Source organism: Pseudorhodobacter antarcticus (assembly GCF_900110135.1).
Lineage (GTDB): Bacteria > Pseudomonadota > Alphaproteobacteria > Rhodobacterales > Rhodobacteraceae > Pseudorhodobacter > Pseudorhodobacter antarcticus.
The window spans coordinates 1-56,754 of sequence record NZ_FOCO01000012.1 but is presented as its reverse complement, the minus strand read 5'-3'; the positions used below and the strand labels follow the sequence as shown (position 1 = coordinate 56,754).

General features: G+C 59.7%; 56 protein-coding genes and 1 pseudogene (1 of these 57 only partly in view). 26 read left to right on the top strand and 31 right to left on the bottom strand.

Annotation, left to right across the window (positions count from 1 at the left end; all coding sequences use genetic code 11):
- Both BMY36_RS08150 and pgeF read left to right on the top strand, forming a co-directional pair.
- On the top strand, window positions 1–339 hold the 3' portion of the coding sequence (locus BMY36_RS08150) for a class I SAM-dependent methyltransferase (protein ID WP_231579663.1). Its footprint begins 732 nt before the window's first position; the window shows 339 of its 1,071 coding nt (coding positions 733–1,071); its start codon lies off the left edge, out of view; the stop codon is at window positions 337–339.
- A 1-nt stretch (window position 340) separates the two neighbouring features.
- Entirely contained in the window at window positions 341–1,093 is a 753-nt protein-coding gene (gene pgeF / locus BMY36_RS08145; protein WP_050518625.1) for a peptidoglycan editing factor PgeF, read from the top strand.
- A gap of 138 nt (window positions 1,094–1,231) precedes the next feature.
- On the opposite strand, the gene BMY36_RS19890 is transcribed toward pgeF, so the two are convergent.
- Complete coding sequence (locus tag BMY36_RS19890) at window positions 1,232–1,510, bottom strand: hypothetical protein (RefSeq protein WP_175469268.1); 279 nt, start codon at window positions 1,508–1,510, stop codon at window positions 1,232–1,234.
- Window positions 1,511–1,871: 361 nt separating this feature from the next.
- The gene (locus BMY36_RS08135) at window positions 1,872–2,372 is read right to left on the bottom strand and encodes an Lrp/AsnC family transcriptional regulator (protein WP_050518627.1); all 501 of its coding nucleotides are present in this window, start codon (window positions 2,370–2,372) and stop codon (window positions 1,872–1,874) included.
- A gap of 180 nt (window positions 2,373–2,552) precedes the next feature.
- Here BMY36_RS08135 and trxB point away from each other — a divergent pair, with 180 nt between their 5' ends.
- Window positions 2,553–3,494, top strand: a complete 942-nt coding sequence (gene trxB / locus BMY36_RS08130; protein WP_050518690.1) for a thioredoxin-disulfide reductase — start codon at window positions 2,553–2,555, stop codon at window positions 3,492–3,494.
- A gap of 39 nt (window positions 3,495–3,533) precedes the next feature.
- Here the strand turns inward: trxB and BMY36_RS08125 are convergent, their stop codons facing one another.
- Entirely contained in the window at window positions 3,534–3,740 is a 207-nt protein-coding gene (locus tag BMY36_RS08125; RefSeq protein ID WP_414811671.1) for a DUF1150 family protein, read from the bottom strand.
- A 31-nt stretch (window positions 3,741–3,771) separates the two neighbouring features.
- Entirely contained in the window at window positions 3,772–4,185 is a 414-nt protein-coding gene (locus BMY36_RS08120; protein ID WP_050518629.1) for an Hsp20 family protein, read from the bottom strand.
- 184 nt (window positions 4,186–4,369) lie between these two features.
- On the opposite strand from BMY36_RS08120, the gene BMY36_RS08115 reads away from it, so the two are divergent.
- From BMY36_RS08115 to BMY36_RS08105, 3 genes are all read left to right on the top strand, one after another.
- Window positions 4,370–4,588 carry a YdcH family protein gene (locus BMY36_RS08115; RefSeq protein WP_050518630.1) on the top strand — a complete coding sequence of 73 codons (219 nt, stop codon included), beginning with the start codon at window positions 4,370–4,372 and terminating at the stop codon, window positions 4,586–4,588.
- A 160-nt stretch (window positions 4,589–4,748) separates the two neighbouring features.
- Window positions 4,749–5,234: a 5-(carboxyamino)imidazole ribonucleotide mutase gene (purE, locus tag BMY36_RS08110; RefSeq protein WP_050518631.1), complete on the top strand. Its 486-nt coding sequence runs from the start codon at window positions 4,749–4,751 to the stop codon at window positions 5,232–5,234.
- Window positions 5,227–6,300, top strand: coding sequence for a 5-(carboxyamino)imidazole ribonucleotide synthase (locus BMY36_RS08105; protein ID WP_050518632.1), 1,074 nt, complete (start codon window positions 5,227–5,229; stop codon window positions 6,298–6,300). Before purE ends, BMY36_RS08105 begins: the two co-directional genes overlap by 8 nt.
- Window positions 6,301–6,313: 13 nt before the next feature.
- Here the strand turns inward: BMY36_RS08105 and BMY36_RS08100 are convergent, their stop codons facing one another.
- The 4 genes from BMY36_RS08100 to BMY36_RS08085 form a co-directional block, all read right to left on the bottom strand.
- Entirely contained in the window at window positions 6,314–6,760 is a 447-nt protein-coding gene (locus BMY36_RS08100; RefSeq protein WP_050518691.1) for an NUDIX domain-containing protein, read from the bottom strand.
- Window positions 6,761–6,798: 38 nt separating this feature from the next.
- Complete coding sequence (locus tag BMY36_RS08095; RefSeq protein ID WP_050518692.1) at window positions 6,799–7,644, bottom strand: DMT family transporter; 846 nt, start codon at window positions 7,642–7,644, stop codon at window positions 6,799–6,801.
- 129 nt (window positions 7,645–7,773) lie between these two features.
- Window positions 7,774–9,420, bottom strand: coding sequence for a chaperonin GroEL (groL, locus tag BMY36_RS08090; protein WP_050518633.1), 1,647 nt, complete (start codon window positions 9,418–9,420; stop codon window positions 7,774–7,776).
- 92 nt (window positions 9,421–9,512) lie between these two features.
- Window positions 9,513–9,800 (bottom strand): co-chaperone GroES, encoded by a 288-nt coding sequence (locus BMY36_RS08085; protein ID WP_050518634.1) that lies wholly within the window; start codon window positions 9,798–9,800, stop codon window positions 9,513–9,515.
- A 240-nt stretch (window positions 9,801–10,040) separates the two neighbouring features.
- Here BMY36_RS08085 and BMY36_RS08080 point away from each other — a divergent pair, with 240 nt between their 5' ends.
- The 7 genes from BMY36_RS08080 to BMY36_RS08050 all read left to right on the top strand — a co-directional run bounded on the left by BMY36_RS08080 (window position 10,041) and on the right by BMY36_RS08050 (window position 15,936).
- Window positions 10,041–11,000, top strand: a complete 960-nt coding sequence (locus tag BMY36_RS08080) for a TraB/GumN family protein (RefSeq protein ID WP_139193977.1) — start codon at window positions 10,041–10,043, stop codon at window positions 10,998–11,000.
- 101 nt (window positions 11,001–11,101) lie between these two features.
- Window positions 11,102–12,022, top strand: a complete 921-nt coding sequence (locus BMY36_RS08075) for a manganese-dependent inorganic pyrophosphatase (protein ID WP_050518635.1) — start codon at window positions 11,102–11,104, stop codon at window positions 12,020–12,022.
- Window positions 12,023–12,038: 16 nt separating this feature from the next.
- Complete coding sequence (locus BMY36_RS08070; RefSeq protein ID WP_050518636.1) at window positions 12,039–12,932, top strand: TIGR01459 family HAD-type hydrolase; 894 nt, start codon at window positions 12,039–12,041, stop codon at window positions 12,930–12,932.
- A 115-nt stretch (window positions 12,933–13,047) separates the two neighbouring features.
- Window positions 13,048–13,491, top strand: coding sequence for a MaoC family dehydratase (locus BMY36_RS08065; RefSeq protein WP_050518637.1), 444 nt, complete (start codon window positions 13,048–13,050; stop codon window positions 13,489–13,491).
- Window positions 13,492–13,520: 29 nt separating this feature from the next.
- Window positions 13,521–14,444, top strand: a complete 924-nt coding sequence (locus BMY36_RS08060; protein WP_050518694.1) for a bifunctional riboflavin kinase/FAD synthetase — start codon at window positions 13,521–13,523, stop codon at window positions 14,442–14,444.
- Window positions 14,441–14,920, top strand: a complete 480-nt coding sequence (locus BMY36_RS08055) for a YcgN family cysteine cluster protein (RefSeq protein ID WP_050518638.1) — start codon at window positions 14,441–14,443, stop codon at window positions 14,918–14,920. The genes BMY36_RS08060 and BMY36_RS08055 overlap by 4 nt, the downstream gene beginning before the upstream one ends.
- Window positions 14,920–15,936, top strand: coding sequence for a threonine aldolase family protein (locus BMY36_RS08050; RefSeq protein ID WP_050518639.1), 1,017 nt, complete (start codon window positions 14,920–14,922; stop codon window positions 15,934–15,936). The genes BMY36_RS08055 and BMY36_RS08050 overlap by 1 nt, the downstream gene beginning before the upstream one ends.
- Here the strand turns inward: BMY36_RS08050 and BMY36_RS08045 are convergent.
- Window positions 15,933–16,757, bottom strand: a complete 825-nt coding sequence (locus tag BMY36_RS08045) for an alpha/beta fold hydrolase (RefSeq protein ID WP_082224763.1) — start codon at window positions 16,755–16,757, stop codon at window positions 15,933–15,935. The two genes, BMY36_RS08050 and BMY36_RS08045, sit on opposite strands and share 4 nt — an antisense overlap.
- Window positions 16,758–17,348, bottom strand: coding sequence for a 2-hydroxychromene-2-carboxylate isomerase (locus BMY36_RS08040; protein WP_050518640.1), 591 nt, complete (start codon window positions 17,346–17,348; stop codon window positions 16,758–16,760). It abuts the gene before it with no gap.
- Window positions 17,349–17,443: 95 nt separating this feature from the next.
- Here BMY36_RS08040 and BMY36_RS08035 point away from each other — a divergent pair, with 95 nt between their 5' ends.
- Window positions 17,444–18,463, top strand: a complete 1,020-nt coding sequence (locus BMY36_RS08035) for a ribose-phosphate pyrophosphokinase (protein ID WP_050518641.1) — start codon at window positions 17,444–17,446, stop codon at window positions 18,461–18,463.
- A gap of 69 nt (window positions 18,464–18,532) precedes the next feature.
- On the opposite strand, the gene BMY36_RS08030 is transcribed toward BMY36_RS08035, so the two are convergent.
- The 7 genes from BMY36_RS08030 to BMY36_RS08000 form a co-directional block, all read right to left on the bottom strand.
- Window positions 18,533–18,883, bottom strand: a complete 351-nt coding sequence (locus BMY36_RS08030; protein WP_050518642.1) for an H-type lectin domain-containing protein — start codon at window positions 18,881–18,883, stop codon at window positions 18,533–18,535.
- 221 nt (window positions 18,884–19,104) lie between these two features.
- Entirely contained in the window at window positions 19,105–19,503 is a 399-nt protein-coding gene (locus tag BMY36_RS08025; protein WP_050518643.1) for a F0F1 ATP synthase subunit epsilon, read from the bottom strand.
- 9 nt (window positions 19,504–19,512) lie between these two features.
- Window positions 19,513–20,946, bottom strand: coding sequence for a F0F1 ATP synthase subunit beta (gene atpD, locus BMY36_RS08020; protein ID WP_050518644.1), 1,434 nt, complete (start codon window positions 20,944–20,946; stop codon window positions 19,513–19,515).
- Between the two features lie 21 nt (window positions 20,947–20,967).
- Window positions 20,968–21,840 carry a F0F1 ATP synthase subunit gamma gene (locus BMY36_RS08015; protein ID WP_050518645.1) on the bottom strand — a complete coding sequence of 291 codons (873 nt, stop codon included), beginning with the start codon at window positions 21,838–21,840 and terminating at the stop codon, window positions 20,968–20,970.
- Window positions 21,841–21,852: 12 nt separating this feature from the next.
- On the bottom strand, window positions 21,853–23,391 hold the full coding sequence (gene atpA, locus BMY36_RS08010) for a F0F1 ATP synthase subunit alpha (protein WP_050518646.1): 1,539 nt from the start codon (window positions 23,389–23,391) through the stop codon (window positions 21,853–21,855).
- Window positions 23,392–23,952 carry a F0F1 ATP synthase subunit delta gene (locus tag BMY36_RS08005; RefSeq protein WP_050518696.1) on the bottom strand — a complete coding sequence of 187 codons (561 nt, stop codon included), beginning with the start codon at window positions 23,950–23,952 and terminating at the stop codon, window positions 23,392–23,394.
- Between the two features lie 347 nt (window positions 23,953–24,299).
- The gene (locus tag BMY36_RS08000) at window positions 24,300–25,172 is read right to left on the bottom strand and encodes a methyltransferase domain-containing protein (protein ID WP_082224770.1); all 873 of its coding nucleotides are present in this window, start codon (window positions 25,170–25,172) and stop codon (window positions 24,300–24,302) included.
- Window positions 25,173–25,248: 76 nt separating this feature from the next.
- Between BMY36_RS08000 and gloB the strand changes: the two genes are divergently transcribed.
- The 3 genes from gloB (at window position 25,249) to BMY36_RS07985 (ending at window position 29,475) form a co-directional block, all read left to right on the top strand.
- Window positions 25,249–26,022: a hydroxyacylglutathione hydrolase gene (gene gloB / locus BMY36_RS07995; protein WP_050518647.1), complete on the top strand. Its 774-nt coding sequence runs from the start codon at window positions 25,249–25,251 to the stop codon at window positions 26,020–26,022.
- A 171-nt stretch (window positions 26,023–26,193) separates the two neighbouring features.
- Complete coding sequence (clpA, locus tag BMY36_RS07990) at window positions 26,194–28,515, top strand: ATP-dependent Clp protease ATP-binding subunit ClpA (RefSeq protein ID WP_050518648.1); 2,322 nt, start codon at window positions 26,194–26,196, stop codon at window positions 28,513–28,515.
- Window positions 28,516–28,521: 6 nt separating this feature from the next.
- The gene (locus BMY36_RS07985) at window positions 28,522–29,475 is read left to right on the top strand and encodes a M23 family metallopeptidase (protein ID WP_050518649.1); all 954 of its coding nucleotides are present in this window, start codon (window positions 28,522–28,524) and stop codon (window positions 29,473–29,475) included.
- Between the two features lie 14 nt (window positions 29,476–29,489).
- On the opposite strand, the gene BMY36_RS07980 is transcribed toward BMY36_RS07985, so the two are convergent.
- From BMY36_RS07980 to BMY36_RS07970, 3 genes are all read right to left on the bottom strand, one after another.
- Window positions 29,490–30,980 carry a peptidoglycan -binding protein gene (locus BMY36_RS07980; RefSeq protein ID WP_050518650.1) on the bottom strand — a complete coding sequence of 497 codons (1,491 nt, stop codon included), beginning with the start codon at window positions 30,978–30,980 and terminating at the stop codon, window positions 29,490–29,492.
- A 3-nt stretch (window positions 30,981–30,983) separates the two neighbouring features.
- Entirely contained in the window at window positions 30,984–32,174 is a 1,191-nt protein-coding gene (locus BMY36_RS07975) for a GPO family capsid scaffolding protein (RefSeq protein ID WP_050518651.1), read from the bottom strand.
- 63 nt (window positions 32,175–32,237) lie between these two features.
- On the bottom strand, window positions 32,238–32,771 hold the full coding sequence (locus BMY36_RS07970; protein ID WP_050518652.1) for a gamma-glutamylcyclotransferase: 534 nt from the start codon (window positions 32,769–32,771) through the stop codon (window positions 32,238–32,240).
- 66 nt (window positions 32,772–32,837) lie between these two features.
- On the opposite strand from BMY36_RS07970, the gene BMY36_RS07965 reads away from it, so the two are divergent.
- Entirely contained in the window at window positions 32,838–33,824 is a 987-nt protein-coding gene (locus tag BMY36_RS07965; protein WP_050518653.1) for a DUF2125 domain-containing protein, read from the top strand.
- A 1-nt stretch (window position 33,825) separates the two neighbouring features.
- Here the strand turns inward: BMY36_RS07965 and BMY36_RS07960 are convergent, their stop codons facing one another.
- The 5 genes from BMY36_RS07960 to BMY36_RS07940 form a co-directional block, all read right to left on the bottom strand.
- Entirely contained in the window at window positions 33,826–34,596 is a 771-nt protein-coding gene (locus BMY36_RS07960) for an extensin-like domain-containing protein (RefSeq protein ID WP_175469267.1), read from the bottom strand.
- Window positions 34,597–34,667: 71 nt separating this feature from the next.
- On the bottom strand, window positions 34,668–35,627 hold the full coding sequence (locus tag BMY36_RS07955; protein WP_050518655.1) for a prephenate/arogenate dehydrogenase family protein: 960 nt from the start codon (window positions 35,625–35,627) through the stop codon (window positions 34,668–34,670).
- Complete coding sequence (gene hisC / locus BMY36_RS07950) at window positions 35,627–36,712, bottom strand: histidinol-phosphate transaminase (RefSeq protein ID WP_050518697.1); 1,086 nt, start codon at window positions 36,710–36,712, stop codon at window positions 35,627–35,629. The genes BMY36_RS07955 and hisC overlap by 1 nt, the downstream gene beginning before the upstream one ends.
- Window positions 36,713–36,848: 136 nt before the next feature.
- On the bottom strand, window positions 36,849–37,469 hold the full coding sequence (gene rpsD, locus BMY36_RS07945; RefSeq protein ID WP_050518656.1) for a 30S ribosomal protein S4: 621 nt from the start codon (window positions 37,467–37,469) through the stop codon (window positions 36,849–36,851).
- A 241-nt stretch (window positions 37,470–37,710) separates the two neighbouring features.
- Window positions 37,711–38,784: a Hint domain-containing protein gene (locus tag BMY36_RS07940; RefSeq protein ID WP_050518657.1), complete on the bottom strand. Its 1,074-nt coding sequence runs from the start codon at window positions 38,782–38,784 to the stop codon at window positions 37,711–37,713.
- Window positions 38,785–39,204: 420 nt separating this feature from the next.
- Between BMY36_RS07940 and BMY36_RS20435 the strand changes: the two genes are divergently transcribed.
- The 8 genes from BMY36_RS20435 to BMY36_RS07895 all read left to right on the top strand — a co-directional run bounded on the left by BMY36_RS20435 (window position 39,205) and on the right by BMY36_RS07895 (window position 50,253).
- Window positions 39,205–43,740 (top strand): Hint domain-containing protein, encoded by a 4,536-nt coding sequence (locus tag BMY36_RS20435; RefSeq protein WP_074818586.1) that lies wholly within the window; start codon window positions 39,205–39,207, stop codon window positions 43,738–43,740.
- A 182-nt stretch (window positions 43,741–43,922) separates the two neighbouring features.
- Complete coding sequence (locus tag BMY36_RS07925; protein WP_050518660.1) at window positions 43,923–44,768, top strand: SPOR domain-containing protein; 846 nt, start codon at window positions 43,923–43,925, stop codon at window positions 44,766–44,768.
- A gap of 33 nt (window positions 44,769–44,801) precedes the next feature.
- Window positions 44,802–45,956, top strand: a complete 1,155-nt coding sequence (locus tag BMY36_RS07920) for a D-alanyl-D-alanine carboxypeptidase family protein (protein ID WP_050518661.1) — start codon at window positions 44,802–44,804, stop codon at window positions 45,954–45,956.
- A 1-nt stretch (window position 45,957) separates the two neighbouring features.
- The gene (gene tmk, locus BMY36_RS07915) at window positions 45,958–46,608 is read left to right on the top strand and encodes a dTMP kinase (RefSeq protein ID WP_050518698.1); all 651 of its coding nucleotides are present in this window, start codon (window positions 45,958–45,960) and stop codon (window positions 46,606–46,608) included.
- Entirely contained in the window at window positions 46,605–47,729 is a 1,125-nt protein-coding gene (locus BMY36_RS07910; protein ID WP_050518662.1) for a DNA polymerase III subunit delta', read from the top strand. The genes tmk and BMY36_RS07910 overlap by 4 nt, the downstream gene beginning before the upstream one ends.
- Window positions 47,730–47,732: 3 nt before the next feature.
- Window positions 47,733–48,518: a TatD family hydrolase gene (locus BMY36_RS07905; RefSeq protein ID WP_050518663.1), complete on the top strand. Its 786-nt coding sequence runs from the start codon at window positions 47,733–47,735 to the stop codon at window positions 48,516–48,518.
- The gene (locus BMY36_RS07900; RefSeq protein ID WP_050518664.1) at window positions 48,515–49,318 is read left to right on the top strand and encodes an MBL fold metallo-hydrolase; all 804 of its coding nucleotides are present in this window, start codon (window positions 48,515–48,517) and stop codon (window positions 49,316–49,318) included. Before BMY36_RS07905 ends, BMY36_RS07900 begins: the two co-directional genes overlap by 4 nt.
- Entirely contained in the window at window positions 49,315–50,253 is a 939-nt protein-coding gene (locus tag BMY36_RS07895; RefSeq protein WP_050518665.1) for an AEC family transporter, read from the top strand. Before BMY36_RS07900 ends, BMY36_RS07895 begins: the two co-directional genes overlap by 4 nt.
- Window positions 50,254–50,343: 90 nt before the next feature.
- Here BMY36_RS07895 and BMY36_RS07890 read toward each other — a convergent pair whose 3' ends face one another.
- From BMY36_RS07890 to BMY36_RS20945, 6 genes and pseudogenes are all read right to left on the bottom strand, one after another.
- On the bottom strand, window positions 50,344–51,255 hold the full coding sequence (locus BMY36_RS07890) for an ABC transporter permease (protein WP_050518666.1): 912 nt from the start codon (window positions 51,253–51,255) through the stop codon (window positions 50,344–50,346).
- A gap of 6 nt (window positions 51,256–51,261) precedes the next feature.
- The gene (locus tag BMY36_RS07885) at window positions 51,262–52,518 is read right to left on the bottom strand and encodes an ABC transporter permease (RefSeq protein WP_050518667.1); all 1,257 of its coding nucleotides are present in this window, start codon (window positions 52,516–52,518) and stop codon (window positions 51,262–51,264) included.
- A 95-nt stretch (window positions 52,519–52,613) separates the two neighbouring features.
- Window positions 52,614–53,687 carry an ABC transporter substrate-binding protein gene (locus BMY36_RS07880; protein ID WP_050518668.1) on the bottom strand — a complete coding sequence of 358 codons (1,074 nt, stop codon included), beginning with the start codon at window positions 53,685–53,687 and terminating at the stop codon, window positions 52,614–52,616.
- A gap of 126 nt (window positions 53,688–53,813) precedes the next feature.
- A complete protein-coding gene (locus BMY36_RS07875; protein WP_050518669.1) occupies window positions 53,814–54,890 on the bottom strand; it encodes an ABC transporter substrate-binding protein in 1,077 nt (358 codons plus the stop codon).
- A 68-nt stretch (window positions 54,891–54,958) separates the two neighbouring features.
- The gene (locus tag BMY36_RS07870; protein WP_050518670.1) at window positions 54,959–56,059 is read right to left on the bottom strand and encodes an ABC transporter ATP-binding protein; all 1,101 of its coding nucleotides are present in this window, start codon (window positions 56,057–56,059) and stop codon (window positions 54,959–54,961) included.
- A 367-nt stretch (window positions 56,060–56,426) separates the two neighbouring features.
- A pseudogene (locus tag BMY36_RS20945) lies at window positions 56,427–56,754 on the bottom strand (IS21 family transposase); the annotation flags it as partial.

Below are 56,754 nucleotides of genomic sequence, written 5' to 3'. Positions count from 1 at the left end.
TCCAAAGGCGACACGCTGCAAGCGATGCAAGGCCACGCCTTTGCCGATCCGTTCACCGCGCCCGGCCACGCCGACCTGACCGCCCATGTGGATTTTGAAGCGTTGGCGCTGGCTGCAGACCCTGCGCGCGCAACTGGGTTGACCGACCAAGGCGCGCTGTTGGCCCGTTTGGGCATTGGGGCGCGGGCCGAACGCCTTGCGCGGGGGGTGAACGGGGCCGCGCTGGAAAATCATCTGGCCGCCACTCAACGCTTGACCCGGGCCGAAGAAATGGGAAGCTTGTTCAAGGCGCTGGCCCTGTTTCCCCCCCACGCCCCAGCGCCGCCGGGGTTTGACTGATATGCTGGAAATTATCACATCTGACGCGCTGGCCCCGGTCCAACACGGGTTTTTCACCCGCAAAGGCGGGGCATCATCGGGCATATTCGCGGGGCTGAACTGTGGCCCCGGTAGCACCGATCAGGCCGATGTGGTGGCGATAAACCGCGCGCGGGTGGCAAATGCGATGGGTGTCGAAGTGGCGCAATTGTTGACCGTGCATCAAGTCCATTCCGCGGATGTGGTGGTGGCGGACGGCCCCCTGACCACGCGCCCCCGCGCCGATGCGATGGTGACGCGCACCCCCGGCACAGCGCTGGGGATTTTGACCGCCGATTGCCAGCCCGTGCTGTTTGCCGACGCCCGCGCAGGCGTGATCGGGGCGGCGCATGCCGGGTGGCGCGGCGTCAAAGACGGGGTGCTGGAGGCGACACTGGACGCGATGGAGGGGTTGGGGGCCGCGCGCGCCGACATCACCGCCATCATTGGTCCCTGCATTTCCCAAGCCGCCTATGAAGTGGGACCAGAGTTTTTGGAAACGTTTTTGGAGGATGACCCGGCCCATGCCCGGTTTTTTGCCAATGGCGCAGGCGACCGTGCGCTGTTTGATTTGCCCGCTTATGGATTGTCGCGCCTGCGGGCGGCGGGGGTGGGCCATGCGGAATGGACCCGCCACTGCACTTATAGTGACGAGGCGCGATTCTTTTCCTATCGCCGCACCACCCACCGCAATGAGGCCGATTATGGCCGCCTGATTGCGGTGATCCGGCTGTAATTGCGGCAAACGCTGGGCGATATGTGCCGCGAATTTGCCGTAAGTTTGGAAACAATCCCTTTGGTTTTGGCCAAATTGTCGCCGCAACCAAGCATTTCCCCAAGGAATAAAGGCGCAAAGCGATAAGGCGGGTTTGCCTTAATCACCCTGCCCGTTGCCCTTAAAATTTTCGACAAACCCAGTACTTTGCCAAATCCCCGCCCCATTGCCCCGCGATATTGGCATCAACAAATGACCGCAGGAGCAAACCATGAAAACCCCACGTTGGATGAAATCCACCATCGCCACCAGCGCGCAGCCCATGCCCGCCATGCCCTTTGCGCGCGCCACGCGCAGCAAACCGGCTGCGTTCAAATCCATTTCCGCGTCTGCCCAAGGGCAAACGCCCCGCGCCATCGCGGCCAAGTAACGAATCATCAAATTCAGAATGTGGCCGCAGATTTGGCCACATTCCTGCCCGATTTTGCATAAATCGCGCAACAATCCCGGCCAAGCCGCCCGGATTACCCGCCAGAACATGGCGAAAAAACAATTAACTTTGACAACCCGCCCCAATTCAGCCATGTTATGATTGTGAAGCGCGAGAGTGTGGATCAACGGAGGTTCGGACGGCAAGCGCGATAAGACCACAGGGCGACCGGGCCCAAGGCACTCTTCCCGTCATAACGGCCAGGTTTCAAAAAGGGCGGCCCTGATATGCTCCTCTGGCATATCGTGACGGGGCCGCCTCTTTTGTTTTTAAACCCTAAATTTCAGGTGTTTGGCGATGGTTTTCGCCTCATGCATTTCGCGTAAGACGCGCCTCTAGCACGTCAAACGGCACACCGGGATCATCCTTGGCAACGCGAATGACCAGACTGGTTTTGACGCTGGCGACATTGTCCGCTTTCAGCAAATCCCCGGTCAGAAAGCTTTGAAAACTGGACAGGTCGGGCGCTACGCATTTCAAAATGAAGTCGATTTCGCCATTCAGCATGTGACATTCGCGGACCAAAGGCCACGCGCGGCAGCGGTTTTCAAACGCCGACAAATCGCCTTCGGCCTGCGAATGAAGGCGCACCATCGCGAACACCTGCACTTCAAACCCCATTTCGCGCGCGTCAATATCGGCGTGATAGCCTTTGATATAACCCGTTTCCTCCAACGTGCGCACGCGGCGCAGGCAGGGCGGCGCGGAAATGCCCACCCGCTTGGCCAGTTCCACATTGGTCATGCGCCCATCTGCTTGCAGTTCCGCAAGAATCTGGCGGTCAATCGGGTCGAGTTTGGAGCCAGCCATGCGTAAATTCCCTTTGATCTGCGATGTTGCGTGCTGGACCTTATGTTTTCTGCCCGGTTTGCGCAATATTCTTTCGCACTTGCGCAATTTTTTGTCATCATGCCCGCGCGACACTGCGGGGGGTTTTCGGCTGCACATGATGCGCCTATACCGGGGCAAATATTGCATTTGGGGGGCTATATGGCCGAGACACGTCACAGCAAAATCCTGATCATCGGCTCCGGCCCCGCAGGATATACCGCCGCCGTTTATGCCGCGCGCGCGATGACCAACCCGATCTTGGTGCAAGGTTTGCAGCCGGGCGGCCAATTGACCATCACCACGGAAGTGGAAAACTGGCCGGGCGACACGCATGTGCAGGGCCCCGACCTGATGGTGCGGATGGAAGATCATGCAAAGGCGATGGGGGCGGAGGTGATTTCCGACTACATCTCCAGCCTAGATCTGTCCAAACGGCCCTTTACCGCCCAGGCCGACAGCGGCACCACATATACCGCTGATGCGGTAATTTTGGCGACGGGCGCACAGGCGAAATGGCTGGGCTTGGCGTCCGAGGAAAAGTTCAAAGGGTTTGGCGTGTCGGCCTGCGCCACCTGCGATGGGTTTTTCTATCGCGGCAAAGAAGTGGTGGTGATTGGGGGCGGCAATACGGCGGTGGAAGAAGCGCTGTTTTTGACCAATTTTGCGACCAAAGTGACGCTGATCCACCGCCGCGACAGTTTGCGCGCCGAAAAGATCATGCAAGACCGGTTGTTCAAGCACCCCAAGGTGGAGGTGCTGTGGAACCACTCGGTGGAGGAGGTTTTGGGCGATACGGCCCCACTTGGCGTTACGGCCGTGCGGGCGCGGCATGTGGAAACGGGCGTGGAAACCGATATACCCTGCGCCGGGTTCTTTGTCGCGATTGGCCATGCGCCTGCGTCTGAACTGGTCAAGGACCAGTTGGAATTGCACAATGGCGGCTATGTTGTGGTAAAGGCGGGGACAACCCAGACGTCCATTCCCGGCGTGTTCGCGGCGGGCGATTTGACCGATCATGTGTATCGCCAAGCCGTAACATCGGCGGGCATGGGCTGCATGGCGGCATTGGACGCCGAAAAATTCTTGGCCGAACACGGCTGACAGGGGTCGCGCCCCGCATGCAGCGGGGCACGACCCACATCAATGCACGCTGACCGGGGCCAGATCGTTTTCGCGAGCCAGCGCAAAGGCCAGTTTTTTATCCGCGACCAGCGCCAATTGCGCACCATCCGTGCTGTGAACTGCGTAAATCTGTGTCAGCCCTTCAGCCTGTTCTTGCAGGGACAATGGTAAATCAGCCACCTCCACCGCGCGGACATAGACAATTCGGTCGCCCATTGCGGGCATTTGATTAAAAGGTGTGTTCACAAAACGCTCCTTATCTGCGATCAATTGGGATGGTTTGCACGACCACATCGGGCGGTGAACGGCGCAGTTCGATGTGCAGCAGCCCGTGTTCAAGGGCGGCGCGGGCCACATCGACCCCTTCAGCCAAGACAAAGGACCGCTGGAACGCCCGCGCGGCGATGCCACGGTGCAAAAACATCCGATCGCCCTCATCTTCGGCCTGACGGCCCCGGACGACGAGTTGGCGGTTTTCCACCGTGATGTTCAGATCTTCATCGCCAAAACCGGCCACTGCCAGCGTGATGCGGTAATCGTTTTCTGATACCGCCTCGATATTAAAGGGCGGATACCCTTCGGCGGCGGTTTTGGCGGTGCGTTCGACCAGCCGTTCCAGCTGTTCAAACCCAAGGAGGTGCGGGTGCGCCCCAAAGCTTAATTTTGTCATCGACTTGTCCTTTGCAAAGCGACACATCGTTTGGGCCCAATGGTTGGCACCCTGTCTGCTTTAAATATGGGATGCGGGCCGCCTGCCCGCAAGGGGCGCAATCGGGCGGATTTTAGCGCAGTTTTCGCACACATTTCGCGCACTTGCGTTATACTGCTCAAAAGACCTTGAAGTTGAGTGACCGATGAACGCCTCCAGCGAATTGAACCCTGATGAAATGCTGCGCATTCGCCATGCTGTGATGCAGCGCCAACACCGCGATCTGGATGAGGCGATTAAAGCGGTGGAGGCCAGCGTGAACCCCGACCAGCTGATGCTGCGGCGGTTGAAAAAGCAAAAGTTGGTATTGAAAGAGCGTTTGGTGAATATTGAGGATGATTTGATCCCCGATATCATCGCTTGATGTTGTGGGACGGTCGCGGGGTGCGCTCGCGCCCCCCCCTTTGCCTTGCGGCAAATTCCCCCCTGAAGGTATTTTCACCAACGCGAATTGGGGGCATTGCGACTTGCCCTTGGGCGGCGCACTTGTATAGTCCAGCCTTCATTTTGGTGCGGAGGGCAGTATGGCCGTTAAAGTGGGAATCATCATGGGCAGCCAGTCTGACTGGCCGACGATGAAAGACGCGGCGAATATGCTGGACGCGTTGGGCGTGGCGTTTGAAGCGCGGATTGTGTCGGCGCATCGGACCCCGGACCGGTTGTGGGACTATGGCAGAACGGCGGTGGACCGTGGTTTGCAAGTGATTATTGCAGGCGCTGGGGGGGCCGCGCATTTGCCTGGCATGATGGCGTCGAAAACGCGGGTTCCGGTGATTGGCGTGCCGGTGCAAACCCGCGCGCTGTCTGGGGTGGACAGTTTGTATTCGATTTTGCAAATGCCGCGCGGATATCCGGTGGCAACCATGGCGATTGGGGCGCCCGGTGCGGCCAATGCGGGGTTGATGGCGGCGGGAATTTTGGCGCTGTCGGACCCGGAACTGGCCGCGCGGTTGGACGCATGGCGCGCGGCGTTGACCGCGTCGATCCCGGAGGAGCCGGTTGATGAGTAATCTGTTGCCCGGCGCTGTGATCGGGATTTTGGGCGGTGGGCAATTGGGCCGGATGCTGTCGGTTGCGGCGGCCCGGTTGGGGTATAGGGTTCATATATTTGAGCCGGGGGCGCATCCGCCTGCTGGCGATGTAGCGCATATGGTGACTTGTGCGCCCTATGATGATGTGGCGGCGCTGACCGCCTTTGCGCAATCGGTCGATGTGATCACCTATGAGTTTGAGAATATTCCGACCGCCGCATTGGATTTGTTGGAAACCCTGCGCCCCTTGCGCCCCAACCGCCGCGCGCTGGCGATCAGTCAGGACCGGTTGACCGAAAAGGCGTTTTTGGCTGAATTGGGGTTGGCGGTGGCCCCTTATGCGCCCGTGAAAACGGCCGCCGATCTGGAGGCCGCGATTGCGACCGTGGGCACGCCCGCGATTTTGAAAACCACGCGCCTTGGGTATGATGGCAAGGGCCAAGCGCGGATTATGAGCGCTGCCGATGCGCCAGCGGCGCTGGCTGCGATGAATGGGGCCGATGCGGTGTTGGAAGGCTTTATTGACTTTACACATGAGGTGTCGGTGATCGCCGCACGCGGGCTTGATGGGTCGGTCGCAGCCTATGACCCGGGACAGAACGTGCATTTGGCAGGTATTTTGCACACAACCACCATCCCCGCCAAATTGACACCCAGCCAGCGGACAGATGCCGTGCTGCTGGCCGCCCGCATTCTGAACGCGCTGGATTATGTGGGTGTGATGGGGGTGGAATTGTTCGTGACGCCCAAAGGGTTGATCGTGAACGAGATCGCGCCGCGTGTCCATAATTCCGGGCATTGGACGCAGAACGGCTGCGCGGTTGACCAGTTTGAACAGCATATTCGTGCAGTGGCGGGGTTGCCGCTTGGCGACGGGTCGCGCTTTGCCGATGTGGTGATGGAAAACCTGATTGGCGATGATATTGCGCGCCTGCCCGCCTTTTTGGCCGAACGCAACACGGCGGTGCATATGTATGGCAAACCAGATGCGCGGGCTGGCCGAAAGATGGGGCATATCAACCGGATAACAGGTCGCGCACCCTGAAGGTGCTGCGGACTTAGCGCACCATCTGTTCCAACGGGTCATACAGCATGGCGCCGCCCCAAGCCGCGTCGGGCAGGCTGTCGGGCTTGAACCGGATATGGGCCAGCTCGCCTCGGCTGAAAAAACGCCGCTTGGTCACCACACCTTCGGGGTCGCGCCACGCATAATCCACCACGCCCGCCGTGATCGTGCAGCGAAAATACACGTCGCATTGGTGAAACCCATGTTCGGGCGCGTGAAATTCATTGATCAGCACCGGGGCCCCCACGGCGACGGTTAACCCCGTTTCCTCATGCACCTCGCGGATCAAATTGTCGGGCAGGCTGCTGTGGCTGTTCACGCCGCCCCCGGGTGCGCACCACAAATCCGACACCGAACCGCGAAAGGCATTGACGAGCAAAAGCCGATCTTGATGCAAGATCAGCGCGCGAACAGCAAGGCGGGGGGGGCGTGGTTTCATCATCCCATGCTGGCCCCGCAACCGCGCGTTGTCCAGACCTAACCGCCGCGCCGGATGCCACCAAAACTCGCCAGCGCCACACCGCCCAGCACAACACCTGCCGCAATCGCAAACTGCAAATCCAACGCCTCCCCCAACCAAACCGCCCCTGCCACCGCCGCCAAAATGGGCACCGACAATTGGGCGACCCCGGCCCGCGCCGCCCCCAATTGCGGCACAACCGCGTACCACAGCGCATAGCCCAGCCCCGATGTCACTGCCCCCGAAACCAGCGCCACAGTGACACCAAGCGTATTCATCCCCGCCGCGTCGACCTGCAATAACAGCGCCAGCCCCGCAATCGGCAAGGCCAAGCAAAAATTCGCCGCCGTGGCCAGCACCGGATCGCGCGCGCCACGCCCCGCCAGCGAATAAATCCCCCAACCAATGCCCGCCGCCGCCATCAAAACGGCGGGCCACAGCGCCACCGCCTGCCCAAATGGCGACACCAGCCAAACCAACCCACCAAAGGCCATCAGCGCCCCCGCCCAACGCGGCATAGGCACCACCTCACGCGCCAAAACCGCCCCGCCAAACATCGTGACCTGCACCATGCCAAACAAGATCAGCGCACCCACACCGGTCGCCAAATCCACATAAGCATATGAAAATCCAAACAAATACACCAGCAGGCCAAACACGCCGCCCGCACGCCCCCGCCACCCCGGCCACCACGCCCCCCTGCGCCACATAACCAGAACCGCCAGCATCACCGCCCCCGCCGCCAGCCGGATCACCGCAAACACAACTGCGTCCATGCCCAATTGACCCACACCAAACCGCGTCAAAACCGAATTGCCGGCAAAGGCCAACATCGCAAGTCCGGTCCACAAAAACAAACGCATCCCGCCCCCCATCATTTGGTCTTAAATATCTCTGCGCGCAGCGCCCGCCCGCAATCCCAAACACTGCCTTAAAACGAAAAAGGGCAGCCCTTGCAGGCCGCCCTTTCCCAAAGTCCCGTAAGGGCTGATTTACATCATGCCGCCCATGCCGCCCATGCCGCCCATGTCACCCATGCCGCCGCCAGCTGCTTCTTTCGAAGGCTTGTCAGCAATCATGGCTTCGGTGGTGATCAGCAAGGATGCGACCGACGCTGCATATTCCAGCGATGTGCGCACAACCTTGGCCGGGTCAATGACGCCGAACTTGAACATGTCGCCATATTCTTCGGTCTGGGCGTTAAAGCCGAACTTCAGGTCTGTGCTTTCGCGGATTTTGCCCGCAACAACCGAACCGTCCACACCAGCGTTCTGCGCGATTTGACGCAGCGGTGCTTCCAGCGCTTTGCGCACAATCGCAATGCCATTGGTCTGGTCAGAGTTTGCACCCTCAAGGCCAACCAGCACTTTGCCAGCTTGCACCAAGGCCACGCCACCGCCCACAACCACGCCTTCTTGCACGGCTGCACGGGTTGCGTTCAGTGCGTCATCGACACGGTCCTTACGCTCTTTCACTTCGATTTCCGACATGCCGCCAACGCGGATCACAGCAACACCGCCAGCCAACTTGGCCACACGCTCTTGCAGTTTTTCCTTGTCGTAATCGCTGGAGGTTTCTTCGATCTGGGTGCGGATCTGGGCCACGCGGGCTTCGATCTCGGCCTTTTCGCCAGCGCCATCGATGATGGTGGTGGTGTCTTTGGTGATGGTAACTTTCTTAGCACGGCCAAGCATGTCCATGCCAACATTTTCCAGCTTCATGCCCAGATCATCGGAAATCACCTGACCACCGGTCAGAATGGCGATGTCTTGCAGCATGGCCTTGCGACGATCGCCAAAGCCTGGGGCTTTTACAGCCGCAATCTTCAACCCGCCGCGCAGCTTGTTCACAACCAAAGTGGCCAAGGCTTCGCCTTCAACATCTTCGGAAATGATCAGCAGCGGCTTTTGGCTTTGGATAACCTGCTCCAACAAGGGAACCATTGGCTGCAAGCTGGACAGCTTTTTCTCGTGCAGCAAAATCATCACGTCTTCCAAGTCGACAACCATTTTGTCGGCATTGGTGACGAAATATGGCGACAGGTAACCACGGTCAAACTGCATGCCTTCGACGACTTCAGTTTCGGTTTCCAGACCCTTGTTTTCTTCAACAGTGATCACGCCCTCATTGCCGACTTTCTGCATCGCGTCTGCGATCTGGCGGCCAATTTCGGCCTCGCCATTCGCAGAAATCGTGCCGACCTGTGCGACTTCAGCGCTGTCCGATACCGGACGCGATGCAGCTTTGATCGCTTCCACGACTTTGGCGGTGGCCAAATCGATGCCGCGCTTCAAATCCATCGGGTTCATGCCAGCAGCAACGGCCTTCAAGCCCTCGATGATGATCGCTTGGGCCAACACGGTCGCCGTGGTGGTGCCGTCGCCAGCCTCATCATTGGTGCGGGAAGCAACTTCCTTTACCATCTGTGCGCCCATGTTTTCGAACTTGTCGGACAGTTCGATTTCTTTGGCAACCGTCACACCGTCTTTGGTGATGCGCGGCGCGCCAAAGGATTTTTCGATAACAACGTTACGGCCTTTTGGGCCCAAAGTCACCTTAACCGCATTGGCCAAGATGTTTACGCCGCGCAACATACGATCGCGGGCATCGGTATCAAATTTGACGTCCTTAGCAGCCATTTTGCTTGCTCCAGTTTGTCTTGAATTTCAGTTGGTTGGTCGCATCAAGCGTAGGGTGGGTGCAAACCCACCGCCCCGCCAAATCACTGGCTTCAGCCAATGATCCCCATGATGTCGCCCTCTTTCATGATCAGCAATTCCTTGCCTTCCAGCGTCACCTCGGTGCCGGACCACTTGCCAAACAGCACGCGGTCGCCAACTTTGACGGACGGTGCGATCAACTCGCCGCTGTCCTTGCGCGCGCCTTCGCCCAGCGCAATCACTTCGCCTTCTGCTGGCTTTTCTTTTGCGGTGTCGGGGATGATCAAGCCGCCTTTGGTCTTGTCTTCGCCTTCGATGCGACGGACCAGTACACGGTCGTGCAGGGGTTTGAATGCCATCTGAGAACACTCCCTTGGTTTCAGGTTAAATTCAGTAGCACTCAGGGTGCCTGAGTGCCAACGATGATTACCTATGCAATGCCCCCCACAGTGTCAAGGGATGGTCCCGGCAGAATTTGATGCAAATCCCGCACCCGATTGCCCCGCCTCTTGGATATGCCGCAATTGCATGGCACCCTGCCCCAAACGCAGCCAGACATCGGGGCTCCCATGCCATTTCGCTTCCTTCTTACCACGCTCATGGCCCTGCTTTGGGGCGCCACCGCACAGGCCCAATGCGTGGGCACCAACCTGATCGACGCGTTGCCGCAAACGGATCAAACCGATCTTACCACCGCCGCCCATGCCGCCCCTTTTGCGACCGGAAATTTTTGGCAAGCCACGCGCGGCGACCAAACTATCACCATTGCGGGCACCTTTCACCTCGATGATCCGCGCCATGATGCGGCCATGCAAACCTTGCTGCCCCACCTTGCCACCGCCACGACTCTGATGGTCGAAGCGGGCCCAGAGGAACAAGCCGCCTTGGACCAAAAACTGGCCGCAGACCCCAGCGCGATGATGGATCCGGGCGGTGCGGGCCTGCAATCCGCCCTGTCGCCCGATGAATGGACGCAGCTTACCGCTGCGCTGCTGCAACGCGGCATCCCCTCTGCAATGGCCGACACGTTGCGCCCTTGGTTTGTGTCCATGCTGTTGGCCATCCCGCCTTGCGCGTTGCAAATGGCCGCCGCCGCCAACGGGCTTGATAAACGCCTGATAGGTGCGGCAACGGATGCGGGCCTGCCCGTCACCGCCCTTGAACACTATGACACCGCCTTGGGCCTATTCGACGGCCTTTCTATGGACGAACAGTTGGTTATGATCGGCAATGCGCTGCACGTCGAACCCCAAGCCGATGATTTCCTGACCACCACCGCCGACGCCTATTTCAAAGGCGACAGCCGCATTGTTTGGGAATTTTCGCGCTATCTTGCCCTACAACTTCCGGGTGCCGACCCTGTGAAAACCAACACAGATTTCGCCAAGACCGAAGCCGCCCTAATGACCGACCGCAACCGCGCTTGGATTGCCCCGATTGAGGCGGCTTTGCAAAACGGCCCCGTCTTTGCCGCCTTTGGTGCGCTGCACCTGTCGGGCGATCAAGGCGTGCTGGCCTTGCTGCAATCGGCGGGGTTCACCATCACCGCCCTGCCCTGACGCCCCCCCCCCCATGACCCACCCCTCATGACGCACCCGTGACAATCCCCGGCGCAGCCCCTATAAGGCGGAAAAATCGCGTAACCCACAGGGGTATCCCCATGACCATCCTCGTTTTCGGCCACAAATCCCCTGACACCGACAGCACCGGATCGCCCATCATCTGGGCATGGTATCTGAATGATGTGCTGGGCACGCCTGCCAAACCCGTGCTGCTGGGCGAACCCAACACCGAAGCGGCGTTTATGCTGACCCATTGGGACCTGCCAAAGCCCGAAATCATCGCTGATGTCGCAGCCACGGACACCTGCTGGATTGTGGACACCAACAACCCGGCCGAACTGCCCGCCTCCATCAATGATGCCAATATCCAAGGTATCATCGACCATCACATGCTGGTGGGCGGGCTGAAAACCCGTGGTCCCATCAACATCACCATCCGCCCGCTGGCTTGCACTGCCACCATCCTGCACGACCTGATGGGTGATGCGATTATGCGCGCCCCACGTGGGATCAAAGGCGCGATGCTGTCGTGCATCCTGTCAGACACGCTGGAATTTCGCAGCCCCACCACCACGCCGCATGACCGCGTGATTGCCGAAAAACTCGCCACCGATTTGGGCGTAAATATCCCCGATCTGTGCGCCGCAATGTTTGCCGCAAAATCCGATGTGTCACGCTTTACCGATGCCGAATTGTTGCGCATGGACAGCAAGGAATACACTGTTGCGGGCAAGGATTTGCGCGTGTCCGTGCTGGAAACCACATCCCCTGCCACAATTTTGGCCCGCAAAGACAGCCTTATGGCCGCGATGACCACTGTGGCCGCGCAGGATAACGCCGACCAAGTCCTGCTGTTCGTCGTGGATATCTTGCGCGAAGAGGCGACGCTGCTGGTCCCCAACGATCTGGTCAAACACATGGCCGAAGCATCGTTCGGCGTCACTGTCATAGGCGATACCGTAGTGCTGCCGGGCGTGATGAGCCGTAAAAAGCAAATCATCCCCGCCCTCAAACTCTAATCCTGAAAGCGCAAAAATGCCCGATATCGTTGATAATTTCTCAGAAATCAGCTTTCGCTACCGCGCCATTTTTTGCGATCTTTGGGGCTGCGTGCATGATGGTCACGCGCCTTTCCCGGCGGCGGTCGCGGCCTTGCAGGCGTACCGCGCCAAGGGCGGCGTGGTCATCCTTGTGTCCAATGCGCCGCGCCCCAAACCCAGCGTGATCGAACAGTTGGACCGCATCGGCGTGCCAAGGGATGCTTATGATGATGTGGTCACCTCTGGCGATGCCAGCCAATACGCCTATTTTTCGGGCGCGGTCGGTCACAAGGTGCATCACATCGGCCCCATGCCCAAAGATATCGCCTTTTTCACCGAATTTGCCGACCCCGCTTTGGCCACCCTCGCCGCCACCAACCCCGTCGAAATTGTCCCGCTGGCCGAGGCGGAGGGGATTATTTGCACCGGCCCGAATGAAGAATTTGATGAAACCCCCGATGACTACCGCGCAGCCTTCCTGCTCGCCAAAACCAAAGGGCTGAAATTCCTCTGTGCCAACCCCGATATCGTGGTCGATCTGGGCGACAAACGCATCTATTGCGCCGGTGCTTTGGCGCAGCTTTACACCGAAATGGGCGGCACCTCGCTGTATTTCGGCAAACCGCATCCGCCCATCTATGACCTTGCGCGCCGCCGCCTGTCCGATCTGATCGGCCAAACCGAAAGCGACGATATCCTTTGTGTCGGCGATGGCATCGACACCGATGTGCTGGGCGCGATGCAAGAAGGGCTCGACAGTCTGTTTTTGACCGAAGGGTTGACCGCAGGCCAATTTGGCCCTGCCGATGCGCTGGACGCGGGCGCGCTGGACACTTGGCTGGAAGGTGGCGACCGCAACCCAACCTATGTGATGGGGCTACTGCGCTGATCGACCGCGCAATATAATTGCCACACACGGCAAATTTTCGGAAATATATTGCGCAACGGATTGCGCCGCGGCGCAGCATTTGCTACACGACCCCCAACACAACCGGTGATCGACCATGTCCGACAACCATCCACGCGGCACCATTTGTATCGAAGATATCGAAATGGGCATGACCCGCCATCTGTATAAAACCATCACCGACCGCGATATCGAACTGTTTGCCGAGGTGTCGACAGACCGCAACCCCGTCCATCTGGATGACGCTTACGCCCGCGACACGATCTTTGAAGGGCGAATCGCGCATGGCATGTTGACCGCTGGCTTGATTTCCGCGGTGATTGGCGAACAATTGCCCGGCCACGGCACCCTCTATCTGGGCCAAAGCTTGAAATTCATGGCCCCCGTGCGCCCCGGCGATACGGTATTTGCCCAAGTCAAAGTCACCGCAATTGATCACGCCCGCCGCCGCGTGACCCTTGAAACCCATTGCGCGGTGGGCGATACCGTTGTGCTAAAGGGCGAAGCGCTGGTTTTGGCGCCCAGCCGCAAATTTGATTGACGCAGGGCCACAGGCCCGCAGGGGCCGCGATGAAGATTTATCAACATTGGCAAGGGGTTGACCCGGCGCATTGCGGCGCGTCTGTGGCACTGGGCAATTTTGACGGGCTGCACCGCGGCCATCAGCATGTGATCAATCTTGCTGCCGCGCACGGCCCGCTGGGTGTTGTCACGTTTGAACCCCACCCCCGCAGCTATTTTGCGCCCCAATCCGACCCGTTTCGCTTGATGAACGCCGAAACCCGCGCCAACCGCCTGTCTCGCCTCAATGTGCAAACTCTGTTTGAACTGCCGTTTGACGCCACCCTTGCCGCCCTTACCCCCGCCGAATTTGTGGACCAAGTGCTGGCAAACGGCCTTGGCGTGCGCCACGTCACTGTTGGCGCGGATTTCTGCTTTGGGCGCGGGCGAAAAGGCACCGCTGCCGATCTGGTCATGCTGTGCGCGGCCCACGGCATCACCGTGCATCTGGCCGATCTGCTGGCAATCGACGGCACCGATATTTCATCGACCCGCATCCGCGCGGCGCTGGCGGCAGGCGACACGCTGGGCGCGCGCCAAATGTTGGGCCATTGGCACCGGATTGATGGCGCGGTGATCCACGGTGAAAAACGCGGGCGCGAGTTGGGCTATCCCACCGCCAATATGGATGTCACGAACCTGCACCTGCCCCGCGCGGGCGTGTACGCCGTGCTGGCCGATGTGCTGACCGGACCACAAGCGGGCCAGTATTTAGGCGCGGCCAACCTTGGCGTGCGCCCGATGTTCGGCGAAAACCGCCCCAACCTGGAAACCTATCTGTTTGATTTCACCGGCGATCTGTACGGCCACCACATTTCCATCGCGTTTGTCGAATGGTTGCGCGGCGAGGCGACATTTAACGGCCTGCCCGCCCTGATCACCCAGATGGATGCCGACTGCGCCCGCGCCCGCAGCGTTCTGGCCGCCCTATGACCGACAAACTGCCCCCCATCGCTGGCAAAAACCTGCGCCCCCGCTTTTGGGAAACTGTGCCGTTGAAAAAGATGTCGGGCGCCGAGTGGGAGGCGCTGTGCGACGGTTGCGGCAAATGCTGCCTGAACAAAATTGAGTATGAGGATGATGGCGAGGTGGAGTTTACCCGCGTCGCCTGCCGCCTGCTGGACGGCGACACCTGCCGCTGTTCCAACTATGCGATCCGCCACAATTATGTGCCCGAATGTGTGTCGCTGACCCCCAAAAAGCTGGAAAAAATCGCCTATTGGCTGCCGCAAACTTGCGCCTACCGCCTGCTGCACGAAGGCAAACGGTTGGAGGAATGGCACCCGCTGGTGTCCGGCGACCCGGAATCAGTGCACACCGCAGGCATGTCGGTGCGCGGCTGGACTGTATCGGAATCCGATATCGACGAAGAAGACTGGCAAGATTACACGATAGAGGAGCGCCCTTGATGTTTTTCGCATCCGATAACGCAGCCCCCTGCCCGCCTGCAATTATGGACGCGTTGATGCGCGCCAACGCCGGGTTCGCGATGTCATACGGCGCAGATGCCGCCACAACCGCCTTGCGCGACCAAATCCGCACGCTGTTCGACGCACCTGAGGCGGAGGTGCAATTGGTCACCACAGGCACCGCCGCCAACGCGCTGGCGCTGGCGCTTTATACCCCGCCTTACGGTTCAATTCTGTGCCACCGCCATGCGCATATTGAAGAAGACGAATGCGGCGCGCCCGAATTTTTCACCGCCGGGGCAAAGCTTCATTTGATTGACGGCGCGCATGGCAAAATCACCCCCGATGCGCTGACCACGGCGCTTGCGGGTGCTGGCGGTGCGGTCCATTCCGTGCAACCCAGTGCCCTGTCGCTGACCAATGTGACCGAGGCGGGCACAGTTTACACTGTGGCGGAAATCACCGAACTGGCAAGCATCGCCAAAGCGCGAGGTTTGGGCGTTCACCTTGATGGCGCGCGCTTTGCCAATGCGCTGGCCGCAACCAACGCCAGCCCCGCCGATATGACATGGCGCGCAGGCGTGGATGTTTTGTCGCTGGGCGGCACCAAAAACGGGCTGCTGGCAGCCGAAGCGGTGGTGCTGTTTGACCCCTCCAAAGCGTGGGAATTAGCGCTGCGCCGCAAACGCGCGGGCCACCTAACATCAAAAATGCGCTATGTCTCGGCGCAAATGGCGGCTTGGCTGGACGGTGGTTTGTGGCTGGATATGGCCACCCACGCCAACGCCATGGCCGCGCGGCTGGCCACAGGTTTGGCAATGATTGAGGGCGCAACGCTGGCGCATCCGGTCCAAGCCAACATCGCCTTTGCCCGCCTGCCCGCCTCCGCCCATGCCCGCGCCAAAGCGGCGGGCGCGGTCTATTATGACATGGGCGACGGTCTGTGCCGCCTTGTCTGTTCATGGTGTACCACGGCAGATGATGTGGACGCGCTGCTGGCCGCCTTCAACGGCTAACCGCCTGTATTGGCAATAAATTTCGCCATGACCCCAGCACAGTCTGCCGCATGGGTCACGGGCAACATATGCCCCGCCCCCGGCACTACCACGCGCTGCACTTGCGGCAAGCGGCGCGCCAATTCAGCGTTCACAGCCCCGATCACCGCCGGGCTGTCTGCCCCCTCCAACAGCAAAACCGGAACGCCCAGCCCCTCTAACCGGCCATAGGTCAACAGCCCCGCTGCATCATCCAACAATGCAGGGTTTTGGGCCGCGATCAGTCCAATCCGGTCCATAATATAGCAGCGCTGATGTGCAGGCAGCGCGTCAAACGGCGCGTCCCGCCCCCAAATGCCCTGAAACGCCGCCGCCGCCTGCGCTGCATCCCCCGCAGCCAGCGCCGCTGCAAATCCCGCGTGCTGCGCCAGATGCGCGCTAAATTCCGGCCCACCCGCCGAACGTGCCGCACAAAACAACACCGGTTCAATCAACGTCAGGCTGGCGATATGGTCCATATCCTCCAACGCAATGCGCAAAGCCACGGTCGCGCCAAAGCTGTGACCAATCAAATGCACGGGGCCACTTGGCATCGCCCCCATCGCTTGGCGCGTCACGGCCCTGTGATAATCGCCGCGCCCCTCCCAATCGCCGCTGCGCCCGTGGCCCAACAGGTCAATCGCGGTCAAACACAGCTCCGGCAAGCCCTGCGCCACCCCCGCCCAAATCCCAGAATGGGCCAAGGCGCAATGCAAGGCCAACGCGGGCGCACCCGCCCCAGCAATCGCCGCATCAAAAACGCGCGCAAACGTGGGCACCCCACCAAAAACCGGCAAATCCATTCAGATTTTGCCCGCCAGATGCAAATCCAAATCCTCCAACCGGTCCTGCCCCCAGAACCGCGCGTCGCCCACCATGTAAAACGGCACCCCAATCACACCGCGCGCCACGGCCTCCTCAAGGTTGGTGCCATACGCCTCGGCGCTCGCCAACATGTCGCGGCTGGCCAAATCCGGGTCAAACCCCGCCTCCGCCAGCGCGGCACGGATCACATCATCCTCCGCCACATTGCGGTCCTCTGCCCAACACGCCCGCGTCAGCGCATGCACCAAAACCCCCATATCCCCACCACCAGCCGCCTGCGCCGCAATCACCGCATAGGATGAAGGCGCGCGGTTGGTCGGGAAAAACGCAGGCCGCGCCGACATCGCCAACCCCAGCTTTGCCGCCTGCCGCGTGCGGTCCTGCAGGCCGTAATCGACACGCGCCGGATGCACCTCGGCGGGTTTGCCCATCCGCGCAAACAGCGCCGGGCCGTCCAGCGGTTTATAGGTGATGGTGGCGCCATGCTTGGCCGCAATCGCCTCCATCCGCGTGCCTGCCAAATAGACAAAGGGCGAAATCGTCGCAAAGTAATAGTCGATATGGGCCATTTCGCAGGGTTCTCCGTTGCACAAGGTTTGCAAGACCCTAACCCGGTGGTAAGCCGTGTCAACGCGCATCCGATTCCTCCGCAAAGGACACAAACATGGCCCCGATGAACGAACCAAAGCTGATCTCTGGCAACGCCAACATGCCGCTGGCCACCGCCATCGCGCGACGCATGTCGCTGCACCGGGGGATGAGCGTCGGGCTGGTCGACGCGCGGGTGGAACGGTTCAACGACGGCGAGATTTTTGTCGAAGTGTTCGAAAACGTGCGCGGCGAGGATATGTTCATCATCCAGCCCACATCGAACCCCGCCAATGACAACCTGATGGAACTGCTGATTATGACCGACACGCTGCGCCGGTCGTCCGCGTCGCGCATCACCGCCGTGATCCCCTATTTCGGCTACGCCCGCCAAGACCGCCGCACCAAAGCCCGCACCCCGATTTCCGCAAAACTGGTGGCGAATATGATGGTCGAGGCGGGGATCGAACGCGTGCTGACACTGGACCTGCATGCCGCCCAAATTCAAGGGTTTTTCGACATTCCCGTGGACAACCTCTATGCCTCGCCCATCTTCGCCCTTGATATCATGGCGCATTTCAAAGGCTCGATGTCGGACATGATGGTGGTGTCACCCGATGTCGGCGGCGTGGCCCGCGCGCGCGAATTGGCCAAACGCATCGGCGCGCCGCTGTCCATCGTCGACAAACGCCGCGAAAAGGCTGGTGAGATTGCCGAAATGACCGTGATCGGCGACGTTGCGGGCAAAAAATGCATCATCGTGGACGATATGTGCGACACGGCCGGCACCCTATGCAAAGCCGCCGAGGTGCTGCTGGAAAATGGCGCGTCCGAAGTACACGCCTACATCACCCATGGCGTCATGTCCGGCCCCGCGGTGGACCGCGTGACGCAATCGGTGATGAAATCGCTGGTGATCACCGATTCGATTGCGCCCACGGATGCGGTGAAAAACTGCCCCAATATCCGCATCTTGCCGACCGCCCCGATGTTTGCCCAAGCGATTTTGAACATCTGGAACGGCACATCGGTATCATCATTGTTTGAAACCGAAACCCTTAGCCCGATTTACGAAGGCATGTATCAGCGCAGCTGACAAAAGGGGCGGTGGGTTTGCACCCACCCTACCCCCGGTGCGTAGGGTGGGTGCAAACCCACCGCCCCTTCAATATAATTCCCAATCATCCTCATCCTTGGCGCGCCCAATCGCGGTCCAATCTGCACGCACCCGCGCCACCTGCGTATCGCCCCAAGTTTTGAACACCAAATGAAACCCCTCTGCCGTGATCGCCTCGGCCGACAGATCGGCGCGGGAATTGGTTTTTTGGTCCATATCCCACATCGACAGCGACACCGTCACAACCGGGGCTGCCACATAGGCCTCAGGGAATTTGACAATATGGCGGCTTTCGCGCGGCCCCTGCCCGGTCCACATCACGCCCCCATCGGCAAAATCGGAAAACATGACCCTAGAGCCTTGCTGTATCCCGATGGTCTGCGCCGAAAATCGCTTCATCTGTAAATATCCCGATCCATTCGTGCCCCATCGCGCGCACCTGCAAAGGCAAGCGCCAACATCCCGCGCCCCGCGCCCCGCGCCAATGAGGAAAGACGCAAATTAGTAGTCAACCTAGCGTGTAATCAAGGCAAAATTTGGAAAACCCACGCCATTCCCTGCGCCAGACATGAAAAAGGCCCCGAAATCATCGGGGCCTATTACGCAAATACCGGAAAAGATCAGTGCGCTTGATGCTGGCGCAAGGCCATCATGTCTTGCACCAATTTTTCCGCCATGTCTTTGTCATCGGGCAGCGCCATCGACGCCAGCTCGCGCGCTTGGTCAATCATTCCGTCCAGCACAGTCCCCGAAAGGTCCTCCACCGGCACGGCCTGTTCGGCCAAAACCGACACGCCCGCCGCTGTGATTTCGGCAAAACCGCCGGTCACCGCAAAGGCCAGTGTTTTATCCGTGCCAACCGCTTTCAAAATCCCGGGCCGCAGCGTGGTGATGGTGGGGGTGTGCCCCTCCATCGCCGTCATATCGCCATCGGCCCCTGGAATCTGCACCTCAACCGCCTGAAATGACGCGAGCCGCTTTTCGGGTGACACAAGGTCAAATTGCAAAGTCGCGGCCATATCGCCCCCTTATGCCGCTGCGGCAGCAAGACGCTGCGCTTTGGCGATCACTTCATCAATGCCGCCAACCATATAGAAGGCTGCTTCGGGCAGGTGGTCATATTCACCGGCCACAACCGCTTTGAACGACGCAATCGTGTCTTCCAAAGGCACCTGTTTGCCGTCTGCACCGGTAAAGATTTTTGCGACGTCAAACGGCTGGCTCAGGAAACGCTCAATCTTGCGCGCGCGGGCCACGGCCACTTTGTCATCTTCTGAGAGTTCGTCCATGCCCAAAATCGCGATGATATCCTGCAACGACTTATAGCGCTGCAAAATCTGCTGCACTGAAGTCGCCACCGAATAATGCTCATCCCCGATGATCAACGGGTCCAGCAAGCGCGAGGTGGAACCCAAGGGGTCCACAGCCGGATAAATCCCCTTTTCCGAGATCGAACGGTCCAGAACGGTCGTCGCGTCCAAGTGCGCGAACGATGTCGCAGGCGCCGGGTCGGTCAAGTCATCTGCGGGAACATACACGGCCTGCACGGAGGTAATGGAGCCGTTTTTGGTCGATGTAATGCGTTCCTGCATCGCGCCCATGTCGGTTGCCAGCGTTGGCTGATAGCCCACAGCGGAGGGGATACGACCCAAAAGTGCCGACACTTCCGAACCCGCTTGGGTAAAGCGGAAGATGTTGTCCACAAAGAACAAAACGTCCGAACCGGTTTCGTCACGGAACTGTTCTGCCAGCGTCAAACCCGACAGGGCCACACGCATACGCGCGCCCGGAGGCTCGTTCATCTGGCCATAAACCAGCGCGATTTTCGACTTTTCCAGATCATCCAAGTTGATAACGCCGGATTCGATCATCTCGTGATACAAATCGTTGCCTTCACGGGTACGCTCGCCCACGCCCGCAAACACCGACACGCCAGAGTGGACTTTGGCGATGTTGTTGATCAATTCCATGATCAAAACTGTTTTGCCCACGCCCGCGCCGCCGAACAGACCAATTTTGCCGCCCTTGGTGTAAGGGGCCAAAAGGTCGATCACTTTGATGCCCGTAACCAGAATTTCGGTCGCGGTGGATTGGTCGGCAAAGCTTGGCGCCTCGCCGTGGATAGACCGCTTTGCCTTGGACAAAACAGGACCACGTTCGTCAATCGGGTCGCCCGTGACGTTCATAATCCGGCCCAAGGTGCCCATGCCAACTGGCACGGAAATTGGCGCGCCGGTGTCAGACACCGCTTCGCCACGCACCAAACCCTCAGTGGCGTCCATCGCAATGGCGCGCACGGTGCTTTCGCCAAGGTGCTGCGCAACCTCAAGGATCAGTTTCTTGCCGTTGTTGCTTGTCTCAAGTGCGTTCAGAATGGCCGGCAGGTCACCCTCAAACTGCACGTCCACGACAGCGCCGATTACCTGCGTAATCTTGCCAGCTGCTTTTGGTGCTTTCGCCATGTCAATTCTCCGTTAAGCGGGTCAAAGCGCCTCAGCGCCCGAGATGATTTCGATAAGTTCTTTGGTGATCGCAGCCTGACGCGAGCGGTTGTAGATCGTCGTGTATTTGTCGATCATGTCGCCTGCGTTGCGCGTTGCGTTGTCCATCGCGCTCATCCGGGCCCCTTGTTCGGAGGCCCCGTTTTCCAACAGCGCGGTAAACACTTGCGTGGCCACACCGCGCGGCAACAGGTCGGCAAGGATGCCTTCCTCGGACGGCTCATAATCATACAGCGCAGTTGTGGTATCCTCCACCGCCTCAAACTTGGCGGGGATGACTTGCTGCGCCGTTGGCACCTGCGCAATCACCGATTGGAAGCGGTTGAAGAACAACGTCGCCACATCAAATTCGCCCGCATCAAAGCGCTGCAAAATATCCTTGGCAATCGCTTGCGCCTGCACATAACCGACGCGCTTCACCTCTGACAAATCGACATGGCCCACAAAATGCGCCGCAAAATCGCGCTTCAACTGCTCGCGGCCTTTTTTGCCCACGGTCAGAATTTTCACGGTTTTACCTTGGCCCAGCAGCGCGTTAATCCGCACCCGTGCAAGGCGCACTATGGTAGAGTTGAACCCGCCACAAAGCCCACGCTCTGCGGTCATCACAACCAACAGATGCACTTTGTTGCTCCCCGTCCCGGCCAACAGCCGGGGCGCGCTTGTCGATCCACCAACCGATGCCGAAAGCCCCGCCATCACGGCATTCATCCGTTCAGCATAGGGGCGTCCAGCCTCGGCCGCTTCTTGCGCGCGGCGCAATTTCGCCGCGGCAACCATCTGCATGGCCTTGGTGATTTTCCGAGTATTCTTGATACTCGTGATCTTGTTTTTTAAGTCCTTTAGGCTCGGCATTGACCTACCCCTTTAGGCGAAATCTTTGGCGTATGCGTTCAGCGCGGCCTTGATTTTATCCTCAAGCTCGCCCTTCACCTTGCGGTCATTGTTGGTGATATCGGCCAACAAATCAGCGTGGTTGCTGCGCAAGTGCTTCAACAGACCGGCCTCATAACGGCCAACCTCTTTTACCGGGATCTTGTCCAGATAGCCCTTGGTGCCCGCAAAGATCACGCAAACAATTTCCGAACCCGTCAGGGGCGAATACTGTGGCTGCTTCATCAATTCGGTCAAACGCGCACCACGGTTCAGCAACTGCTGGGTGGAGGCGTCCAAATCGGACCCAAACTGCGCAAACGCCGCCATTTCGCGGTACTGCGCCAACTCCAGTTTCACCGGGCCAGCGACCGATTTCATCGCATCTGTCTGCGCGGATGAACCAACACGAGACACCGACAAACCAGTGTTCACAGCCGGACGGATACCCTGATAGAACAATTCGGTTTCCAAAAAGATCTGACCATCGGTGATCGAAATCACGTTGGTTGGAATAAACGCGGAAACGTCCCCACCTTGGGTTTCAATGATTGGCAGCGCGGTCAACGACCCCGAACCATGCTCGGCGTTCAACTTCGACGACCGCTCCAACAGGCGGGAGTGGAGATAGAACACGTCGCCCGGATAAGCTTCGCGGCCCGGTGGGCGGCGCAACAACAGCGACATTTGACGATAAGACACGGCCTGCTTGGACAAATCATCATAAATGATCAGCGCATGGCGGCCGTTGTCACGGAAATGTTCCGCAATGGATGTCGCGGCATAAGGTGCCAAAAACTGCATCGGTGCTGGGTCAGAAGCGGTCGCGGCCACGACGATTGTATAGGCAATCGCGCCGGTTTCTTCCAGCTTCTTCACCAACTGCGCCACGGTGGAGCGTTTCTGCCCAATAGCCACATAGACGCAATACAGCTTTTTGCTTTCGTCGTCGCCGGCAGCCTTGTTATAGGACTGCTGGTTCAAAATTGTATCCAGCGCAATAGCGGTTTTGCCGGTCTGGCGGTCCCCAATGATCAGTTCGCGCTGGCCACGGCCAACCGGGATCATCGCGTCAACCGACTTCAGGCCAGTCGCCATCGGCTCATGCACCGACTGGCGAGGGATAATGCCGGGCGCTTTTACGTCCGCAATCGCGCGCTTGGTGGTGCCCAAGGGGCCTTTGCCATCAATCGGCGTGCCCAAACCATCAACCACACGGCCCAACAGCTCGTCGCCCACAGGCACGTCCACGATGGACTTGGTGCGCTTAACGGTGTCGCCTTCTTTGATCGAACGGTCATCGCCGAAAATAACGATACCGACGTTGTCCACTTCCAGGTTCAACGCCATGCCGCGAATCCCGCCTGGGAATTCGACCATTTCACCGGCCTGCACATTGTCCAACCCGTGAACGCGGGCAATCCCGTCGCCAACGCTCAGAACCCGGCCAACTTCGGCCACTTCGGCGTCTTGGCCAAAGTTTTTTATCTGGTCCTTCAGGATCGCAGAAATTTCAGCTGCTTGGATACCCATTTATCCGACCTCTTTCATTGCATTCTGGAGGGACGCGAGCTTTGCCTTGACCGACGTGTCGATCATAGTGGAGCCAAGCTTGACGATCAGACCGCCGATGAGGGATTCATCGACAGCGGTTTTCAGTTTCACATCCTTGCCCACGCTGGCTTTCAGCGTGGCGGCAAGGTCTTTGGCCTGTGCGGCAGACAGCTTGACGGCCGAAGTCACCTCAGCGGTCACCTCGCCCTTTTCAACACTGATCATGTCCTGCACGGATTTGGTCAGATAGGGCAACACGAACAAGCGGCGCTTGGACGCCATCAAGGACATCGTGTTGGCCATCAGGGACGACAGCCCCATCTTTTTGGCAATCGCGGCAATCGCGCGGGCCTGATCTTCGCGGGTGTAAACCGGCGAGGAAATCAGCGCTTTCAGGTCAGCAGATTGGGCCAATGCGGTGTCGAGCGCGTCAATATCGCCCTCCAACGCCTTCAAGCCTTTGCTTTCCTTCGCCAGCTCAAACAAAGCGGTGGCGTAGCGTGCGGCAATGCCGGAGGAGATCGAAGCTGGTTCTGACACGTCATCCCTTCCGAAATTAAACCCCAGATGCCTAACGATAAGGCACAAGGGCATTCTATGGCGCATACGGGGTGCATGCGTCTGAATTTCGATGCGGTGTAGCAGAGGCGGAAAATTGCTGCAACCGTCAACAAAGGGTAAAATGCGCGTGAGGGGCGCTAACATGCCGCAGTTATGCCGCAGCGCAGCTTTGCATCACTGGGCAACGGTGGGATAGGGCGCAAATCAACGGGTCCACGCCGCATTTGCCCGCATGTGCCACGTCAAAACCGCTTTGCTTCACCGCGCCACAGCACCTTGCGATTCTGCTCCGCCCGCCACGCGCGGCACTACGCCTGCGGTCTGCGTTACCCTTGGGCGGGGTGGGCCTGCCCGTCCTCCGCCGCACCCGTTTGCGCAGCATTTTGGCCCCCATCACGCGCCACCCCGTCCGGCATCGCAGGCGCGCGCAAAGCAGGTGAGCGCAAAGCAGGTTCGGGCGCGCCCTGCCCCAACCCTTCCAAAATCCGCAACGGTCGGCGCACCGCCGCCACCAACCCACTGCGCGAGGGCGGGCGCTGCTTGGACACCTCCACCATCAACGCACCACCCGCCAAAAACGGCGCGACCCTGCGCCCGTTGCGTTCAAAGAAATCCGATGTGCGCAACCAAAACGGATGCCCCGATGGCGGTGCAAACAGCGCGGATACGCTGTGTTCCACCGTCAAATCATGGCGTTTCAGCTGCGCCTCTAACTGCCCCATTGAATAAGGGCGGCCAAAGCCGAACGGCGTGCCATCGCGCCGCGCCCACAGCCCCGACCGGGACGGCACAATGAACAACGCCCGCCCGCCGGGGCCAAGCACGCGCACCACCTCGTCCAACACGTGCGACGGTTGTTCGGATGTTTCCAACCCATGCATCATGATCAAACGGTCCACGCTGCCCGTGGCCAGCGGCCATTGCGCCTCCTCCACCAACAGCGATACGTTTTCCATGCCCGCAGGCCAAGCCATCACGCCCTGCGGCGCGGGCATCAAGCCAATCACACGGCGCGCATCGGCCAGATAGGGGCGCATCAGCGGCACAGCAAACCCGTATCCCACCATGGTCTGACCCACCAAATTGCCCGCCCCTACAGGCCACATCCGCACCACGGCATCGCGAATGGCACGCTGCGCCACCCGGCCCAACTTGGTCCGATAGTAAAAGTTGCGAAGGTCCAGCACATCAAGATGCATTGCAAACAAAGCCTTTTTCGGGCGACACTGCCCGACCATACCAAACCTGACCTTACCAAACAAAGGGCAAAAGACCATGGCACTTGATCGTATGACCATTCCCTGCCTATCAGATAATTACGCCTATTTGATCCACAACCCCGCAACGGGCGATACCGCTTTGGTCGATGTGCCCGACGCCGCCCCCATTCTGGTTGCCCTTGATGCGCGTGGGTGGACCCTGACCGACGTTTTGCTGACCCACCACCACTGGGACCATATCGACGGGCTGCCCGACCTTTTGACCGGCCTTTCGCAAAAACCCCGCATCTGGGGCGCCGCCGCCGATGCCCACCGCCTGCCGTCCCTCGACCATGCCCTGCGCCCCGGCGATACGGTCCAAATTTGCGGCGAGCCCGTGCAAATCTTTGATATGCCCGGCCACACAATTGGCCATATCGCTTACCATTTTCCCCAGTCGAAACTGCTGTTTTCCGGCGACAGCCTGATGGTCATGGGCTGTGGCCGCTTGTTTGAAGGGACGCCGGCCCAAATGCACGCCGCAATCGCGCAAACCAACGCCCTGCCCGCCGATACGCTGCTGTGTTCCGGCCATGAATACGCCGCATCGAACATTCGCTTTGCCCTAACCCTTGATCCCGGCAATCCGCAGCTTATCTTGATTTCAGACAGGGTGCAGGATGGGCTGGCGAATGGCCAACCCTCTGTACCCACCACCTTGGCCCAAGAGCGTCAAACCAACCCGTTCTTGCGTGCCCACAACCCCGACATCAAGGCGCATCTGGCCATGCCAAACGCCGCTGACGTCGATGTTTTCGCTGAAATCCGGGCGCGCAAAGACAAATTCTAATGCCGCCCCCCAACATCCGATCACTTTTTCCCACATAGTCGCGCGAAACGCTAAATATTTGGAAAAAAGACTTGAAGCCGCCGAAATAAAACCGAACCTTAACCATATGAGGCCAAGGTCAGAACGGGCAGCCCGCCCCAACGGACCGCAGAACACGAGGAGCACTATACCGTGCCATCTTTTTCCACGACGCTTGAACAGGCAATCCACGGCGCTTTGGCCCTCGCCAACGCGCGTCGCCACGAACTCGCCACGCTGGAACATTTGCTTCTGGCCCTGATTGATGAACCCGACGCCGCGCGGGTGATGAAGGCTTGCACCGTCGATTTGACCGCGCTGCGCAAAACGCTGGTCGATTTCATCGACGACGACTTGTCCACCCTTGTGACCGATGTCGAAGGGTCCGAGGCGGTGCCCACCGCCGCCTTTCAACGCGTGATCCAGCGTGCCGCAATTCATGTGCAATCATCCGGTCGCAATGAGGTGACAGGCGCCAACGTGCTGGTCGCCATCTTTGCCGAACGCGAATCCAACGCGGCCTATTTCCTGCAAGAACAGGAAATGACCCGCTATGATGCCGTTAATTTTATCGCGCATGGCGTGGCCAAAGACCCCGCCTTTGGCGAGGCGCGCCCCGTCACGGGTGCCGAGGAAAACCAGCACGAAACCCCCAAAGGGGAGGCGGGCGATGCTAAAGATTCCGCCCTTTCCAAATACTGTGTCGATCTGAACGTCAAAGCGCTGAAAGGCGATGTGGACCCTCTGATCGGGCGCGAGGCAGAGGTGGAGCGTTGTATCCAAGTTCTGTGCCGCCGCCGCAAGAATAACCCCTTGTTGGTGGGCGACCCCGGCGTGGGCAAAACGGCAATTGCCGAAGGGTTGGCATGGAAAATTATCAACGGTCAAACCCCTGAAATCCTTTCTAAAACAACGATCTACAGTCTTGATATGGGTGCGCTGTTGGCAGGCACCCGCTATCGTGGTGATTTTGAAGAACGCCTGAAAGCGGTGGTAAAGGAGATGGAGGATCACCCAGACGCGGTCCTGTTCATCGACGAAATCCACACCATCATCGGTGCGGGGGCGACCTCGGGCGGTGCCATGGACGCGTCAAACCTGCTGAAACCTGCGTTGCAGGGCGGCAAACTGCGCACCATGGGCTCCACCACTTACAAGGAGTTCCGCCAGCATTTTGAAAAAGACCGCGCGCTGGCCCGTCGGTTCCAGAAAATCGACGTGAATGAACCCTCGATCCCCGACACCATCAAAATCTTGATGGGCCTGAAACCGCATTTCGAAGAACATCACGATCTGCGTTATACCGCCGATGCGATTAAGGTCGCGGTGGAACTTGCGGCGCGTTATATCAACGACCGCAAACTGCCAGACTCTGCGATCGACGTGATCGATGAGGCGGGCGCGGCCCAGCACCTGCTGACCGAGTCCAAACGCCGCAAAACCATCGGCACCAAAGAGATTGAGGCGGTGGTCGCCAAAATCGCCCGCATCCCCGCCAAAAACGTCTCCAAAGACGATTCCGAGGTGCTGCGCGGTTTGGAACAATCCCTAAAACGCGTGGTGTTCGGTCAGGACAAAGCGATTGAAGCGCTGGCCTCCGCGATCAAACTCGCCCGCGCAGGCCTGCGCGAGCCGGAAAAACCCATTGGCAACTATTTGTTCGCCGGGCCAACGGGCGTGGGCAAAACTGAGGTCGCCAAACAACTCGCCAACACCCTTGGCGTGGAACTGTTGCGGTTTGACATGTCGGAATACATGGAAAAACACGCGGTGTCCCGTCTTATCGGTGCGCCTCCCGGCTATGTCGGTTTTGACCAAGGCGGCATGTTGACCGATGGCATCGATCAGCATCCACATTGCGTCTTGCTGCTGGATGAAATGGAAAAGGCGCATCCGGATGTCTACAACATCTTGTTGCAGGTCATGGACCATGGCAAACTGACTGACCACAATGGTCGCTCCGTCGATTTCCGCAATGTCATCCTCATCATGACCTCGAACGCGGGTGCGATGGAACAGTCCAAATCCGCCATCGGCTTTGGCCGCGACCGCCGCACGGGTGAAGATACCGCAGCGATTGAACGGACATTCACGCCCGAATTTCGCAACCGCCTTGATGCGGTGATCAGCTTCGCGCCCTTGGGCCGTGGCATCATCCGCCAAGTCGTCGAAAAATTCGTGCTGCAGCTGGAAGCGCAGCTGATGGACCGCAACGTCCATATCGAAATGACCGATGAGGCGGCGAATTGGTTGGGTGAAAAGGGCTATGATGATAAAATGGGCGCGCGCCCCCTTGGCCGCGTGATCCAAGAATACATCAAAAAACCGTTGGCCGAGGAGTTGTTGTTTGGCAAACTTGTCAAAGGTGGCTTGGTAAAGGTCGGCGTCAAAGACGACAAAATCGACATCACTTGTGAAGAGCCCAGCAAACTGCGCATCGCAGGCAAGAAAATCCCCCTGCTCACCGCAGAATAAAGGCGCATGAAAACGCTTGCTTTCCTTCTTTTGGCCCCTGCGCAAGCGGGGGCCTTTACTTTAACATTTCCGGTTGATTGCACGCTGAACCAAACCTGTTTCATCCAGCAATTCAACGACCGCGACCCCACGCCCAACGCCACCGATTTCACCTGCGGCCCCCTCAGCTATGATGGCCACAAAGGCACCGATTTCGCGGTCCCCACGCTGCAAGATATGGCAAACGGCGTCGCCGTCCTTGCCGCAGCGCCGGGTCAAGTCCGCGCCATCCGCGACGATATGGATGATATCGCCAGCAACGCGCCCAACGCCCCTGACATTTCAAACCGCGAATGTGGCAACGCCGTTGTCATCACCCACGACGGCAGCTGGAAAACCCAATATTGCCACCTCAAACGCGGCAGCGTTACCGTCAAACCCGGCCAAACCGTCACGCCGGGCACCCCCTTGGGTCAAATTGGGCTGTCGGGCAACACCGAATTTCCGCATCTTCACCTTTCGGTCCGCCAAAACGGCCAAGTCATCGACCCGTTTTCCCCCGGCGACACCGCCACCTGCAACGCGCCCGCACCCGGCCTTTGGTCCCCCGCCCTGCCCTACCAACCCGGCGGGCTGATCGACGCAGGGTTCGCCAGCGCTGTCCCCAGCTTTGACGCTGTGAAATCCGGCACCGCCGCCGCGCCATCCCTGCCCAAAACGGCCCCAGCTTTGGTCATCTGGACACATATTTTCGGCCCCCGCGCGGGGGATACGCTGACCTTCACCCTGACCGGGCCCAAAGGTCGCATTTTACAAGAAACACTGAACATCGACCGCACCCAAGCCCGCGCCATGCGCGCCGTCGGCAAACGTTTGCGCGCTGCCGCTTGGCCCCCCGGCACCTACACAGGGTCGGCCACGCTGACCCGCGCAAACCAAATGATCGGCGATAAAAGGGTCACTTTGAACATCGCGCCCTAATCTGCGCGCACCGCCTATCTCTCGGTCAATTTCAACTCAATCCGCCGGTTTTGCGCCCGCGCCGCCTCGGAATTGCCCGCCGCCACTGGCTGCCATTCCCCAAACCCCGTCGCCGCCATCCGGTCGGGCGGAAAGCCCAGGTCATCCTGCATGAACCGCACCACGGACAAGGCCCGCGCTTGGCTCAACTCCCAGTTGTCGCCAAACGTCCCCGCACCCGACAGCGGCACGTTATCGGTGTGCCCATCCACCCGAATAATCCAATCAATCTCTGCCGGAATCTCGCCCGAGATTTCTTTCAACGTCGCCACCACCCCCGCAATTTGCCGCCGCCCCTCGGGTGCCAGATCGGCCGACCCCGGCTGAAACAGCACCTCAGACGAAAACACAAAACGGTCGCCCACAATCCGCACCCCGTCGCGCCCCGCCAACAGTTGCCGCAACTGCCCAAAAAACTCTGATCGGAAGGTTTCCAGCGTTTTCGCCTCCGCCTCCAGCCGCACCCGCTCCGCCGCTTCCATTTCCGCGCGGCGTTTTTGCTCCGCCGCCACTTGCGCCAATGCGACGTTCAACTGCGTGCCCAGCGCATCCACCCGAATATTCGCATCCGCATCCCGCACCGCAGATGCATCCAGCAAACCCTGCAAATTCCCCAATTGTCCACGCAACGCCGCAATTTGTTCGTTCAACAGCGCCATACGCCGCGCCGCCTCCGCGCTTTGCGCCTCCTCTTGCGCCAAGGCTGCCCGCGCCGTGGCCAGCACCGCATCGCGCCCGGTCAACTCTGCCGCCGCTTGGGTTTGCGCCGCCGCAAGCAAGGTCAGCGTCTCCTCAGCCCGCTTGCGCTGCGCTTCCAAATTCATCGTCATTGCGGTCAATTCAGTACCCGCCGCCGCCAACCGCGCGCGCAATGCCTGCGCCGCCGCCAGTTCCACCAGCCGTGCCGCCTCCGCCGCGTCAAGCTGCCCCGTCAACTCCGCCGCCACCGCTTCCGACTGCTGCAGCGCCGCCAGACTTTGCGCCAGTGACACCTCGCCTGCCGCCGCATCGCGCCGCAAATCGGCCACCAGCGCTTCAAACGCCGCTGTCTTTGCCGCCTCCAACCGCGCCGCCGCTTCCAAATCGGTTTCCAATGTCGCGACCTGCCCCAGCGCCGCGTCCCGCGCCGCCAGCAACCCCGCCACTTGTGCTTCAAAATCCGCAACCCGCGCCGCCGCATCGGCTTGGGTGGCCAGCAACGTCGCGTTCAGTGCGCCCAAATCATCGGCCAGCCCATCGGCGCGCGCCTGTTCCAACCCCAGCGCATCCGCCAACCCCGCGACCTGCGCCGACAAGCTGTTCAATTCCGAACCTTGGCTGTCGATGGTTTCGCGCAGTACTGATTGCACGATCATGAAAATCGACAAAACGAACATCAGCACCAGCAGCAAAGCGGTCATCGCATCGACAAACCCGGGCCAAATCGCCCCGCTCATCCGCTGCCCACCCCGCCGAGAAAGCGCCATGCCCTACCCCTTGCCCCCGGGGCTGCGCGACAATTGCCGCACCGCATTGGTCACGCCCGCCAGATCGGCGCGCAAATCTTGCATGCTTTCTTGGCGTCCCGCCACGATTTCTTCCAAAATCCGCAACAGTTGCACGTCGATCGACCGCAGGCGCATCCGGCTTTCCGCCTCTGGCCCCTCCGTCGCTGCGCGGTCCTGCCCGTCCGCGATCCGCGTCAACAGCGCGGTTTGCGCCGCCGCCAGCTCTGCCAATCGGTCCTGAATATGCGCATCCGCCTGCACTTGCGTCGCCAAACCCTGCACCGCCTCGCCCAGCAAACCCAACCGATCATCCGCCAAACTGCGCGACACATCGGCCTGCACAAACAGGTTTTGCAGCGTTTCCAATTGCCGCGCCACTTGGTCCATCACCCCACCAAGGCCCGCCATATCGCCGCCATCGCCGTCGCCCGCACCATCCCCGTTGGAAAACCCCAACCGCGTGATCGACGACAGCCATTCCTCCAACTCGCGGTAAAACCGGTTCTGGCCGTGGCTGGCAAACAGCTCCAGCATCCCCACCACCAGCGACCCGGCAAGACCCAAAAGTGAGGATGAAAACGCCGTGCCCATACCGCCCAGCTGCGCCTCCAGCCCGCCCATCAGCTTGTCAAACACCTGCATCCCCGTCTCGCCCTCTTGCGGGGCAAGACTGCGAATGGTTTCGACCACGGCGGGCACAGTGGTCGCAAGCCCGTAAAACGTTCCCAAAAGCCCAAGGAAAACCAACAGGTTAACCAAATACCGCGTAATATCACGCGCTTCATCAATCCGTGTCGCAACGGAATCTTGGATTGACCGGGCCGAAGATGCCGAAATCCGCATCCTTGCCCCCCGGCTGCGCAAAAGTGCGGCCAAAGGGGCCAACAGGCGCGGCGGTTGCGCCCCCGCATCCGACCCTTCGGGCGAAAATTCCACAATCCAGCGCACGGATTGCGACAGTTGCAGCACTTGCCAAAAACATGACAGCACGCCGATGAAAAACACAAAAACGATGAACCCATTCAGCCAGATATTGGCCAAAAATATCCCCGACAATTGCCCCCAGGCGAAAAACGCCCCGACAACCACCAAAATAATCACCGCCAGCATCATCACAATCTGGCGAATGGGTTGGGTGAACGACAGCTCTGCCTCGGTTGTGGTCTTTTCCATGCGACCCTTCTGGTTTGCTTGACCTGTAGCTTAGGCGCAGACCGCCCATCTGCCAACCTTCATTTACGCCCGCAAACGGCGCACCCGGTCGCACAGCCAATCAAGGTCCGCGTCCGCAATCCCTAAACTTGCCAAATGCGCGGCGGTGTTGAACAAATATTCACAATTGCGCCCGCGCCCGCCCACCGCCGCCGCGATAATCTGCGCTTGCGCCTCCAACGCCAACCCGCCGCAGTATTGCTCATGCACCGGGTCAATCACATAGGTTAGCGCGCGCACCGCAGCCCCGCCCACCTCTATCTCTAGCCACTCCTCCAGATAGGCCGATGATATCAATTCCCGCGCGCGCAACGCCTCTATCGTGGCATCCTCTGTCCAGGGTTCCACCCGAAACGCCACGCCCGCACAGGCCGCACCCTCCGCACGGTCCAGCGCCAGCACCAGCCCCGGCGCGTCCACCGTGCCACGATGATGGATTGACCGCATGCAAAAACTGCGCCGCCAGCCCGGCAAAACCGCGACCCGTTGTTCCGCAACCGCAAATCCGGGGTTCCAGATCAGCGACCCATATCCAAAAACCCACAAGGCTGCGTCCATGCTCTGGCCCCTTTCGCTTTGCCCCTGTAGAACGCAAATGGGACAAAATGAAAAGGGGGGCGGGCAATGCGGGCATTAACGGCGGTTGTCGTGGTTTTGGCGGGCCTGTGGTGCGGTTATTGGTTCATTGGCGCGCGGGGGTTTGATACGGCCGCCCGCAATTGGGTCGCCCAAGTCCAAGCCAGCGGGCGCCAAGCCGATGTCGCCGCGATGGTGGTTCAAGGTTTCCCCAACCGCTTTGATCTTACCGTGACCGAGCCGCGCCTGTCCGACCCCGCCACGGGTCTGGGCTGGCAATCCGCGTTTTTTCAGGTCCTCAGCCTCAGCTATAAACCGTGGCATGTGATCGTCGCCTTTGCCCCCGAACAGCGCCTGACCAGCAGCCGCGAAAATGTCACCCTGCGCAGCGAGAAACTTCAGGCCAGCGTAGTGGCCCAACCCGTGCCCGCCCTGCCGCTGGACCGCATCACCTTGATCGGCAACAATCTGACCCTGATCGGGGATGGCGGGTGGCAAATTGCAGCCCAAGCCTTGCGCTTTGCCACCCGCCGCGCGGAACGGGGCGAAAACGCCCATGACATCGCGCTGACCCTGACCGACATTACCCCCGATGCCAGCCTAACCGCGCGGTTCGGCACGGCCCTGCCGCCGCAAATCGCCTTGGTCCGGCTGGATGCCACCACCGCCTTTACCGCCCCGATTGACCGGATGGCCCTGCAATCGCACCCCCAAATCGCGTCCATTGATCTGGGCGAATTTCGGGTGGATTGGGGCCAGATCGGTCTTTCCGCCAAGGGACGCATCACCCCCGACAGCGCAGGCTTTGCCGAAGGTGACATTCGCATCAGCCTTGAAAACTGGCCGTTGGCGCTGGACGTGGCCCAATCAATGGGGGTGATCGCGGCCAAGGACCGCAAAATGTGGGATCAAGCGGCGGGGTTCTTGACCATGACCGCCGCCGACAAAACCCGCATCGAATTGCCGCTGACCTTCAAAAACGGCATCGCCCTAATTGGGCCGCTGCCCGTGGGCACCGCACCGCGCCTGCGCTAAATCACTTGCAATACGGCCCACCGCGATACCGCGCGGTGTCAAAATGTAAATGGTTTTCGTGGTATCCATCCGACCCCGGCCCCAAGGTCGTGCCAAATATCCCGCAGGCCCCTTTATGCGCGGCCCGAATGGCCTTGCCCTGCCCGCCCTTGTAATGTTTCAAGATCGACAGATTTCGCCCATCGGCCAGCGTAAACCCTGAAATATCAATGGCTTTGCCGCGCCCATGTTCCGATGTCCGCGCGCTTTTTTTGTTGTTGCGCCCCCGGCAGGCATAATGCGCCGCCACTTGCAACTCCGTCACGCGCGCCCCGCCAAACGCAGGTTGCAGCTTTTGGGTGACCCAAGTGCGCAGCGCCCGCGCCGTGTCGCAATCCATCGTCGCAGCCACGCTCAACCGCACCCCATCAATCTCGCTGACCCGCACTGGGTTTTTCACGCCGCACCCCCGCTGCGCGCCTTTAATATCGGGAATACTCACCCCCCGGATCGCCGGGTCCTGACACACAGACCCCTTCACCGATGGCGCAGATTTCGGCACAGATTTGGGGGCTTGTTCTGGTGATGGTTGCGGCGCAGACGCCTTTTTGGACCCAAACAACCACCCCAACAACCCTTTGCCGGGGTTGCGTGGCGCGGCCTGCGCCAAAATAACCGCCATATCGGGGCGACGTGGGGGGCGAATGGACCGCGTGGGCGACACGGCCGCCCCTTGCGCCACCGCCACTTGGGCGGCAATCACAGGAACCGCCTCCGAAACCGGGCGCGGCATTGGACGGACAGACGAAAACTCAGCAAAGGCAGGCACCGCGAAACAAAAGACAACCAGGAAACTCACAAACCTCATGCAGCATCACCACCTTGCTTGGTGCCGGGTTTCGGCCCCAATTTCGCACCAGACCCACGCCCAAAATCAGGTGCATCAGTGTCTTGCCCCGCCTCGATAATCCCGCGCCGAATGGCCCGCGTGCGGGTGAAATACGCGTGCAAATGCGCGCCGTCCCCCTTGCGAATGGCGCGCTGCAGGGCAAACAACTCCTCGGTGAACCGCCCCAGAATTTCCAGCGTGGCGTCCTTGTTGGTCAAAAACACATCGCGCCACATGGTCGGATCGCTCGCGGCAATCCGCGTAAAATCACGAAACCCGGCGGCCGAGTATTTGATGACCTCGCTGTCCGTCACCCGGCGCAGATCATCGGCAACCCCCACCATGGTATAGGCGATCAGATGCGGCGTGTGGCTGGTGACGGCCAACACCAAATCATGGTGTGCGGCGTCCATTTCCTCTACATTGGCGCCCATCCCCTCGCACAATGCGCGCAGCCGCGCCACCGCGCCCGCGTCCGCCCCTTCGGGCGTCAGCAACCACCAGCGATTGTCAAAAAGTGTTGCAAAACCGGACCTTGGCCCCGAATGTTCGGTCCCCGCAATTGGGTGGCCGGGAATAAAATGCACCCCCGCAGGCATATGTGGGGCGACCATATCAATCACCGCCTGCTTGACCGATCCCACATCCGTCACCGTGGCACCCGGTTTCAAATGCGGGCCAATTTCCGCAGCAATCGCGGCCATAACCCCCACTGGCACCGCCAAAACCACCAAATCTGCACCCGCAACCGCCTGCGCCGCCGTGGCAAAAACTGCGTCGCAAAACCCCAGTTCCAGCGCCGCCGCCCGGCTTTCCGCCGATTTCGCATGGCCAACAATTTGCCCCGCCAGCCCGCGTTGCCGCATCGCATGCGCCATGGATGACGCGATCAACCCCAACCCGATCAGCGCCACTTTTTCATAAATCACGGCCATCAACGCCTACCTTTGAACTGCGCCACGGCATGGGCCACGCGCCTGCACGCACTTTCATCGCCCACCGTGATGCGCAAACAATGCGGCAGCTTATACCCCGCCACCCGCCGCACAATCAGCCCTTGGTCGCGCAAAAACAAATCGCAGGCCTCTGCCTCGGCGGCATCGGCAAACCGCGCCAGCACGAAATTGGCCAGCGATGTGTCCGATGGCACGCCAAGTTCTGCCAACGCCTCGGCCAGCCAATGGCGCATCCGGGCGTTGTCGCTGCGGCAGCGCGCCACGTAATCTTGGTCGCGCACCGCCGCCTCTGCCGCATCCAGTTGCGTACTCGACAGGTTAAACGGCCCGCGAATCCGGTTCAGCACATCGACAATCGCCGCAGGCCCGTAGCCCCAGCCAATCCGCAACCCGCCAAGCCCATAAATCTTGGAAAAAGTCCGCGTCATCACCACATTCTCGCGCCCTTCAATCAGCGCAAGCCCACCGTCATATCCCTCGATATACTCCGCATAGGCACCGTCCAGCACCAAAATCGCTTGGGGCGGCAGACCATCGGCCAGTTGCGCCACCTCCGCCGCCGAAATCATCGTGCCCGTGGGGTTGTTGGGGTTGGCGATAAACACCAGCTTTGTGCGCTCCGTGCAGGCCGCAAGCAGCGCCGCCACATCCGTCGTGCGCTCACGCTCCGCCACCTCCACCGGGGTCGCCCCTGCGGCCATGGCCGAAATGCGGTACATCAAGAACCCGTGTTCGGTAAACAACACCTCATCCCCGGGGCCCGCATAGGCTTGGCACAGGAAATGGATAATCTCGTCGCTGCCCACGCCGCAAATCACGCGGGCACCGTCCAGCCCATGCGTTTCGGCAATCGCCGCGCGCAACGCCGCGTGATCGGTCGATGGATAGCGGTGCAGCGTATGGACCGACCGCCCAAACGCCTCCTTGGCGCGATCAGACGGGCCAAACGGATTTTCGTTCGACGACAGCTTTATCGTGTTGGCCTGCCCCGCACCCGGTGCTGCCCCCCCCACATACAAAGCAATATCCATAATCCCCGGCCGCGGCCGAATGTTTAACGTCATACCCAGACTCCCCACATGCAGCGGACAAATAGCGCCTTGCACGCCCCCTGACCAGACCCCCAAACGCAAAACGCCGCCCCAAACAGGGGCGGCGTTTTGTTTGGCCCGCAAATGCAGGCCCAATCTCAGGCCAAGATCAGTTCTTGGCGTAATATTCGACCACAAGGTTTGGTTCCATAACAACCGGATATGGCACGTCACCCAATGCAGGTGTGCGCACAAATGTCGCGGTCATTTTGGAATGATCAACTTCAATGTAATCCGGCACATCGCGTTCGGCCAAGGCAACAGCCTCCAGCACGATCGCCAACTGCTTGGACCGATCACGCACAGCAATCACATCGCCTTCTTTGACACGGTAGGACGCGATATTAACGCGCGCACCGTTCACAGTGACATGGCCGTGGTTCACGAACTGACGCGCCGCAAACACGGTTGGCACGAATTTCGCACGGTAAATCACCGCATCCAAACGACGCTCCAACAGACCCACCAGCATCTCGCCCGTGTCACCCTTGACGCGTTCGGCCTCGGTAAAGATTTTGCGGAATTGCTTTTCGGTCAAATCGCCGTAATAGCCTTTCAATTTCTGCTTGGCGCGCAGCTGCGTCCCAAAGTCAGACAGTTTGTTCTTACGGCGCTGGCCGTGCTGGCCGGGGCCATATTCGCGCTTGTTCACCGGGGACTTTGGACGGCCCCAGATGTTTTCGCCCATACGGCGGTCAAGTTTGTGTTTGGCAGAGGTGCGTTTGGTCATCTCTGATCTCCTTCTTTACTGTTCGTCCGTGACTTACCCAAAAACCGGTTCCCTGTTCGGGTTGCGGCGCGGGGTCACAGACATGAAGGGCGTTGTCCTTCCCCGCCGCCCCTTCATTTCTGAAAGCGCTTTGGGTGACAGGCATCCCCTTGCGGGGTCCACCAACACCAATGAAAAGCCCCCGGGGGTTAATCCGGGGACATGACGCGGCTTATACTCCGCCCTTTAGCACTGTCAACGCTTAAGCGGCCAAATCATGCCGCAAAATCGCGGCCTCGGACCCGGACAAGTTGCGCCGCGCATAATCGCCGTACACATGCGGGTTAATCTCCAGCCCCGGCAGCAACTCCAACAGCCGCCCGCGCTGCCCCGGTTCCACCGTTTCCAGCGCGGTGTTGGAGGGGTGAAAACTCTCCGTCTCCAACCCATTCGCCCAAATCACCTGATGCTGCGCCAACAAGATATGAACATACGTCACCTCGCGCACGGATTGATCGACCAGAATACTGGTGTCATTTACCAAATCCTCCGCCGCCACCAACACCTCATCGGTGTTAAACAGCGCGCGCGCCGCAGCCCCTTTGATCAACATCCGGTGCTGTGGCGACACCAGCAAATCATCGTCTGGCCGCCCAAGGCCCATCGCACCCGCCGTAATGCGCACCGGGCGCAAATGCGGCATCGCATGCAACCGCGCCCCCGACATCCGCCGCGTGCCTTTCCACAAAATTTCTTGCGGGCCATTGTCCTTGGTCGCAATAAAATCGCCGGGCGTCAGGTTTTCGATCAACCGCTTGCCATCCACCGTGCGAATGACCGTGCCGGGGGTAAAGCAAATCACCCCCCCCGCCGCCCGTGCGCCTGCCGCCTGTGCATTGCGATCAATCGACAACCGCACCACCCACAGGTCCAGATTGGCGGGCGGAATGTCATCGACAAACATCAACAACCGCGCACCCGTGTCCTTCACCTCGATCATGGTCACCGAATAGCTTTGCGTGCCATCCGTCACGATGAACCCCTGTTCGGCGTCGGCGTCACTGCCCAAATCCTGTGCGTTTTCTTGCCGTGCGGGCGATGTTATCGCCGACCCGATCAACCGACGCACCATGCGCGCCGCCCTTTTGCGAATGTCCGCTGCCCCCTCGGCCCCCGTCAAAAGCAACACGTCCTGCGCACCATCAACGCGAACCGCATCCCCAGTCCAGCGCCATGAGGCGCCAACGGCGAGTACGTCCAAAGGTGCGGCCTTCAGGCCGTCTGTTTCTGTCTGTGACCAAGAGATGACGAACGTGCCACGAATGCCCGTTCCCATATGCCTGTACTGCCTGCTCGTTTTTTATGTTTATAACAAAATGTTAACAGCAGATACGTGCCTTGGCTATGGCATTTGCGCAACAAAGCCCAAGAAACACTTGCGCAGCCCTGCATGTGACGCAGGGGAAAGCTGCACCCCCCCCGACATCCGCAGCCCCCCTAAACCGCCGCACCCCAAAACCACCCCAAAACCCGCCCCGCACAAACCCGCCCCAAAAACCGCTTAAAATCCGCAACAAATGCAGGATTTAACCAGTCACTTATCCTTTCGTGCGACAAAGGGTCATCCGGCAGAAGCGCGGATATGGGATTGGCGGCGCGCGGCAGGGCAAAACCCCTGCCCGCCCGGCATAGGCGCCACGCCCCACGCGGGGCCAGTGCGCACCCCGCTTCTTCATCAAAAAAACGGGTTTGGGCAATGTCAGCAACAATCAACGGCAGCAGTGGCAACGATACGATCACCACCGACAGTGGCAATGATGTGATATCCGCCAATAATGGCAACAATATCGTCTATGCTGGCGCGGGAAATGACACCGTGTTTGGCGGCGATGGCGAAGATGATCTGTACGGCGGCACCGGCGATGATCGGCTGGACGGCGGTGCTGGCAGTGATTGGATGTTTGGCGACGATGGCAATGACACCCTTTTTGGCGGCGCGGGCAACGACGAGATGTATGGCGGTGCGGGCAATGATCTGCTGTCGGGCGGTGCGGGCGGCGACCAGATGTATGGCGGCGCAGGCAATGACTTGCTGGATTATTCCAGTTCCACCGCAGGGGTAAACGTCAACCTTGCAAAAGGTGCCGCCTCGGGCGGGGACGCTGCGGGCGACACGTTTTCCGGTGTGGAGGGGATCATCGGGTCAAACCTTAACGACACCCTCACCGGCACGTCAGGGCAAGACAGCTTATACGGCGGCGGCGGCAATGACAGCCTGTGGGGTGGCGCGGGCAACGACATACTGCGCGGCGACAATCTGTGGAGCAATCCTTTCGATTTCATCTCGTCATGGGGCGGCTTGCCCATCACGCTAACCGTCACCAACAGCACCGATGGTCCGGTGGACCTGTGGTGGATCGACCAATCCGGCACGATGCAAAATTACGGCACCATCCAACCCGGCGCAACGATGCAACAGCCCACCTTCATGGGCCACAACTGGATGCTGCGTGACGCCAATGGTTTTTATCTGGAAACTATTCAAACCAACGTTACCCAATCGGTGAATTTCGGCGCAGGCGGGATGAATGACACCCTGTTTGGTGGCAGCGGCGATGACAGCCTTTATGGCGAATACGGCGATGACAGCGTGTTTGGCGGCGATGGCAATGACTATACCGAACTCGGCAGCGGCAACGACACTTTCGGCAACTTTTTTGATGAAGGCGGCAACGACACCGTTTTTGGCGGCACGGGCAATGACAGCATCATCGGCGGCGCGGGCGATGACCTGCTTTACGGCGATACGGGCAATGATACCCTGTCGGGGGGCAAAGGCGCTGACACGCTGTTTGGCGGCGATGGCAATGACGTAGTCCTCATCACCGACGACCATGATCAGGATGTGATCGACGGCGGCGCGGGCTGGGATTTGATTCAATATTCCAATTTTGTCAGCACCGCAGGCGTCACCGTCACCTTCAGCGGCTCGGATGCGGGCAGCTATACCTATGGCAAAGGCCTTGCCACCGGCACATTCACCAATATCGAAGCGGTTTTTGGCACCTCCTATAATGATTTCCTAAACGCCATCGCCGATGCCAACGGCGTCACCCTCGACGCGCTCGGCGGCAATGACAGCGTGGTTGGCGGCAGCGGTAACGACAGCCTGAAAGGCGGCGATGGCAATGACACCGTCCTTGGCGGCGCTGGCGCGGATGAGGTGTTTGGCGGCGCAGGCAATGACAGCCTGCTGGGCGGCGATGGTAATGATGCGCTGTTTGGCGGCGCGGACAGTGATATCCTCTATGGCGGCACCGGCGACGACACCCTGTTTGGCGGTGACGGCAAGGACACGATAAACGGCGGCGAAGGCAATGACGCCCTTTATGGCGGCAGCGGGGACGACAGCCTGATTGTCGGCAATTCTGGTGCCGACAGGGACAGCCTTTATGGCGGCACGGGCCGCGACCACCTTGATGCAGGGCGCGGCATTTCCGGATTGCTCGACGTGGGCGATGACGCCGATGCCTTGCACATTGGCAGCGATCACACCTCAAACACCCTGATCGGGGGCGAAGGGGGCATCGACTATGACAGCCTTGTGGCGCGCAATTACAACGGCGACACTGGCGGCTTAAACCTAACCTTCAGCGGGTCCGAGGCGGGCAGCGGCACTTTTGGCACCGGCACTTTCACCTTCACTGAAATTGAGGTGATTGACGGGTCCAGCGGCAATGACCGCGTTGATGCCAGCCTATCGACCACCAACCAATCCCTGATCGGCAATGCGGGCAACGACACGCTGATCGGCGGCAGCGGCAATGACAAACTGACGGGCGGCACCGGCGATGACAGCATAACGGGCGGCGCGGGTAATGATGTGCTGCTGGGCGACGAAGGCAACGACCACCTTGATGGTGGCAGCGGCAATGACTTTATCGAAGGCGGCGATGGCGCAGACACCCTGATCGGCGGCAGCGGCGACGACCTTATGCTGGGCAGCGCTGGAAATGATCGGTTGTCAGGTGATGCGGGCAACGACACGCTGGATGGCGGCACGGGCGACGACCTGACCTATGGCGGGGATGGCAACGACATATCCTTTGGCGGGGCGGGCAATGACACGCTGCATGGCGACGCGGGCAACGACACCCTGCGCGGCGATGATGGCAGCGATCTGGCCTATGGTGGCGATGGCGCAGACCGCCTGTTTGGCGGCGCAGGCAACGACAACCTTGATGGCGGCACCGGCAGCGACGAACTCTACGGCGGCGATGGCGATGACACGCTGCGCGCCGACGCCGACGCCGACGCCGACGATGGCGCATTTGGCGGCGCAGGCAATGACCTGATCCTTGGCGAAGGGCCGGGGGTCGCCAGCCTGTTTGGCGACGAAGGCAATGACACCATCACAGGGTCTGCCACCGGCCAAACATTGGCTTATTGCGGCACGGGCGATGACCAAATCACCGGCGGCAATCAAACCGATATGCTGCTGGGCGACGCTGGCCACGACACCATTACAGGCGGCGGCGGCGACGATTACCTGTACGGCGGCGCGGGCGATGATCACCTGTTCGGTGGCGCGGGCCGGGACGTGCTTTATGCTGGCGATGGCAACGACAGCTTGACGGGCGGCGATGGCGGCGATGAACTTTATGGCGGCGCGGGTAACGATACGCTGCGCCCCGGCGAAGGGATGGACCGTGGCGCTTACGGCGGCGAAGGCAACGACCTTCTGATCGGCGAAAGTTCGATCTACTCTTTGCTTTACGGCGACGAAGGCGATGACACGATCATCGGGTCCGGCTCAGGGTATGTTCAGGCTTTCGGCGGCGATGGCGATGACCTGATCAGCATCACTGGCGCCAGCACCTATAATGAAATCCGTGGCGATGCTGGCAACGACACTATTTTTGGCGGCAGTGGCGAAGACTACCTGTTCGGCGGCAGCGGCAATGACAGCATGTCAGGCAACGACGGGGGCGATTACCTCGACGGCGGGGCCGGCAGCGATACGCTTTCGGGCGGTGATGGCGCCGACAGCCTTTTCGGTGGCGATGGTGACGACACGCTGGACGGTGGCGCTGGCAACGATGTCCTGACGGGTGGCTCCAACGACGACCTTTTGCGCGGTGATGGCGGCGATGACCTCCTCTTTGGCGGCGATGGTGACGACACGCTGCAAGGCGGCGATGGCAATGACAGCCTCGATGGCGGCAGCGGCACCAACATCCTTGATGCAGGGGCGGGCAATGACACCGTCCGCGCCAACGGCCAAAATGACACCGTCACACTGGGCGATGGCGCGGATTTGGTGACTATCGGCGAAACATCCACCGCCACCATCACCGATTTTGACCTGACCCTGACAAATGGCCACTACACCGACCAAATCGACGTGTCCGACCTGCGCACCCCCAACGGCCAACCCATCAAATTCGCCGATATCACCGTCACCGATGATGGGCGTGGCAACGCCGTCCTCACTTTTCCCGAAGGCGAATCCATCACCCTCGAAGGGGTCACCCCCGAACAGGCATCCAGCAAACAGGCGATGGCCCGCATGGGCATCCTGTGTTTTGCCAGCACAACCCCCATCGCCACCCCCACAGGCTGGCGTGCGGTTGAATCGTTGCGCGCAGGCGATCTGGTGCGGACCCATGACGGCCAATCCGCCCCCATCCTTTGGGCAGGATCGCGTCCACTTGACGCAGACACCTTAAATGCCGCCCCCAAATTGCGCCCCATCCACATCGCGCGCGGCACCTTTGGCAACGGCCACGACCTGCTGGTGTCGCCACAACACGCCATACTGATGCATCTGGCCAATGGCGAACATGTGCTGGCCCGCGCCATTCATCTCGTGCGCGCCAAAATGCCGGGTCTGCGCATCGCAATGGGCAAACGGCAAGTCACCTATCACCACCTTATGTTGCCCCGCCATGCCATCCTCAACGCCGATGGCGCCGCGATGGAAAGCTTTTATCCCGGTCCAATGGCTCTGGCAGCCCTCGGCGGCCCCGCCCAACGCGCCATCGCCCGCGCCATTTGCACGGCGCAACCACGCGCCATTTGCACCGCGCAACCGCGCGCCATTTGCTCTGCCCAGCCCCCCGCCATTTGCACCGCGCGGCCCCCCGCCCCAAACACCACAACTCAAAACCCCCTCACCCTCCAATATCTCTACGGCCCCCGCGCCCGCCGCGTCCTCACCGCGCCCGAAATTAACGCCGCCTTGCGCGCAGGCACCCTGACCCCGCTGGCCCGCACGGCATTGGTGGCGTAATCCGCCGCCAAAACCGCCGATTTCCGCCGAAACGCGCAGTGGCACTTCCCACGGCGCGGCCATACCGATATAATGCGCTACAGCGACAGGACGTTTTCAGGGCACACTGCCTCACAAAGCGCCCAAAAAGCGTGGCAAAACACAAGCGCATCACAGAATGTGCGCAATCGTAAAGGCAGGACATGGCACGGGCATCGACACAGGCATTTCTTATGGCAACCGCTGCGGCTTTCCTGCTGGCAGGCTGCCAACCAGGCTCTAACCCCTTTGCATCAAAGGAAACTGCGCCAGAAGGCAGCGTGGCCAGCGCCACCTCTATCCGCCTTGTGGACCGCGATGTTGAAGCGCCCAAAGTGTTCCAAGTCAGCGATGACGCGCTGTGGGATGGTCGCCCCTCGCTGGGTGGCGTCTGGGTCGCCTCCCCCGATGCGGTCGATCCTGAACGCGTCATTTTGCGCAATCCGGCCAATGGCAAATTCGTGATCGGCGCGCTTTTCCGCCGCGAACGTCTCAATCCCGGCCCACCATTGCAAATTTCCTCCGATGCGGCGGCCGCTTTGGGCATCCTTGCGGGCAGCCCGAATAAAATCTCCGTGACCGCCCTGCGCCGCGAAGAGGTGCCGCTGGAAACACCAGACGCCGCCCGCCCAATCCTCGCCGATAATGAAGCGGTGCAAACCACCTCGCTGGACCCCGTGCAAACCGCATCCGCCGCTTTGGACAAGGCTGCACCCACCCCAATCACCCCAACTGCCGCGCCAAATCCCACCTCCAAACCCGCCGCAGCCGCCCCAAAACCCGCCGCTGCAGCCTCCGGCACCCGCACCGTCCAAATCGGCATTTTCAGCGTCGAGGCGAACGCGAACCGCGCAGCCACCACTCTGACCAAGGCAGGCATCCCCGCCAAAGTCAGCAAGGACAGCGCGCAAGGCAAGGATTTCTGGGGCGTCACCGCAGGCCCCACCGCCACATCCACCTTGCCCAAAATCAAATCGCTGGGCTTTAACGACGCCTATTTCGCCCGCTAATCCGCCCAAAACCGACCCAAAAGGAACCACCCCATGTTGAAACGCCTTTTGTGCCAGTGCCTCACTTTGTTCGCCCTTGCAGCCCCCGCAGCGGCGTTTGAAACCCGCGCCACCGCCGCATGGGTCTATGACATGGCGACCCAAACCGTGTTGATGGATAAAAACGCCGACCAAGCGCTGCCCCCCGCCTCCATGTCCAAACTCATGACCCTGAACATGTTGTTTGAGGCGTTGCGCGATGGCCGTGTCACCATGGACACCGAATTTACCGTGTCCGCGCGCGCCAAGGCGATGGGCGGCTCCACCATGTTTCTGAATGAACGCGACCGCCCCACCGCGCGCGATTTGATCCACGGCATTATCATCAATTCGGGCAATGACGCCTGCGTGGTCGTCGCCGAAGGGCTGTCTGGCACCGAGGAAGCGTTTTCCAAACAAATGACCGCGCGCGGCCAAGCGTTGGGCATGACCAATTCCAACTTTGCCAATTCATCGGGCTGGCCCGACCCCAATCACCGCATGTCGATGCGCGATCTGGGCATCCTCGCCAAACGCTTGATCGAGGAATTTCCAGAATATTACCCCATCTTTGCCGAAACCGAATTTAACTTTGGTGACCGCGCGGCCTCCAACCGCCACAACCGCAACCCGTTGTTGAAACTGGGCGGCGGCGCGGATGGCTTGAAAACCGGCCACACGGCTGAGGCGGGCTATGGCCTTGTCGGCTCCGCCAAACAAGGCGACCGCCGCGTGATTTTCGTTATCACCGGGCTCGATACCGACGCCGCGCGGGCCGAGGAATCGGACCGCATGATGAACTGGGCCTTTCGCCAATTCGTTCTGAAAACCGTTATCAAATCCGGCCAGCGCGTGGCCGATGCGGATGTGTGGCTGGGCAACACCGCCAGCGTGGGCCTTGTCGCAGCGCAAGATGTCACCATGCTGGTCCCCGCCTCCGTGCAGGACGGGGTCAAGGCGCAAGTGAATTACACAGGCCCCCTGCGCGCGCCCTTTGCGCCGGGCACCCCTGTGGGCACCCTGACCATTTCCGTGCCCGACCTGCCCGACCGTCAAATCCCCTTGATCACCGAAACCGGGGCTGATGCCGCAGGCTTTATGCAGCGGATACAAAAGGCGGCAAGCATTTTGCGCACCCGCCTGGCCGATGATGCAGAACCTGCAACCTGATATGCCCACAATCCCTGATATACTTGTTAAAAAAGGGCTTTTCATCAGCTTTGAAGGGATCGACGGGTCGGGCAAAAGCACCCAAGCCCGCCTTTTGGCCGAAACCCTGCGCACCCTTGGCCACACCGTTCTGCTCACCCGCGAACCCGGCGGCAGCGCGGGCGCCGAAGAAATCCGGCGACTGGTTCTTGAAGGTGACCCCGACCGCTGGTCCCCCGAAACCGAAATCCTTTTGTTCACCGCCGCCCGCCGCGATCATCTGGAAAAAACCATAAACCCCGCCCTTGCGCGCGGTGACATCGTGATCACCGACCGTTTCGCCGACAGCACCCGCATGTACCAAGGCATCCGCCACGGCACCGGGGCCGATCTGCGCGCGATGGTCGACGCGCTCCACAGCCTGATGATCAACGTCGAACCCGACCTCACGCTCCTCATCGACATCGACGCCGATCTGGGCCATGCCCGCGCCGTATCCCGCGCCGGGGCCGAACAGCGGTTCGAAGATATGGGCCGCGACCTCCAAGCCCGCCTGCGCGATGGTTTCCTCACCCTCGCCCGCAGCGCCCCGCGCATCCATGTCATCAACGGCGCAGCCACCCCCGACCAAGTCGCCCAAACCGTCCTGCAAACCGTGCAATTCCGGTTATGAGCCGCGCCCCCAAAACTGCCATTGAGGATCGTCCAGAACCCGATTGCGTCAGCGGCGCTTTGCACCCGCGCCACACCCAAACCCTGATTGGTCACGCGGCCGCTGAAACCGCCTTCCTCACCGCCTTCAACGCAGGCAAACTGCACCACGGCTGGATGATCACCGGCCCCCTCGGCCTTGGCAAAGCGACCCTTGCGTGGAAAATCGCCCGCTTCCTGCTGGCCACCGAAACCCCCGCGATGTTCCCGCCGCAATCCCTCGACGTCTCCCCCGATCACCCCGTCGCGCACCGCCTTGCCGCCTTGTCCGAACCCCGCCTGTTCCTGCTGCGCCGCGCGTGGGATGACACCGCGCGCAAACTCAAAACCACCATCGGCGTCGACGAAGTCCGCAAAATGAAAAGCTATTTCACTCTCTCCGCCGCCGATGGGGGCCACCGCGTCGCCATCATCGACGCGGTTGATGAAATGCAACCCGCCGCCGCCAACGCGCTTCTGAAACTGCTCGAGGAACCGCCAGCAAACGTCACCCTCCTGCTCATCAGCCACCAACCCTCCAAACTCCTGCCCACCATCCGCTCGCGCTGCCGCGACCTGCGCCTCACCCCCCTGTCCGCCCAAAACATGGCCACAGCGCTGGCCACCACAAACGATGCGCCACAAAACCCCATCCCCCTCGCCGAACTTTCCGCCGGTTCGGTGGGTGAGGCGGTGCGCATTCTCAACCTCGACGGCCTCAAACTCTACGCCCAACTCATCGCTCTCATGTCCACCCTGCCCCGTCTTGATCGCATCCGCGCCCAATCGCTGGCCGACATCGGCGCAGGTCGCGGCAATGATGAAAAATTCGACCTGCTGTTGATGCTGATCGACCTCTTCCTCGCTCGCCTCGCCCGCGCAGGCACCCTAGGCCACGCCCCGCCCGAGGCCGCGCAAGGCGAAGCCGCCCTTATCGCCCGCCTCTCCCCCACCCCCCACGCCGCCCGCCATTGGGCCGATCTGGCGCAAACTTTGGGCAACCGCGCGCGGCGTGGCAGGTCGGTCAACCTTGACCCTGCCGCCCTTCTCATGGATATGGTTCTAAAGATTGATGAAACGGCGGGCACCCTCGCCCAGAGGTAATCCATGACCACCCCCGAACTTGTCGACAGCCATTGCCACCTCGACTTCCCCGATTTCGAAAACGAACTGCCCGACATTATCGCCCGCGCCCATGCTGCTGGCGTCAAACGCATGGTCACCATCTGCACCAAACTGCGCAATGAACCCGCCGTGCGCAAAATCGCCGAAACCTACCCCTCCGTCTACTACGCCGCAGGCACGCATCCCATGAGCGTGGCAACCGAACCCATGGCCACCACCGATCAGCTTATCGCGCTGGCAAACCACCCCAAATTCGTGGCAATCGGTGAAACGGGCCTCGATTACCACTACACTGCCGAAAGCGCCGCCCAGCAACAAGCCAGCCTGCGCTTGCACATCGCCGCCGCCCGCCAAACCAACCTCCCCCTTATCATCCACGCCCGCGACGCCGATGATGACATGGCCGAAATCCTCACCTCAGAATACAAAAACGGCCCCTACACCTGCGTCATGCACTGCTTTTCCTCCAGCGCCGCCCTTGCCCGCGCCGCAATCAACCTCGACTTTTACCTCTCAATGTCCGGCATCTCTGCCTTCCCAAAATCCTCCGATCTGCGCGACATTTTCAAATCCGCGCCAATCGACCGTATCTTGGTGGAAACCGACAGCCCCTACCTCGCGCCGCCCCCGTTTCGCGGTCGCCGGAATGAACCTGCCTACACCGCCCACACCGCCAAAATCGGCGCGCAAACGTTCGGTGTCACCGTTGAGGATTTCGCCAAAACCACCACCGCCAATTTCCACCGCCTGTTTTGGAAAGCAAAATGACCGCCACCTTGCGCTTCACCATTCTCGGCTGCGGATCGTCCGGCGGCGTGCCCCGCTTGGGCGGTCATTGGGGCGATTGTGACCCCCAAAACCCCAAAAACCGTCGCCGCCGTTGTTCGCTACTGGTCGAACGCCTCACCGATGCGGGCACCACCCGCGTCCTTATCGACACATCCCCCGATATGCGCGACCAACTCCTCTCGGCAAATGTCGGCACGCTCAACGGCGTCGTCTACACCCACGCCCACGCCGATCATGTGCATGGCATCGACGATCTGCGCCAAATCGTGTTCAACATGCAAGGCCGCTTGCCCGTTTGGGCCGATGCTCCAACGCAAACCGCGCTCATGGACCGTTTCGCCTATGTGTTCACCCAAGCACCCAATTCCCCCTACCCCCCCATCCTTGACCTAAACCTGCTGGACGGTCCCGTGACCGTGCCGGGTCCGGGCGGCGACATCACGCTGCACCCCTTCACCGCCGATCACGGCTCCATGGATGCGCTGGGGTTTCGCATCGCAAACGTGGCTTACCTGCCCGATGCGGTCGCCATTCCGGGCGCCGCGTGGGACCAGTTGCAAGGTCTCGATGTCTGGATTGTGGACGCGCTGCGCCGCAAACCCCATCCCACTCACGCCCATCTGGCGCTGACGTTGGACTGGATTGCCCGCGCCAAACCAACTCGCGCCATTCTAACCAACATGCACATTGACCTTGATTATCAAACTCTTGACACGGAAACCCCCACCCACATCACCCCCGCCTATGACGGAATGGTGTTTGAAATCCCCGATACATGAACGCGCTGCTTGATGTCATCCTGCCCGTTTTCCTCATCCTCGGGGCCGGATATGCCGCCGCTTGGTCTAAAATTCTCGATGATGCCGCCGTTGATGGTGTCATGCGGTTTGCGCAAAATATCGCCATTCCCTGCTTGCTGTTTCGCTCCCTCAGCCGCCTCGATCTGGCGCAAAGCTTTGATGCGGGCCTACTGACCAGCTTTTACGCGGGCGCTGTGATTTCTGGCGCCCTCGCCTATTTCGGCGCGCGCCACCTGTTCAAACGCCCCGCCACCGATGCTATCGCCATCGCCTTTACCGCCAGTTTTTCCAACACCTTGCTGTTGGGCCTGCCAATAACCGAACGCGCTTACGGCGCGGATGCGCTGGCCGCCAATTACGCAATCATCGCGCTTCACTCGCCGTTTTTCTACGCGCTTGGCATCACCTTAATGGAAATGGCGCGTACCAGCGGCCAAGGCCTCGCGAAATCCGCACTGGCCTTGCGTGTGATCAAATCCATCCTGAAACAGCCTTTGGTGATCGGCATCCTCGCGGGGCTCATGGTCAACCTTAGCGGCGTCACCACCCCCGGCGTGGTTGATGCGGCGGTCGATATGATGGTGCGCGCGGCCCTGCCCGCCGCCCTCTTTGGCCTTGGCGGCGTTTTGCTGCGCTACCGTCCCGAAGGGGATATGGGCACCATCGCCATGCTGTGCGCGCTGGTGCTGTTGGTGCATCCGGCGGTCACTTACGGCCTTGGCCGTTACGCTTTCGGCCTCACCACCGATCAACTCCGCTCTGCGGTCGTCACTGCCGCAATGGCCCCCGGTGTAAACGCGTTTTTATTCGCCAATATGTACGGCGTGGCCAAACGCGTCACCGCCTCCACCGTGCTGCTCGCCACCGCTGGCACGCTGTTTACCGCATGGGGCTGGCTGCATATCCTGCCGTGAACATCGCGATGCGCAGGTTAAGATTGGGTTAACAACAAACACGATATTCAGCGTTTTCAAGCTCTTACCTTGCGCATCGCGCGCGATGCATCAGCCAGGCGTCACGCCCCGCATCCGTTCCGACCGGCGGCGCAGCAATTCCACCACCGCCAGCAAACAGACCGAAAATATCACCAAAATCGTCGCCACCGCCAAAATCGACGGGCTGATTTGCTCGCGAATACCGTTCCACATCTGGCGCGGAATCGTCTGCTGTTCATGGCTGCCAATGAACAAAACCACCACCACCTCATCGAATGAGGTGACAAAAGCAAACAAAGCGCCAGACACCACACCCGGCGTGATCAAGGGCAATTGAACCTTGAAAAACGTGGTCACAGGCCCCGCCCCCAAATTCTGCGCCGCCCGAATAAGGCTGCGATCAAACCCCATCATCGTGGCCGTTACCGTGATAATCACAAACGGAATCCCCAGCGTGGCATGGGCCAACACCAACCCAAAATAGCTGCCCGACAGGCCAATCTTGGAATAGAAAAAGAACAATCCCGTGGCCGTGATAATGATCGGCACAATCATGGGAGAAATCAAAATCGCCATGATCAATTTCCGGTACGGCATTTCAGGGCGTGACAATCCCATGGCCGCAATCGTCCCCAAAACGGTGGCCACAATAGTCGCGAAAAACCCCACGATGATCGAATTTTTCGCCGCCTGCACCCATTTCGCATTGGCCCAGACATCCGCCCACCAACTGCTGTCGCGCACCGCATCAGGGGCCGCGGTCCCGAATGTCAGCAAGTTATCATACCAGCGCATCGAATAGCCCGCGGGGTCAAATGCCAGCATTTCGGAGGTAAAGGTGAAATAAGGCTCCACGTTGAACGACAGCGGCATGATGATCAAAATCGGCGCGATCAAAAAGATGAAAATCAGCGCGCAAATCACCCGGTAGGTGTAATACCAAATTCGCTCCAACGGGTCCGCATAAACGGGAAGTGCCATATCTGATTACCCCAACTTCATATTATCAATGCCGACCATGCGATCATAGGCCCAGTACAAAACCAAAACCGAGGCCAGCAGCATCGCTGCCAGGGCCGCCGCCAGTGACCAGTTCAACGATTTTTGCATATGGAACGCGATCTGGTTCGAAATCAGCGTGCCATCCGCACCGCCCACCAACGCAGGCGTAATATAATAGCCCACAGCAAGGATGAAACACAAAATCCCCCCTGCCCCGATCCCCGAAACGGTTTGCGGCAGATAAATCCGGCGGAACGTGGTCCAGCTGGTCGCCCCCAAACTGCGCGCCGCGCGGGCATAGCTGGGGGGGATGGTTTTCATCACCGAATACAACGGCAAAATCATGAACGGCAGCAAAATATGGGTCATCGCAATGATCGTGCCGGTTTGATTATACATCATCTCCAGCCGCCCATCGTCGCCCACAATCCCGGCCCAGACCAGCAGATCGTTGATCACCCCTTGGCCCTGCAACAGCACCATCCAACTGGTGGTCCGCACCAAAAGTGAGGTCCAAAACGGCAGCAACACCAAAATCATCAACAGACTGGCGTATCGCAGCGGCAAAGTTGCCAACAAATGGGCGATGGGAAAGCCCAGCAGCAAGCACAGCCCCGTAATCACCACCGACAACACAAAGGTGCGGATGAACAGCTTGACGTAAATCTGCACATTTTCCGGCGCAGCCTCAAATGTGCCATCCGCGCCGATTTGGCGGTCCAACGCCGCTTGATAAAAGTTCAACGTGGCGGCGGCCGAGGCAGACCGCATCGCCGCCCAAAGGTCGGGGCGCGCCCATTTTGGGTCTTGGGCCAACATCGCTTCTTTGAACGGCGGCGCCATCTCGTCCGCACGGCGCGCAGCCGAAGTGAACATAGACCGCGTGCCCGGCAATTCATAATTGATCCGCGTGCCGACATTGCCGGCAGACCGCTGCGCGGACGCCACTTTCAAATCGGCAACCAGCGCCGCATAGGCCGCCTCATCCGGGATAAGGCTGTCATTTTCCGCAAACCAAGCGCCCAATTGCAGCATGTTTTCTGAGAATTTTTCATCCACCACCGACCGCGACAGCATTTGCCCAATCGGCACCACAAAGGTCAGCAACACAAACACCAACAGCGGCAGAACCAATAAAAACGCACGGATGCGGGCACTGCGTGATGCACGGGTCAGCGCCTCTTTCAGCGGTTGACCATCGACGGTGCGCAAAATTTCGGGGGCGGTGTCAGAGTTGGACATGTGCAGGGTCCCTGTCGGTTGAATTTAACAGCCCTCTGGTTGGGCTTTGAAAGCAAAAGGGGGCGCCAAGCCGCGCCCCCGATCTTAGGCGCTGATCAGTTCAGCAGCCAAGCGTTGAAACGTTCATTCAACTGGGTGTCGCGGTCGGCCCAGAATTCAAAATCGGATGCCAGCGCGTTGGTCAGGTTGGCTTCGGCGGTGGGCATAAAGGGGCCCATCTCGGTCTTGCCATCTTCAAACAGACCCACCAATGGGCCGGACGATTTGCGCGCCGGACCATAGCTGATGTATTTCGCCTGATCGGCCAAACGCTGGGTGCCGGTTGCAAAGGTTATGAACTTTTGCGCGGCTTCCATGTTTTTCGCCCCTTTTGGGATCGCCAGCACGTCATATTCATAGACCTGCCCATCCCAGACAGAGGTGAACGGCTTGCCTTCAGACACCGCAGCCGCAAAAATCCGACCATTATACGCGGTGGACATCACAACTTCACCATCGGCAAGCAGCTGCGGCGGTTGCGCGCCTGCTTCCCACCAGACCATATCGTTTTTCACCTTGTCCAGCATGGCAAACGCACGGTCCACGCCTTCGGGGGTTGCCAAAACGGTGTACACTTCGCCCGCTGGCACGCCATCCGCCATCAAAGCCATTTCAAGGTTGGCCTTGGCCCCCTTGCGCATTGCGCGCTTGCCGGGAAATGCCTCAAGATTGAAAAAATCGGCCATTGTGGTTGGGCCATTTTCTGGAAACTTGGTGTTGTCGTAGGCATACATCTGCGAAAACACGATCGTTGCCACCGAACAATCGGTCACAGCGCCGGGCAAGAAGTCGTCCATCGCAGGCGTGCCATCGGCACCATCAGCCAAGATCGACTTATCCAGCGGCTCCAGCAACCCTTCGTCGCACAGGCGCACGGCATCGGCAAATTCCAGATCGACCACGTCAACGGTTACGTTGTTCGCCTCGACCATCGCTTTGATAGGGGTGGCAGGATTGTCGGCGTCAACCATCGTGGTTTTAATACCGGTTTCAGCGGTAAATGGCTTCAGATACGCCTCGGTTTGGCTTTTGCCATAGGAGCCGCCCCATGACAACAACACCACCTCTTCGGCAGTGGCAGCATAAGCAAAGCTCGTAAGCGCGGTGGAGAGAATGAGAAGATTTTTCATAATTTCCCTGTTCGTCCTTTTATAATGGCGGCATTTTTGCCGCCTTGAATTGTGGTGTGGGCACGTCATGCCCACACCGGCGTCGCACCATTTGGTCTGGGCGCAAACCGCCCCCAGCCCAAAAGATTACTTCAAGAGCCAAGCGTTAAAACGCTCGTTCAAATCAGTGTCACGGTCCGCCCAGAATTCCAGATCGGAAAACAAGGCGTTGGTCAGGTTGGCCGGGCTGGTGGGCAAATTGGGGCCCATTTCGGTTTTCCCGTCTTGATACATGCCCACCAATGGTGCCGACGATGCGCGCGGCGGACCATAGCTGATCCATTCGGCGGCCTTAGCCAACGGTTCGGTCCCGGTAGAGAAGCTGATGAAATCCATCGCGTTTTGCAGGTTCGGCGCGCCTTTTGGTACCACCCAACCTTCGACGTCATAGACCTGACCATCCCAGATTATCTCAAACTCTTTGCCCTCGGTCACGTTGGCGTTGAAAATCCGGCCGTTATAGGCGACCGTCATCGCCACTTCACCATCTGCCAACAGCTGCGGCGGTTGTGCGCCCGCTTCCCACCAAATGATCTCCGATTTGATTGCATCCAGTTTGGCAAACGCCCGCTCAACGCCCTCTTCGGTGCGTAAAGTTGCGTACACTTCGGACGTGGGCACACCATCACCAACCAGCGCCATTTCCAACAGAACCTTGGCGTTCTTGCGCGCGCCACGCTTGCCGGGGAATTTTGTCAGGTCGAAAAAGTCGGCCATTGTGGACGGCGATTCCATGCCCGCATATTTCGTCGCATCAAAGGCGATGACCGTTGCGAACACATCGGTCGCCACAAAACATTCGGTCACAGTGCCGGGCAGGAAATCATCCATCGCGGCGGTGCCGTCGGGGGCCGGGGTCAAGATTGCGGGGTCGATTATTTCCAGCAAACCTTCATCACAAAACCGCACCGCGTCGGCAAATTCCACCGATGCGACGTCAAACGTGACATTGCCCGCATCGACCTGCGCTTTGATCGGGGTCGCTGGGTTATCCGCGTCGATCGACACCACCTTAACGCCCGTTTTGGCGGTGAACGGCTTGTGATACGCCTCCACCTGACTGATGGAATAGGCCCCACCCCAGCCCATCACGTTCACCTCTTGGGCCACAGCGGGCAGCGAGAGCGCCCCCAGTGCAGTGGAAAGAATCAGCAGCTTTTTCATTGGACGTCTCCCTTTAGGTTAGCAGATAAGGTGATCTTTCCCCTATCCAGATGACTGTTCAAGTGGGATTAAGGCTGCAACGCGCGCGCATCTGCGGGGGCCCAGCCAATTTTGATCTTTTCCCCCGGGCGCAGCATGGTTTGCCCTTGGGTGTTGCGTGATTTAATGACGAAATCATCATGCCCCGCCACCCGCAACCGGGTGCGAAACAGGTCGCCCATATAGATAAATTCCAGCACCTCGGCGTCGATCATATACGCCCCTTCGGGCATCATTTCTGGTTTGAATTCAATACGTTCCGGGCGGATGGACACCAGTGTCTTTTCCCCCTTTTGCGTCACATTCACCGGGGTCGCGGCAATCAATTCGCCGGTGGCAAGGCGCACTTTGGCCTTGTCGCCTGATATTTCCTCAATCACGCCTTCCAGCTTATTATTTTCGCCAATAAATTGCGCAACAAAGGCGTTGTCGGGGCGTTCATACAATTCATTCGGCGGGGCGAGTTGCTGAATACGGCCGTCGTTGAACACCGCCACGCGGTCCGACATCGTCAATGCTTCGCTTTGGTCATGGGTCACATAGACCACGGTGATGCCAAGGCTTTCGTGCAAATGCTTGATTTCAAACTGCATATGTTCGCGCAGCTGCTTGTCCAACGCACCCAGTGGTTCATCCATCAAGACCAAACTGGGGTCGAACACCAAAGCGCGGGCCAAAGCGATGCGCTGTTGCTGTCCGCCCGAAAGCTGCGCAGGGCGGCGGTTGATGAAGTCATACATCTTCACCATGTCAAGCGCGCGCTTAACCTTGGTTTCCCGCTCCGACTTACCCATGCCCCGCACTTCTAGCGGAAAGGCCAAGTTTTCACCCACCGTCATATGCGGAAACAACGCATAGTTTTGGAACACCATTCCGATGCCGCGCTTGTGCGGAGGCACCGTATTGATGGGGCGTCCATCCAGCAAAATATCGCCATGCGTCGCGGTTTCAAACCCGGCCAACATCATCAGGCAAGTGGTTTTGCCCGAACCCGATGGCCCCAACATGGTCAAAAACTCACCTTTCCCGATGGACAGGTTCAAGTCCTTGACCACTAGCGTTTCACCGTCATAGCTTTTTTGGACGTGATCGAACACGACGAAGCCGTCGCTTTGGGGCTGAGTGACCAACCTATTCTCCCTGATCTTTTCGGCAGCTGACCTGCGCTTTGATTGGTCCTAACTAAAGCGACATGTCGGGCACATTGCAACAGCATCGAAGAGAAGCACTGCAGATTCACCTAAATGCAGGATTTTCGGTCAATTATTGCGTTTTTTTTAGGCTTACGGCCCAAAAAGCGTCTGTTTTGTGAATGTATGGTAGATGAAAAGATCAGCGCTTCCGGTGCAACGCTAGCAAAAATCAAGATTCTGCAGTGCCCTAGGCGGGAAGGAGTTTGAATAACTGGTCTTGCCCTGTTTTAGTTCCGGTCTCTTTCGAGCAATATTTGCTATGAAGGAGATATGGAATGGCAAAGAAATACACAGACGAGTTTCGGCGTGATGCTGGAGGGTTCACATCCGGCTGGTCGGTCAGCTTGCCATCCAGCAGCCTGTGGAGCAGGTTCAGCACATGGGTTTTGGTCGGCACACCTGCTTCGAGCGCCATTTCCACGGCACACAGCACCGCCTGCTCATCATGGTGCAAGACAAGTGACAAGATATCGACCATTTCGCGGTCCCCGCCGGGTTGGCGCAGCATCTTTGCCTGTAATACGCGGAAAGGTTCGGGCATTTCCACGAAGGGGGCACCATTGCGCAGCGCCCCGGGCTTGCGCTGAACCACCGCCAGATAGTGGCGCCAGTCATAGATCACGCGCCCCGGC

Bases quoted from the DNA above. Each gene is read 5' to 3' on its own strand.
- pgeF (WP_050518625.1), top strand. From the start codon at position 341: ATGCTGGAAATTATCACATCTGACGCGCTGGCCCCGGTCCAACACGGG.
- BMY36_RS19890 (WP_175469268.1), bottom strand. From the start codon at position 1,510: ATGATTCGTTACTTGGCCGCGATGGCGCGGGGCGTTTGCCCTTGGGCA.
- BMY36_RS08135 (WP_050518627.1), bottom strand. From the start codon at position 2,372: ATGGCTGGCTCCAAACTCGACCCGATTGACCGCCAGATTCTTGCGGAA.
- trxB (WP_050518690.1), top strand. From the start codon at position 2,553: ATGGCCGAGACACGTCACAGCAAAATCCTGATCATCGGCTCCGGCCCC.
- BMY36_RS08125 (WP_414811671.1), bottom strand. From the start codon at position 3,740: ATGCCCGCAATGGGCGACCGAATTGTCTATGTCCGCGCGGTGGAGGTG.
- BMY36_RS08120 (WP_050518629.1), bottom strand. From the start codon at position 4,185: ATGACAAAATTAAGCTTTGGGGCGCACCCGCACCTCCTTGGGTTTGAA.
- BMY36_RS08115 (WP_050518630.1), top strand. From the start codon at position 4,370: ATGAACGCCTCCAGCGAATTGAACCCTGATGAAATGCTGCGCATTCGC.
- purE (WP_050518631.1), top strand. From the start codon at position 4,749: ATGGCCGTTAAAGTGGGAATCATCATGGGCAGCCAGTCTGACTGGCCG.
- BMY36_RS08105 (WP_050518632.1), top strand. From the start codon at position 5,227: ATGAGTAATCTGTTGCCCGGCGCTGTGATCGGGATTTTGGGCGGTGGG.
- BMY36_RS08100 (WP_050518691.1), bottom strand. From the start codon at position 6,760: ATGAAACCACGCCCCCCCCGCCTTGCTGTTCGCGCGCTGATCTTGCAT.
- BMY36_RS08095 (WP_050518692.1), bottom strand. From the start codon at position 7,644: ATGCGTTTGTTTTTGTGGACCGGACTTGCGATGTTGGCCTTTGCCGGC.
- groL (WP_050518633.1), bottom strand. From the start codon at position 9,420: ATGGCTGCTAAGGACGTCAAATTTGATACCGATGCCCGCGATCGTATG.
- BMY36_RS08085 (WP_050518634.1), bottom strand. From the start codon at position 9,800: ATGGCATTCAAACCCCTGCACGACCGTGTACTGGTCCGTCGCATCGAA.
- BMY36_RS08080 (WP_139193977.1), top strand. From the start codon at position 10,041: ATGGCCCTGCTTTGGGGCGCCACCGCACAGGCCCAATGCGTGGGCACC.
- BMY36_RS08075 (WP_050518635.1), top strand. From the start codon at position 11,102: ATGACCATCCTCGTTTTCGGCCACAAATCCCCTGACACCGACAGCACC.
- BMY36_RS08070 (WP_050518636.1), top strand. From the start codon at position 12,039: ATGCCCGATATCGTTGATAATTTCTCAGAAATCAGCTTTCGCTACCGC.
- BMY36_RS08065 (WP_050518637.1), top strand. From the start codon at position 13,048: ATGTCCGACAACCATCCACGCGGCACCATTTGTATCGAAGATATCGAA.
- BMY36_RS08060 (WP_050518694.1), top strand. From the start codon at position 13,521: ATGAAGATTTATCAACATTGGCAAGGGGTTGACCCGGCGCATTGCGGC.
- BMY36_RS08055 (WP_050518638.1), top strand. From the start codon at position 14,441: ATGACCGACAAACTGCCCCCCATCGCTGGCAAAAACCTGCGCCCCCGC.
- BMY36_RS08050 (WP_050518639.1), top strand. From the start codon at position 14,920: ATGTTTTTCGCATCCGATAACGCAGCCCCCTGCCCGCCTGCAATTATG.
- BMY36_RS08045 (WP_082224763.1), bottom strand. From the start codon at position 16,757: ATGGATTTGCCGGTTTTTGGTGGGGTGCCCACGTTTGCGCGCGTTTTT.
- BMY36_RS08040 (WP_050518640.1), bottom strand. From the start codon at position 17,348: ATGGCCCATATCGACTATTACTTTGCGACGATTTCGCCCTTTGTCTAT.
- BMY36_RS08035 (WP_050518641.1), top strand. From the start codon at position 17,444: ATGGCCCCGATGAACGAACCAAAGCTGATCTCTGGCAACGCCAACATG.
- BMY36_RS08030 (WP_050518642.1), bottom strand. From the start codon at position 18,883: ATGAAGCGATTTTCGGCGCAGACCATCGGGATACAGCAAGGCTCTAGG.
- BMY36_RS08025 (WP_050518643.1), bottom strand. From the start codon at position 19,503: ATGGCCGCGACTTTGCAATTTGACCTTGTGTCACCCGAAAAGCGGCTC.
- atpD (WP_050518644.1), bottom strand. From the start codon at position 20,946: ATGGCGAAAGCACCAAAAGCAGCTGGCAAGATTACGCAGGTAATCGGC.
- BMY36_RS08015 (WP_050518645.1), bottom strand. From the start codon at position 21,840: ATGCCGAGCCTAAAGGACTTAAAAAACAAGATCACGAGTATCAAGAAT.
- atpA (WP_050518646.1), bottom strand. From the start codon at position 23,391: ATGGGTATCCAAGCAGCTGAAATTTCTGCGATCCTGAAGGACCAGATA.
- BMY36_RS08000 (WP_082224770.1), bottom strand. From the start codon at position 25,172: ATGCATCTTGATGTGCTGGACCTTCGCAACTTTTACTATCGGACCAAG.
- gloB (WP_050518647.1), top strand. From the start codon at position 25,249: ATGGCACTTGATCGTATGACCATTCCCTGCCTATCAGATAATTACGCC.
- BMY36_RS07985 (WP_050518649.1), top strand. From the start codon at position 28,522: ATGAAAACGCTTGCTTTCCTTCTTTTGGCCCCTGCGCAAGCGGGGGCC.
- BMY36_RS07980 (WP_050518650.1), bottom strand. From the start codon at position 30,980: ATGGCGCTTTCTCGGCGGGGTGGGCAGCGGATGAGCGGGGCGATTTGG.
- BMY36_RS07975 (WP_050518651.1), bottom strand. From the start codon at position 32,174: ATGGAAAAGACCACAACCGAGGCAGAGCTGTCGTTCACCCAACCCATT.
- BMY36_RS07970 (WP_050518652.1), bottom strand. From the start codon at position 32,771: ATGGACGCAGCCTTGTGGGTTTTTGGATATGGGTCGCTGATCTGGAAC.
- BMY36_RS07965 (WP_050518653.1), top strand. From the start codon at position 32,838: ATGCGGGCATTAACGGCGGTTGTCGTGGTTTTGGCGGGCCTGTGGTGC.
- BMY36_RS07960 (WP_175469267.1), bottom strand. From the start codon at position 34,596: ATGCCGCGCCCGGTTTCGGAGGCGGTTCCTGTGATTGCCGCCCAAGTG.
- BMY36_RS07955 (WP_050518655.1), bottom strand. From the start codon at position 35,627: ATGGCCGTGATTTATGAAAAAGTGGCGCTGATCGGGTTGGGGTTGATC.
- hisC (WP_050518697.1), bottom strand. From the start codon at position 36,712: ATGACGTTAAACATTCGGCCGCGGCCGGGGATTATGGATATTGCTTTG.
- rpsD (WP_050518656.1), bottom strand. From the start codon at position 37,469: ATGACCAAACGCACCTCTGCCAAACACAAACTTGACCGCCGTATGGGC.
- BMY36_RS07940 (WP_050518657.1), bottom strand. From the start codon at position 38,784: ATGGGAACGGGCATTCGTGGCACGTTCGTCATCTCTTGGTCACAGACA.
- BMY36_RS20435 (WP_074818586.1), top strand. From the start codon at position 39,205: ATGTCAGCAACAATCAACGGCAGCAGTGGCAACGATACGATCACCACC.
- BMY36_RS07925 (WP_050518660.1), top strand. From the start codon at position 43,923: ATGGCACGGGCATCGACACAGGCATTTCTTATGGCAACCGCTGCGGCT.
- BMY36_RS07920 (WP_050518661.1), top strand. From the start codon at position 44,802: ATGTTGAAACGCCTTTTGTGCCAGTGCCTCACTTTGTTCGCCCTTGCA.
- tmk (WP_050518698.1), top strand. From the start codon at position 45,958: ATGCCCACAATCCCTGATATACTTGTTAAAAAAGGGCTTTTCATCAGC.
- BMY36_RS07910 (WP_050518662.1), top strand. From the start codon at position 46,605: ATGAGCCGCGCCCCCAAAACTGCCATTGAGGATCGTCCAGAACCCGAT.
- BMY36_RS07905 (WP_050518663.1), top strand. From the start codon at position 47,733: ATGACCACCCCCGAACTTGTCGACAGCCATTGCCACCTCGACTTCCCC.
- BMY36_RS07900 (WP_050518664.1), top strand. From the start codon at position 48,515: ATGACCGCCACCTTGCGCTTCACCATTCTCGGCTGCGGATCGTCCGGC.
- BMY36_RS07895 (WP_050518665.1), top strand. From the start codon at position 49,315: ATGAACGCGCTGCTTGATGTCATCCTGCCCGTTTTCCTCATCCTCGGG.
- BMY36_RS07890 (WP_050518666.1), bottom strand. From the start codon at position 51,255: ATGGCACTTCCCGTTTATGCGGACCCGTTGGAGCGAATTTGGTATTAC.
- BMY36_RS07885 (WP_050518667.1), bottom strand. From the start codon at position 52,518: ATGTCCAACTCTGACACCGCCCCCGAAATTTTGCGCACCGTCGATGGT.
- BMY36_RS07880 (WP_050518668.1), bottom strand. From the start codon at position 53,687: ATGAAAAATCTTCTCATTCTCTCCACCGCGCTTACGAGCTTTGCTTAT.
- BMY36_RS07875 (WP_050518669.1), bottom strand. From the start codon at position 54,890: ATGAAAAAGCTGCTGATTCTTTCCACTGCACTGGGGGCGCTCTCGCTG.